The 57,671-nt window shown below is 41.6% G+C and carries 49 protein-coding genes and 2 tRNA genes (1 of these 51 running past the window's edge); 27 read left to right on the forward strand and 24 right to left on the reverse strand.

The annotated features are described in order from the left end of the window. Positions 1 to 163: 163 nt before the first annotated feature. Positions 164 to 613 (forward strand): copper resistance protein NlpE, encoded by a 450-nt coding sequence (locus BLQ87_RS31720; RefSeq protein WP_074612930.1) that lies wholly within the window; start codon positions 164 to 166, stop codon positions 611 to 613. Positions 614 to 701: 88 nt separating this feature from the next. Here BLQ87_RS31720 and BLQ87_RS31725 read toward each other — a convergent pair whose 3' ends face one another. From BLQ87_RS31725 to BLQ87_RS31750, 5 genes are all read right to left on the reverse strand, one after another. Next, the gene (locus tag BLQ87_RS31725) at positions 702 to 1,403 is read right to left on the reverse strand and encodes an AIM24 family protein (protein WP_074612931.1); all 702 of its coding nucleotides are present in this window, start codon (positions 1,401 to 1,403) and stop codon (positions 702 to 704) included. 155 nt (positions 1,404 to 1,558) lie between these two features. Next, positions 1,559 to 2,275: a hypothetical protein gene (locus tag BLQ87_RS31730; protein WP_074612932.1), complete on the reverse strand. Its 717-nt coding sequence runs from the start codon at positions 2,273 to 2,275 to the stop codon at positions 1,559 to 1,561. 131 nt (positions 2,276 to 2,406) lie between these two features. Then, entirely contained in the window at positions 2,407 to 2,655 is a 249-nt protein-coding gene (locus tag BLQ87_RS31735) for a hypothetical protein (RefSeq protein ID WP_074612933.1), read from the reverse strand. 452 nt (positions 2,656 to 3,107) lie between these two features. Beyond that, the gene (locus BLQ87_RS31745; protein ID WP_074612935.1) at positions 3,108 to 4,397 is read right to left on the reverse strand and encodes an SGNH/GDSL hydrolase family protein; all 1,290 of its coding nucleotides are present in this window, start codon (positions 4,395 to 4,397) and stop codon (positions 3,108 to 3,110) included. A gap of 24 nt (positions 4,398 to 4,421) precedes the next feature. Continuing rightward, the gene (locus BLQ87_RS31750; protein WP_074612936.1) at positions 4,422 to 5,636 is read right to left on the reverse strand and encodes an OmpP1/FadL family transporter; all 1,215 of its coding nucleotides are present in this window, start codon (positions 5,634 to 5,636) and stop codon (positions 4,422 to 4,424) included. Positions 5,637 to 5,962: 326 nt separating this feature from the next. Between BLQ87_RS31750 and BLQ87_RS31755 the strand changes: the two genes are divergently transcribed. The 3 genes from BLQ87_RS31755 (at position 5,963) to BLQ87_RS31765 (ending at position 10,750) form a co-directional block, all read left to right on the forward strand. After that, the gene (locus BLQ87_RS31755; protein WP_074612937.1) at positions 5,963 to 6,595 is read left to right on the forward strand and encodes an NAD(P)H-dependent oxidoreductase; all 633 of its coding nucleotides are present in this window, start codon (positions 5,963 to 5,965) and stop codon (positions 6,593 to 6,595) included. A gap of 166 nt (positions 6,596 to 6,761) precedes the next feature. Then, positions 6,762 to 7,937: a lipoprotein N-acyltransferase Lnb domain-containing protein gene (locus tag BLQ87_RS31760; protein WP_074612938.1), complete on the forward strand. Its 1,176-nt coding sequence runs from the start codon at positions 6,762 to 6,764 to the stop codon at positions 7,935 to 7,937. Positions 7,938 to 8,032: 95 nt separating this feature from the next. Further along, on the forward strand, positions 8,033 to 10,750 hold the full coding sequence (locus tag BLQ87_RS31765; protein ID WP_074612939.1) for a carboxypeptidase-like regulatory domain-containing protein: 2,718 nt from the start codon (positions 8,033 to 8,035) through the stop codon (positions 10,748 to 10,750). Here the strand turns inward: BLQ87_RS31765 and BLQ87_RS31770 are convergent, their stop codons facing one another. Continuing rightward, positions 10,751 to 12,298 (reverse strand): PspC domain-containing protein, encoded by a 1,548-nt coding sequence (locus tag BLQ87_RS31770; RefSeq protein ID WP_074612940.1) that lies wholly within the window; start codon positions 12,296 to 12,298, stop codon positions 10,751 to 10,753. Continuing rightward, positions 12,295 to 12,633, reverse strand: coding sequence for a PadR family transcriptional regulator (locus BLQ87_RS31775; RefSeq protein WP_074612941.1), 339 nt, complete (start codon positions 12,631 to 12,633; stop codon positions 12,295 to 12,297). The genes BLQ87_RS31770 and BLQ87_RS31775 overlap by 4 nt, the downstream gene beginning before the upstream one ends. A 375-nt stretch (positions 12,634 to 13,008) precedes the next feature. Between BLQ87_RS31775 and BLQ87_RS33945 the strand changes: the two genes are divergently transcribed. Beyond that, on the forward strand, positions 13,009 to 13,167 hold the full coding sequence (locus BLQ87_RS33945) for a hypothetical protein (protein WP_172665008.1): 159 nt from the start codon (positions 13,009 to 13,011) through the stop codon (positions 13,165 to 13,167). Positions 13,168 to 13,260: 93 nt separating this feature from the next. Here BLQ87_RS33945 and BLQ87_RS31780 read toward each other — a convergent pair whose 3' ends face one another. Both BLQ87_RS31780 and BLQ87_RS31785 read right to left on the reverse strand, forming a co-directional pair. Continuing rightward, a complete protein-coding gene (locus BLQ87_RS31780) occupies positions 13,261 to 14,403 on the reverse strand; it encodes a putative sensor domain DACNV-containing protein (RefSeq protein ID WP_074612942.1) in 1,143 nt (380 codons plus the stop codon). A gap of 24 nt (positions 14,404 to 14,427) precedes the next feature. Further along, the gene (locus tag BLQ87_RS31785) at positions 14,428 to 16,674 is read right to left on the reverse strand and encodes a TonB-dependent receptor (protein ID WP_074613007.1); all 2,247 of its coding nucleotides are present in this window, start codon (positions 16,672 to 16,674) and stop codon (positions 14,428 to 14,430) included. A 148-nt stretch (positions 16,675 to 16,822) separates the two neighbouring features. Between BLQ87_RS31785 and BLQ87_RS31790 the strand changes: the two genes are divergently transcribed. From BLQ87_RS31790 to BLQ87_RS31800, 3 genes are all read left to right on the forward strand, one after another. Continuing rightward, positions 16,823 to 17,485 carry a metal-dependent transcriptional regulator gene (locus tag BLQ87_RS31790; protein ID WP_074612943.1) on the forward strand — a complete coding sequence of 221 codons (663 nt, stop codon included), beginning with the start codon at positions 16,823 to 16,825 and terminating at the stop codon, positions 17,483 to 17,485. A gap of 106 nt (positions 17,486 to 17,591) precedes the next feature. Beyond that, a complete protein-coding gene (locus tag BLQ87_RS31795; protein WP_083362170.1) occupies positions 17,592 to 18,824 on the forward strand; it encodes a DUF2130 domain-containing protein in 1,233 nt (410 codons plus the stop codon). A 7-nt stretch (positions 18,825 to 18,831) separates the two neighbouring features. Continuing rightward, the gene (locus BLQ87_RS31800; RefSeq protein WP_074612945.1) at positions 18,832 to 19,149 is read left to right on the forward strand and encodes a hypothetical protein; all 318 of its coding nucleotides are present in this window, start codon (positions 18,832 to 18,834) and stop codon (positions 19,147 to 19,149) included. A 6-nt stretch (positions 19,150 to 19,155) separates the two neighbouring features. On the opposite strand, the gene rlmF is transcribed toward BLQ87_RS31800, so the two are convergent. After that, positions 19,156 to 20,097, reverse strand: a complete 942-nt coding sequence (rlmF, locus tag BLQ87_RS31805; RefSeq protein ID WP_074612946.1) for a 23S rRNA (adenine(1618)-N(6))-methyltransferase RlmF — start codon at positions 20,095 to 20,097, stop codon at positions 19,156 to 19,158. Between the two features lie 44 nt (positions 20,098 to 20,141). Continuing rightward, positions 20,142 to 21,545, reverse strand: a complete 1,404-nt coding sequence (locus tag BLQ87_RS31810) for an alkaline phosphatase (RefSeq protein WP_074612947.1) — start codon at positions 21,543 to 21,545, stop codon at positions 20,142 to 20,144. A 167-nt stretch (positions 21,546 to 21,712) separates the two neighbouring features. On the opposite strand from BLQ87_RS31810, the gene BLQ87_RS31815 reads away from it, so the two are divergent. The 4 genes from BLQ87_RS31815 (at position 21,713) to BLQ87_RS31830 (ending at position 23,136) form a co-directional block, all read left to right on the forward strand. Next, positions 21,713 to 22,069, forward strand: a complete 357-nt coding sequence (locus tag BLQ87_RS31815) for a diacylglycerol kinase family protein (RefSeq protein ID WP_074612948.1) — start codon at positions 21,713 to 21,715, stop codon at positions 22,067 to 22,069. Continuing rightward, positions 22,059 to 22,784, forward strand: a complete 726-nt coding sequence (gene recO / locus BLQ87_RS31820; RefSeq protein WP_074612949.1) for a DNA repair protein RecO — start codon at positions 22,059 to 22,061, stop codon at positions 22,782 to 22,784. The genes BLQ87_RS31815 and recO overlap by 11 nt, the downstream gene beginning before the upstream one ends. 126 nt (positions 22,785 to 22,910) lie before the next feature. Next, positions 22,911 to 22,985 (forward strand) — tRNA-Val (locus BLQ87_RS31825). A gap of 76 nt (positions 22,986 to 23,061) precedes the next feature. Beyond that, positions 23,062 to 23,136 (forward strand) — tRNA-Val (locus BLQ87_RS31830). 78 nt (positions 23,137 to 23,214) lie between these two features. Here the strand turns inward: BLQ87_RS31830 and BLQ87_RS31835 are convergent. The 3 genes from BLQ87_RS31835 to BLQ87_RS31845 form a co-directional block, all read right to left on the reverse strand. Further along, positions 23,215 to 24,669, reverse strand: coding sequence for a TPM domain-containing protein (locus BLQ87_RS31835; RefSeq protein ID WP_074612950.1), 1,455 nt, complete (start codon positions 24,667 to 24,669; stop codon positions 23,215 to 23,217). Between the two features lie 70 nt (positions 24,670 to 24,739). Continuing rightward, the gene (locus tag BLQ87_RS31840) at positions 24,740 to 25,108 is read right to left on the reverse strand and encodes a hypothetical protein (RefSeq protein ID WP_074612951.1); all 369 of its coding nucleotides are present in this window, start codon (positions 25,106 to 25,108) and stop codon (positions 24,740 to 24,742) included. A 252-nt stretch (positions 25,109 to 25,360) separates the two neighbouring features. Next, the gene (locus tag BLQ87_RS31845; protein WP_074612952.1) at positions 25,361 to 26,320 is read right to left on the reverse strand and encodes a helix-turn-helix domain-containing protein; all 960 of its coding nucleotides are present in this window, start codon (positions 26,318 to 26,320) and stop codon (positions 25,361 to 25,363) included. A gap of 217 nt (positions 26,321 to 26,537) precedes the next feature. On the opposite strand from BLQ87_RS31845, the gene BLQ87_RS31850 reads away from it, so the two are divergent. Continuing rightward, a complete protein-coding gene (locus BLQ87_RS31850) occupies positions 26,538 to 27,098 on the forward strand; it encodes a hypothetical protein (protein ID WP_074612953.1) in 561 nt (186 codons plus the stop codon). Between the two features lie 79 nt (positions 27,099 to 27,177). Here BLQ87_RS31850 and BLQ87_RS31855 read toward each other — a convergent pair whose 3' ends face one another. Further along, entirely contained in the window at positions 27,178 to 27,522 is a 345-nt protein-coding gene (locus BLQ87_RS31855) for a nuclear transport factor 2 family protein (RefSeq protein WP_074612954.1), read from the reverse strand. 160 nt (positions 27,523 to 27,682) lie between these two features. Between BLQ87_RS31855 and BLQ87_RS31860 the strand changes: the two genes are divergently transcribed. Continuing rightward, complete coding sequence (locus tag BLQ87_RS31860; RefSeq protein ID WP_083362171.1) at positions 27,683 to 34,066, forward strand: alpha-2-macroglobulin family protein; 6,384 nt, start codon at positions 27,683 to 27,685, stop codon at positions 34,064 to 34,066. Between the two features lie 102 nt (positions 34,067 to 34,168). On the opposite strand, the gene BLQ87_RS31865 is transcribed toward BLQ87_RS31860, so the two are convergent. Together BLQ87_RS31865 and BLQ87_RS31870 are read right to left on the reverse strand one after the other, a co-directional pair. Further along, positions 34,169 to 35,272, reverse strand: coding sequence for a DNA alkylation repair protein (locus tag BLQ87_RS31865; RefSeq protein WP_074612956.1), 1,104 nt, complete (start codon positions 35,270 to 35,272; stop codon positions 34,169 to 34,171). Positions 35,273 to 35,290: 18 nt separating this feature from the next. Further along, the gene (locus tag BLQ87_RS31870) at positions 35,291 to 36,139 is read right to left on the reverse strand and encodes an AraC family transcriptional regulator (RefSeq protein ID WP_074612957.1); all 849 of its coding nucleotides are present in this window, start codon (positions 36,137 to 36,139) and stop codon (positions 35,291 to 35,293) included. A 135-nt stretch (positions 36,140 to 36,274) separates the two neighbouring features. Here BLQ87_RS31870 and BLQ87_RS31875 point away from each other — a divergent pair, with 135 nt between their 5' ends. Then, complete coding sequence (locus BLQ87_RS31875; protein WP_074612958.1) at positions 36,275 to 37,276, forward strand: zinc-binding dehydrogenase; 1,002 nt, start codon at positions 36,275 to 36,277, stop codon at positions 37,274 to 37,276. A 44-nt stretch (positions 37,277 to 37,320) separates the two neighbouring features. Then, the gene (locus BLQ87_RS31880; protein WP_074612959.1) at positions 37,321 to 37,809 is read left to right on the forward strand and encodes a cupin domain-containing protein; all 489 of its coding nucleotides are present in this window, start codon (positions 37,321 to 37,323) and stop codon (positions 37,807 to 37,809) included. Between the two features lie 50 nt (positions 37,810 to 37,859). On the opposite strand, the gene BLQ87_RS31885 is transcribed toward BLQ87_RS31880, so the two are convergent. Beyond that, positions 37,860 to 38,681 (reverse strand): NHL repeat-containing protein, encoded by an 822-nt coding sequence (locus tag BLQ87_RS31885; protein ID WP_074612960.1) that lies wholly within the window; start codon positions 38,679 to 38,681, stop codon positions 37,860 to 37,862. Positions 38,682 to 39,073: 392 nt separating this feature from the next. On the opposite strand from BLQ87_RS31885, the gene BLQ87_RS31890 reads away from it, so the two are divergent. From BLQ87_RS31890 to BLQ87_RS31900, 3 genes are read left to right on the forward strand one after another with little or no spacing between them, the layout of a single operon-like run. Beyond that, positions 39,074 to 40,219, forward strand: coding sequence for a glycoside hydrolase family 88/105 protein (locus BLQ87_RS31890; protein ID WP_074612961.1), 1,146 nt, complete (start codon positions 39,074 to 39,076; stop codon positions 40,217 to 40,219). 36 nt (positions 40,220 to 40,255) lie between these two features. Beyond that, positions 40,256 to 41,557: a PQQ-dependent sugar dehydrogenase gene (locus BLQ87_RS31895; protein ID WP_245723970.1), complete on the forward strand. Its 1,302-nt coding sequence runs from the start codon at positions 40,256 to 40,258 to the stop codon at positions 41,555 to 41,557. Between the two features lie 7 nt (positions 41,558 to 41,564). After that, the gene (locus BLQ87_RS31900) at positions 41,565 to 41,999 is read left to right on the forward strand and encodes a c-type cytochrome (RefSeq protein ID WP_074613008.1); all 435 of its coding nucleotides are present in this window, start codon (positions 41,565 to 41,567) and stop codon (positions 41,997 to 41,999) included. Between the two features lie 9 nt (positions 42,000 to 42,008). On the opposite strand, the gene BLQ87_RS31905 is transcribed toward BLQ87_RS31900, so the two are convergent. The 3 genes from BLQ87_RS31905 to BLQ87_RS31915 form a co-directional block, all read right to left on the reverse strand. Next, a complete protein-coding gene (locus tag BLQ87_RS31905; protein WP_074612963.1) occupies positions 42,009 to 42,704 on the reverse strand; it encodes a type 1 glutamine amidotransferase in 696 nt (231 codons plus the stop codon). Positions 42,705 to 42,706: 2 nt separating this feature from the next. Continuing rightward, on the reverse strand, positions 42,707 to 43,438 hold the full coding sequence (locus BLQ87_RS31910) for a YggS family pyridoxal phosphate-dependent enzyme (protein WP_074612964.1): 732 nt from the start codon (positions 43,436 to 43,438) through the stop codon (positions 42,707 to 42,709). A gap of 94 nt (positions 43,439 to 43,532) precedes the next feature. Further along, positions 43,533 to 43,766: a thioredoxin family protein gene (locus tag BLQ87_RS31915; protein WP_074612965.1), complete on the reverse strand. Its 234-nt coding sequence runs from the start codon at positions 43,764 to 43,766 to the stop codon at positions 43,533 to 43,535. Positions 43,767 to 44,311: 545 nt separating this feature from the next. On the opposite strand from BLQ87_RS31915, the gene eboC reads away from it, so the two are divergent. Beyond that, entirely contained in the window at positions 44,312 to 45,205 is an 894-nt protein-coding gene (gene eboC / locus BLQ87_RS31920; RefSeq protein WP_245723971.1) for a UbiA-like protein EboC, read from the forward strand. Here the strand turns inward: eboC and BLQ87_RS31925 are convergent. Further along, positions 45,198 to 46,643: a PQQ-dependent sugar dehydrogenase gene (locus BLQ87_RS31925; RefSeq protein ID WP_074612966.1), complete on the reverse strand. Its 1,446-nt coding sequence runs from the start codon at positions 46,641 to 46,643 to the stop codon at positions 45,198 to 45,200. The genes eboC and BLQ87_RS31925 overlap by 8 nt on opposite strands. Positions 46,644 to 46,869: 226 nt before the next feature. Between BLQ87_RS31925 and BLQ87_RS31930 the strand changes: the two genes are divergently transcribed. Continuing rightward, positions 46,870 to 49,254 (forward strand): phosphocholine-specific phospholipase C, encoded by a 2,385-nt coding sequence (locus BLQ87_RS31930; protein WP_074612967.1) that lies wholly within the window; start codon positions 46,870 to 46,872, stop codon positions 49,252 to 49,254. An 80-nt stretch (positions 49,255 to 49,334) separates the two neighbouring features. Here BLQ87_RS31930 and BLQ87_RS31935 read toward each other — a convergent pair whose 3' ends face one another. Beyond that, positions 49,335 to 49,580 carry an isoleucyl-tRNA synthetase gene (locus tag BLQ87_RS31935; RefSeq protein ID WP_074612968.1) on the reverse strand — a complete coding sequence of 82 codons (246 nt, stop codon included), beginning with the start codon at positions 49,578 to 49,580 and terminating at the stop codon, positions 49,335 to 49,337. A gap of 196 nt (positions 49,581 to 49,776) precedes the next feature. On the opposite strand from BLQ87_RS31935, the gene ileS reads away from it, so the two are divergent. From ileS to BLQ87_RS31960, 5 genes are all read left to right on the forward strand, one after another. Next, positions 49,777 to 53,172 carry an isoleucine--tRNA ligase gene (gene ileS / locus BLQ87_RS31940; RefSeq protein WP_074612969.1) on the forward strand — a complete coding sequence of 1,132 codons (3,396 nt, stop codon included), beginning with the start codon at positions 49,777 to 49,779 and terminating at the stop codon, positions 53,170 to 53,172. Between the two features lie 5 nt (positions 53,173 to 53,177). Next, positions 53,178 to 53,561: a TraR/DksA family transcriptional regulator gene (locus tag BLQ87_RS31945; protein WP_074612970.1), complete on the forward strand. Its 384-nt coding sequence runs from the start codon at positions 53,178 to 53,180 to the stop codon at positions 53,559 to 53,561. Continuing rightward, on the forward strand, positions 53,561 to 54,163 hold the full coding sequence (locus tag BLQ87_RS31950) for a lipoprotein signal peptidase (protein WP_074612971.1): 603 nt from the start codon (positions 53,561 to 53,563) through the stop codon (positions 54,161 to 54,163). Before BLQ87_RS31945 ends, BLQ87_RS31950 begins: the two co-directional genes overlap by 1 nt. A gap of 206 nt (positions 54,164 to 54,369) precedes the next feature. Then, positions 54,370 to 55,074, forward strand: coding sequence for an SIMPL domain-containing protein (locus BLQ87_RS31955; protein ID WP_074612972.1), 705 nt, complete (start codon positions 54,370 to 54,372; stop codon positions 55,072 to 55,074). Between the two features lie 208 nt (positions 55,075 to 55,282). Further along, positions 55,283 to 55,597 carry a hypothetical protein gene (locus tag BLQ87_RS31960; protein ID WP_074612973.1) on the forward strand — a complete coding sequence of 105 codons (315 nt, stop codon included), beginning with the start codon at positions 55,283 to 55,285 and terminating at the stop codon, positions 55,595 to 55,597. 78 nt (positions 55,598 to 55,675) lie between these two features. Here BLQ87_RS31960 and serS read toward each other — a convergent pair whose 3' ends face one another. Next, positions 55,676 to 56,947, reverse strand: coding sequence for a serine--tRNA ligase (gene serS / locus BLQ87_RS31965; RefSeq protein WP_074612974.1), 1,272 nt, complete (start codon positions 56,945 to 56,947; stop codon positions 55,676 to 55,678). Positions 56,948 to 57,027: 80 nt separating this feature from the next. On the opposite strand from serS, the gene rsmI reads away from it, so the two are divergent. Continuing rightward, on the forward strand, positions 57,028 to 57,671 hold the 5' portion of the coding sequence (gene rsmI / locus BLQ87_RS31970) for a 16S rRNA (cytidine(1402)-2'-O)-methyltransferase (protein ID WP_172665009.1). It continues 64 nt past the right edge of the window; 644 of the gene's 708 nt are visible here — the first part of the coding sequence; it begins with the start codon at positions 57,028 to 57,030; the stop codon falls past the right edge of the window.

The following is a 57,671-nucleotide window of genomic DNA, read 5'->3' on the forward strand; positions in this document are numbered from 1 at the left end:
AAAAAACAGGTTAAATGGAAAGAGCCCGGTGGAATACCGAGCTCTCGTACAAAAAACTTAATTTTGAATCTGTCCAACTTTTTGGGGTCACACCATTTTTGTAAAACAAAACACTTCGCCAGCCGTTAGAAATAAGGTGGAAATAAACACAAACTCATTACCGATGAAAAAACAAATCTTAACTCTCGCTACAGTATCGATATTATTATGGAGCTGTACTAATGAAACAAAAAAGACGTCTGATGCAGACAGCACTGTAAAGACAGAAAATGCAGCCATCAACGATGGCCATAATGCTCAGAATTCTCTGGACTGGAATGGCACTTATAAAGGAGTCCTTCCCTGTGCAGATTGTGAAGGCATCCAAACAGAACTTACCCTTAACCAGGACATGACTTTTGTATTAAAAACAAATTACATGGGTAAAGACACAAAGTTCCCTGAGGATAAAGGAACATTTAAATGGGATAGCACAGGTTCAAAAGTAGAACTCATCGGGTTAAAGGATCAGCCAAATACTTATTTTGTTGGAGAAAATAAACTGATACAACTGGATATGGAAGGAAAAGAAATCACCGGGGCATTGGCAGGCAAGTATGTCTTAAAGAAATAGGATCAATATGATAAAAGCCCTGTAAAACGTCAATGTCCTGCAGGGCCTTTATGATTTGTGGTTCTGATTAATCCCCTTTTCTAATGGTTTAAGATTTAGCAGCGTATTTTACTTCTTCATAAGGCTGTACCAATACCCATCCTTCGCCCATAAATTCAAGCTGGAAGGATTCCCCACTACCACGGCCGATAAATGAACCAAATGTCAGGTTGGTTTTGATTTTTGGGGTCAGGTTTTCGGACCAGGCCACAGTGGCATTCGGATCCGTAAATACAGGCTGACCAGGAGTCACTTTTAATAAAATAGGTTCTCCATGGGTCGTGATCGCAATGTAACCTGAACCGGATAGTTTTACCTGAAACAAACCTCCTGACATCATACCAGCTACACTTTTAAGCATTTTAATTTCGTTCTGAATGCTTTCTTCCAAGGCTAAAACATCATTACCATTCACAAAGATGGCTTCATTTTTCAGCTTAATGATCTTCACCTTTTTACCCTCATCTGCCAGGTATAATTTACCCGTTCCGGTAGCATACATTAACGAAGTACCCTCTCCCGAAATGGCTTTCTTAAGTAAGCCTCCCAGTCCCTTGCTCATCATACCCTCTCTTTTGAAATCAATATTACCTATATAAGCAACCATAGATCCGGCTTTGGCCATGATCTTTTGATTCTTAAGGTTTACCTCAAGCAATGCGGGTTTTTCAAGTTCAAAGAAATCATTTTCATTTGGATCTTCTGCAGCTTCCAGAATAAATTCATTCAGCGTGTATTCTCTTTTATTCATGTAAATTTTATTTATCTAAAAAAATAAGTTACATGAATATAAAAACTTAAAAGTTCATGTTATTAAAAACTGCGTAAAAACGTAGGTTAAATTCACGTCAGCAGACAACTATTATCCTGAACAGCAAAGCGCCTGTCTTAAATATTTAAATAAAGCTATATCCCCAAAACTTTTACTCCATCACTTTCTATTAAATTTACTTTCCATTGAGCCGCTACTTCCTCTACATAATCAATAAAAGTCTCCACACCTTGAATAGTATGAAATGTGTACTCAGGCTGCTTTTCCATAAAATCGACATTCGTAAATCTGTGGTCATGTGAAAATATCATCACTTTTTTAGTGAAGGTATCGTACATGGTCATTCCTCCGTTTGCTTCTTCAACAAATGTTAAAAACCGAGTGTAATCAATTTGCTCATAGTTCCCTTCTTCACAAAGCATACTATAGTATTCCTCCCATCCTCCTATTCCGCGGAAACATTCTGAACCCAGGAACATAAAATTCTGATTATTACCGAGCCAGACCTCAGGTTGGTTGAAAGACTCTACGACCCCACCGATATTCCTCAGCATCAATTCATGCTCAGCGATGGGTTCACAAGAAAAGCTTTCTGAGTTTTCTATTTTATTTAACCATCCGCAAATTTGATCATCCTTATTATTCCATGCAAACAACAAATGCTCCTCTCCGTCAATTTCAAGGAAGGTGATTCTGGATTTCTCGACTATCGAAGTTAGTTCAGGAAACGTTTCCTTAAATTCCTCGCTTAACCTCAGGTCAATTTTCTCTTTAAACAGAACACTTGAATCCGGTTTAAAAAACCAGCTTTTTGTTTCCTTAAATACTTTAAAATCGTTGTTTCCCTGCATAATGATTCAGATTGTAGCTATTGGGCTAATTAAAATATCCATAATTGAAGAGTACTTCAGCGTATTTACACCAATGAAATGGTAGAAAATACTTTCCCTGATTTCATTCCAGGCAGGATCAGAGGAAGCAATTATTTGGCCTTACGCAATTTTATTTCCGAATTGACCTGAGCCAGACCAATTATACCCGGAATAAGTGAAATTAAACCAGCAGGAATAATGGTAATGAGCGCAAAATTCCGGCTTTTAAAAACGAGATAAAGAAGAATCGAAAATGCAATTAACATCACTATACCTAAACCAATTGTAGCTCCCTTCAGCGTGTTTTTCTTTTTGTGTAGTTCGTCTAAGGTTAATTCAGATAGTTGATTCTTTTTCATAATGATTGGTTTATTCAAGTTCTTTTAATTAGTATTTCTGTTAACGACTTTCGCTCACTCACTGATTAGTTCAAATGCTGCTTCAAGCCTTTTATCTTTTTCATCCTGATATTTTATGGATCACTATCTGAATTCTGGCGATGTCGATTTACCATCAATAATCATTAACGATAAAATTACTAAAAAAAACCGATTACACTATCCTTTAAAACACAACGCGTTCGCTATTCTACAATCTACATACGACAACGGGCCAAGTCCGATATATGAGAGCACTCAGACCAAGTACAAGCGGCAAAAGAGTAACAGCCGAATTAAAAGAGGAAGCAAAGATATTAGGATATTAAAGTTTTTTGGGTCCACACGCCCAATAAACCTACAAGAAAGCGGTAAGATAAATCTGCTTTAATATGCGCTGACTTATCTTACCGCTTTAAAGATCTATAGTTACACTACGGGAACTTCACCCCTCTGTATTTCGTTACATCTACAATTGGAATAGAAGAACCATATTTTGCATTAATAGATTTGATAAACTCATTGGCTACGATTGAATACCCCATTGGAGTCAGGTGAATCCCATCTAATGAGAAGATATTACCTGTAATGAAGGCTGCACTTACCCTTACTCCGTTTACATCTTTACCTGCACCATAGTCTTTCAACAAAGCATAAGCATCTACCAGGGCAAGGCCTTTAGCTGCCGCTACAGATTTGATGGTATTGTTATAAGCAGTAGTATAATCTGCAACAATGGCCGCCTCATCTTTATCCAATACCCATCTACTTTCAATTGGATTTAGCGGATGTAAGCCATAAGGAATTCCTCCGGTAGGCACTCCGATCACCCCTGCAGAAAGCAAAGGAAGCACGAAATAATCCTGAGCTGTTGCGGCTCTGCTTACTCCTGCACCTGTCCTGATGTAAATTGCGGTCACCGTAGGTGCAGTTGCCTGTACGGTTGCCAGTATTGAAGCTAAAGTAACCGTATTAAAATAAGGCGTACCCAATACATCAGGGATAGTTGCGACCACACCTTTTGCCTGATTAGCCGTCATCTTATCAGCAGCCATGTTGTATAAAGCTGTAAAAGTTGCTTTAGGGGTTGGCTGATCCGCAGGGTTTGCACCTCCGGAACTTGCATAGCCCAGGATGTCGTTATTTCCCAGCCACATGCTAAAGAAAGTATAAGGCTTTGCCGTTACGAAGTCCAGATATGGAGTCGTATTTCCAGGAGCATTCCCTGGCAACAACCTTTCATAGAATCCGTTCAGGTTACCATATTGAGGAACAGTAATGTGCAATAACTTAATCCCCGGAACGCCATAGTTGTTAAGATCTCCGGTATACTTCGTGAAAAGCGTTACCGCACCAGACTCCGGCCTTACTGCCAAATGGTCTGCCTGCGCTGCGATTTGTGGTAAGCCTTTCGCATCGAATCCTTTCAGCACCAAATGACCTGAACCATCGGCTTCAGTATCTTTGAAAAAAGGAGTAGAAAAAGATCCGCCGCCTACCGCTTTCATCTGTTCGGCGATCATTCCGGGATAGGAATTTTTCTGTCCTTCCAGGAACAATCCATTATCCGCATAACCGGAAGTCAGGGAATTTCCTACCGCAATGTATCTTGAAAAATCAGCCGACCCTTTGGTAAGCGTAATGTCTTTGAGCTCTGGTTTGCAGGAAGCCATTCCAAGAATAGCAACCGCAAAAATACTTTTATATATAAAATTTGATTTCATTATGTTTTTTTCTGAAAAGGTTAACTACCATTTATAAGAGAAAGAGATACCCGGGATATACGCTGCAGTTTTAAACTCACCGCTCAATCCTGTTTCAATATTAGTTTCATTTCTGGCTTTCACATTTTCATATAGGAAAGACAAATCGATAAGGAACCTTTCAGACGCTTTGAATCCAAGACCCGCGCTTAACAGCAGGCGGTCTGCATCCGGAACTTCCGGTGTTACATAACCTTTTCCTACCGGAGTCATGGCATAAGCAATACCTGCACGAAGTGCTAATCTGTTTGTGGTTTGGTTTTGAATCCCCACGCGGAAGGCTGCAGCATCATGATAATTCCTTGGTGATTTAGTATCAGGAATTCTGGCATTATTGTCATAATCAAAGGCCAGTTCTTTATATTTATTCCAGTGTACCCAGTTCACATCAACCGCAATAGTAGTTTTATCTGAAGGATAGAAACCCAAACCAATCGAAGTCGTTGCCGGTAAAGGAAGTTCTGCATTAAATTTCGTTGGCATAGTCGCCTTCAAAGCATCCGGAACATCAAAGATGGCATCGCCATTTTTAACTTTTGCAGTGATCTGTGAACGGTGAGTAACCCCGATGGAAACACCGGACACCGTTTGAACATAGATACCTGCATTCCAGCCAAAATCTTTTGCATCGCCTTTTAGTTTTGCGGTCGAGGCCTCTCCATTTGGTTTAGTGATTGGAACTGCTCTTCTCAGATCAACTTTCCCTAAGGAATACACCAAACCTCCACCGATACCAATATTGTCTGTAATTTTCAAACTCAGGGTTGGCTGGATATAAATGGCTTGTAAATCAAGAGAGGTTACCGTATATTTCCCTGTCCAGTCTTCTTTCCAGTGCATTGCACCGCCAAATGGAGTGTAAATACCGATACCAAATCGAAGACGGTTGGCAGGTGAACCGAATACAGCATAGCCCATCACAGGCGTTGCTATCTTATCTTTATTATATTCTGTGATGTTAGAGCCATTTTCGCGGAATGCGGTTTTAAGGTATAACGGACTGATACCGGCCTGAACACCATTTTTTTTCAGGAAGGAAACGGCTCCCGGATTAAAAAATACAGCAGCTTCGTCCAAGGCAACGCCTGTTCCGGCACCTCCCATGGCGGTTTGCTTTTGGCCTTGAAGGTTTACCTGAAAGGATTGGGAGTAGCCCAGAATAGGCACAGCCAGTAAAAAGCTTAGTAGGATCTTTTTCATATTTGGATAGGGTTAAATTGATATTCGGTTCATCTCAAAGAAACATTTAATGTCGATCTTACTCTAGATTAACAATTTCGATTTGATTGAGTTTGCAGCAAAACAATTATGCTTGCATAACAATAAACGATTTTACGGAATAAAAAAAACTAATCCAAATGTTATCGCATACTTTTTGTCACAATCAAGTATCATCTAAAAGTAAAAAGCAAAAAACAATGGACAAGATATCAGTAACATACCTACATTTGCTAACAGTGTTATTTATTTAGTCGCTATATAACTAACACGCAAAAAAGAAAAATTTTAGATAAAAAAATAAGAATATGAGCTTAATTGAAGCATTAAAATGGCGTTATGCCACTAAAAAGATGAATGGTGAGAAAGTTTCACAGGATAAGGTTGACCAGATCCTTGCTGCAGCACACCTTGCCCCTACTTCTTCAGGTTTACAGCCGTTCAAGATTATTGTGGTTACCAATCCTGAGTTAAAGGAAAAAATCAAAGCAGTTGCTTATGGACAATCTCAGATTACAGATTCTTCACATTTGTTAATTTTTGCTGCATGGGAAAATTATACTGAAGAAAACATCAGAAACGTGTTTGCTCACGGGAACAGAGAGCGCGGTATGCCTGAGGATTCACACTCAGACTATGTCAACAACCTTGTCGCCACCTATACCGCAAAAACTCCGGAGGAAAACTTCAACCATGCTGCAAAACAAGCTTATATTGGCTTTGGAGTTGCCCTGGCAGAAGCAGCTTTATTAAAAGTTGATGCGACACCAATGGAAGGTTTCAATCCGGCAGCATTGGATGAGTTGCTGGGCTTAAAAGAAAAAGGTCTTCGTACCACAACCTTATTACCTCTTGGATACAGAGACGAAAGCGGTGATTGGTTGGTGAACCTGAAAAAGGTACGTACACCGTTAGAAGATTTCATCATCGAATTTAAATAGGCAACAGAAAGCCTCTTTTTTAACCCGGTATAATTCCACCATACCGGGTTAATTATTTTTATCAGCTTACTAACTTTTCTATTCTCTAAAGATAATCCTTATTTTATATTCTATTAACAGGGTATTCGCATCTTTGCAATGAATTTTTCGCTCCAGATTGCCCCTAATGAGAATATTAAAAAGGTTTCTAATCCTCAGCATTTTTTTCTTACTGTGTCAGAAAACAAGTATATCAAGCCCGATCCCCAGTTTCCACAACATCTCGGTGAGCCTGCTGACCTGCGAAAAAACCGACCGCTATATTTATGCCCTGTTTGGCCATAGCGCCATCCGCATCAGGGATGAAGCCCGTCAGCTGGATTTAGTTTACAATTATGGAACCTTTGACACCACTGACCCGGGATTCTATTTCAACTTTCTCCATGGCAGGATGAAGTACTTTCTGTCCCGGACAGATTACCAGACCTTTATCCGCTCCTACCTGATGGATGAACAATCGGTTACGGAACAAAAGCTACAATTGAGCGAAGCCCAGAAAAGCAAGCTCATTTCCATTCTGCAGACACAAATAAAACCTGAAAACAGGTCTTATAATTATGATTTCGTCGGGAAAAACTGCTCCACTAAAATCATCGATCTCTTATCAGAATCTATAGGCCCTGATTTTGACCGGTCCCTATCTCAAGTCAGTCAGGGAAAAGGACCTTCCATCCGGGAGCAGCTCGGGGCCTACCTGAAACACAATGAGTTTGAAATGATTGGCATGAACATCTTTCTTGGCAAGCAATCAGATACCCTTACCAACAGGAGCCTCAGTTTATTTTTACCTGATACCTTGCGAAAAAGAATAGACGAAATGCAATCTCAGGAGCGCAAGTTCTCCGGCCCCATCACTTATTTATTTAAGGCCAATCCGAATACCCGTGGTTCCACTTCCCTGCTGAGTACCTTGTTTTATGGCTTAAACTTATTACTGTTATTCCCCATCCTCGGCAGACTGCTCATCGACATCCGAAAATATCCTGTATTAAAACTGTTTGCCTCCTTCCTCAGCGGATCCTTCCTCCTTCTCCTGAGTGCCACCGGCCTGCTCCTGATTTACCTGTCTGTCTATTCAGAACTGGATCTGATGCGACATAATTTCAATATCTTATGGTGCCATCCGTTTTATCCGGCCCTGTTTTTCAGGAAAACGTCGAAGATGGCGGCAATCATCTTCCTTGCCGGGATACTGACATTTATCTTCTTATCTATCAACACTATGCCTTTCCCTGCGTTCTTCCCCCTTTTGCTGCTGCTGATCTTATGGCTAAGCTTCCATATTTTACCGGGGAAGGGATAAACCGAATGTCAAAAAGTGTTAAACATGACGGTTAATATGGCTATTCAATTCATAAATGAATATATTAGCCCTATTAACCGTATTGAACCATTTTGATGAGATTTATAAACTTCTTTATTGCCCTTATACTGCTATCCGCCACTGCGCATCTTTCTGCCAGCGCTCAGCAAGACAGTGTCGTTCTAGACAACATCATTAGCAAAGCCAAGAAACTTTCGGATGAACATCCTGTAGAAAAGGTCTATGTACATTTTGATAAACCTTATTATAGCGTTGCTGATACCATCTGGTTTAAGGCTTACGTGACGATGGAACAAAATATCCCCTCACAACTCAGTAAGATTGTTTATGTGGATGTGGTGAATGCCAAAGATTCCCTGGTACAAACCATCAAACTACCAACAGTGAACGCTGTGGCTACCGGAAACATTCCGCTTACCCCCGGGACCTATAAGCAAGGAAATTATTACATCAGGGCGTATACGGTATGGATGCTCAACTCGAGCGATAAGTTCTTTTTCAGCAAAACGATTCCTATCGGAGAGGCAATTGACAAACAACTGATCACTCATTTCAGCTATAAGAGTACACAGAGTGACAAAAGCCAGAGCATTGAGGCCATCGTCCAGTTTAAAAACCCCGATAAAGTAGCACAGGCAAATAAAACGGTCAACTGGAAAGTGATTTCCAATTACGATGTAGTTAGTAAAGGAAAAGGAACAACTGACCAGAACGGGATTCTGAAAATAAAGATTGAACCCAGAAAAAATGAGCTCATCACCAATGGGGAGCTGATTACAGAACTCAATCTGACAGATAAAGACATCGTCACCAACAGCTTTAATTTAAAACCGGTAGCGACCACACATGACATTCAGTTTTTTCCCGAAGGTGGAGAAATGATCAGCGGACTCGCCATGCGGGTAAGCTTCAAAGCTGTCACGGCTAAAGGCTTGGGCATAGATCTTAAAGGAACAGTCACTGACAATCAAGGCAACACGCTGAGCAATTTCAGCTCCAGTCACCTGGGAATGGGTTCTTTTTACCTGAATGTAGAAACCGACAAAAGCTATAAAGCGAATATTACCTTTAAAGACGGGACCAGTAAAAGCTTTGATTTACCTAAAGCAATACCTTCGGGAATCATGAGTCAGATCACCAATACAGATCCAACAGCCTTTAATCTTAAAATCCTTGCCAACGACACCTACTTTCAGCAAAACAAAGGAAAGACCTTCTTTATTGTAGCTACACAGGGCGGCATCATCTATTATGCAGCAAAAACACGTCTGGCAACGCAGGTCAATTCAGCAAAGATTCCTAAAGATAAATTCCCGGTCGGGATTGTTCAGGTCACTTTATTCTCTGAATCGGGAGAGCCAATTAATGAAAGACTGGCCTTCAACTACCCGATAAATGAAAGCCTATCCCTTAAATCAGACCTTCCATCTTATAAACCAAGACAAAAAGTAAAGCTAACCGTTAGCCCTAAAAATGCGACTCAGCCACTGGAAGGAAATTATTCGATCTCCGTTACTGACGAAACTAAAGTTCCGGTTGACGAAGACACAGAGACAACAATATTAAGCTCTCTTTTACTCACTTCAGATTTACAGGGTTATATTGAAAAACCAAATTACTATTTCACCAAACCGGATGAGAAAAAGCTGGCAGATCTGGATCTGCTGATGTTGACTCAGGGATACCGTCGCTTTGCGTTTAAAGACATCCTGGCCAATAAATTCCCTCCTGTAACTTATTTACCGGAGCAAGACATGCGCATCACCGGAACATTAAGGGACCGTACCGGAATGCCGGTAAGAAAAGGTGCCTTACGTTTAACCGTGCCAGGAACAAACATTTCTTCGGAAGCAGTGACCAGTCCATCTGGTCTTTTCGCTTTCCCCAACTTATCAATTCCGGATTCATCGGAAGTATTGATCAATGCCAAATACAGCACGAATGGTTCCAACCTGATGATCATGCTGGATGGATCGCCTTTACCGGAGGTCAGCAAAAATCCTTACCCGGCAGAAGAAGTAAGTAATATCGACAGTACCCTGTCTGCCTATCTGAGCAACAGCAAGCGCCAGTATAACTACCTGCGCACCCTGAAAGAAGTAAAAATCGAAGGGGCTAAAATTAAAAAACCTAGTCATGCGGACCATTCTGCACTGGCAGGCCTGAGTTCAATCACGGGAACGGTGATCGATGGAGAACGCCTGAAAGATTGTAATTCTGTTGCACTCTGCCTGCAAACCATGGCTATGGGGCTTACCTTTTTTGAAAACAATTTCTATGTGACCAGAGATTATCAACAGGGAAGCAGGGTTCCGGTAGCCATTTTCATAAATGGTATGGCATTGGATTATATGGCTTTACTAAATGTACTTCCTTCGGATGTAGAATCCGTAGAGGTCTTTACCAAAGACGAACTTGGAACGATAAACAGGATGTACAATACCAATGGTGTATTGGTGGTAAATACAAAGAAAATAAAGAAAAGTACCATGAGTATTGCGGATCTGAAGAAAATGCTGCCTCAGCAGAACATGCTAAAATTCAATCCAAAAGGCTTCAGCAAACAGAGAGAGTTTTATATGCCAAAATACATTAACCCGGCAAACACCTATAATTTCAATGATTTAAGGACTACCATTTACTGGAATCCAAAAGTGATCACTTCCGGAACAGCACCATTAAGCTTAGAGTATTTTAATGCAGATGGTAAAGGTACTTACAGAGCAGTCATTGAAGGGGTAGACAAATTCGGGAATGTGACCCGGTCTGTCTACCGCTACACTGTAAAATAGTTATTCGTTGTCTGAATCTTTACGTTCATTCAGACATTTTAAGCCTGTATGTGTCATGATCCACTCTGTGAATTCAGCAGTTCCATCGTAATTACAGTCCCAGTAATTGTACCCGTTTAAAAACCAAGCCAGATCACGGCTGATTTTTAAATGGGTACCTACAGGCACCTTCAGCATCAAATCTACCTCCTGATTCCTCCAGCTGGCTTTTTTAGTCAGCTGTAAGCGGGAACTGAAATTCAGCAGAGAATCCTTTTGCACAAATTCATAACGGATATTCTGCGCTTGCTTTAAAGCAGCTTCAAAAGTTTTTCCCTGTGCCCTGTAATTCCTGACCAGTTCACTTTTTCCATTCTCGCTTTCTTCAATTCTAAGGCTTACATTTCTTGGCTCATCAAAAGGACCACTATGATTTAAGATTCTGCGCCCATTTTTATTGTAGGACTCAATCTTATAATTAATACTGTCTTCTTTGCTAAAGAAACGCGTTTTGTCTACCGTCAGCAAAATTGTTTTATGAGCCACCAATGGTGTAACCTGTGCCAGTTCTGCACTTTCTTTAAACTCCGTCGTAATTTTTGCGATGTAAAATATACTGACCACTACGCCGCCAAGCCAGATGATCAACAGACCAAAGGAAAGCGTTTTATTAATCGCCCTGCCATTAAAAGCAACCCGGACAGAGAAAAGTACCAGGGCCAGCAACGGAACTGCAAAGACAATGAATACAGCAATCACTATCGAGCTGAGGTAATCCTCATTGACCATACTCACCGGAAAATAACTGTACACATTGGAATCCCAGATTCCAAATAAACCGGCAACAGCTACAATCAGAAACAAGAGGAACAAAGAACCGAAAATGATAATTACTACTGCAATCATTTTAAACAATGTTTTCCCTGCACCTTGAATAAAGCTACCCAGAAATTCAAAAAACTCAGCAATAAAACCCCGCGACTGTTTCATCAATGGATTCAGGTGGCTGTTGGCAAATCCCCTCAGATTAGGTTCCTCTCCCCTCATCGTCATCTTTTCCGACTTACTTTCTGCCTTCGGAATAACGATCCACATGATGAGATAAGCCAGTACTCCGGACCCTCCGATAAACATGGAGATCAAAGCTGCCAAACGGATCCAGCGGGCTTCAATATTCAGGTAATGACCGAGACCAACACATACTCCTGCAACCATCGCCTGATCGGTATCCCTGTATAATTTCTTTACACCATCATACGGTGGGATATGGGCAAGCGGATCTTCAGCTCCTTCGGATTCCTCAGAAGTTTCAAAATCTTTTACAGAACCCATCTGTGCAGTTACTGATTTTACATCTTCTATATTGATGGCTTGTTTTTGCTGGATGGTCAGGATCTCGCCAAACATTTCGGCAATCCTGTTTTCAATATCGGTAACGATCTCAAAATCATCTGCATTTTTTGAAAAATGGTGCTTTACTTCGTTCAGGTAAATGGTCAGCATTTCGTAAGCATCCTCTTCGATATGAACGATGGAGTTACCGATATTTATGTTAAGTGTCTTCTTCATGAGTTGGTTAAATTAGTTTTGGAAGTGTCTATTGCATAAGCCAGTTCCTGCCAGGTGTGGTCCAGTTGACTGAGAATGGCTTTCCCCTCGGCCGTTAACAGGTAGTATTTCCGGGGAGGCCCTGATGTGGACTCGACCCAGTTATAACTCAGCAAGCCATTATTTTTTAAGCGGGTAAGCAAGGGGTACAAAGTCCCCTCTACGACCAACAATTTGGCTGACTTTAATTCTGCGATAATATCGGAAGCATAGATCTCACCTCTGGATATGATCAGGAGCACACAGTATTCCAGTATGCCCTTTCGCATTTGTGTTTGCGTATTTTCTGCTATCATAATACAAAGTTATATGTTTTATATAGTAATATGCAATACATAGTACTATAATAAATCACAAAAACTACATAACAAGCTTATTATCAGTTGTATAATTTTACTTTCTGATTTTATACGAATCAACAATTGAGACAAATTCAGGGATTTTGGTTCAAAGTCCGGGGATAAACGGAGTTTAAAATTCCGATTAGCAAACGTGGCTAAAAAAAGGACAATATGGAGAACTAATGGACAACAACTCGCTATAAATGAGGGACAAAAGTCACAAACAAGTTTCAAAATCAAGGAAGAAATGAAAATTATTAACATTTTCACATTCCATTAAAATTTTGGCTCGCAGTTTGCATTAAATGAATTACTAAAAAACAGCCAGCTATGTTAAGTAAACCTTATTTCATTCTTCAGGTTTTTGCAAGGCAAAAAGAGGAAAAAAAAGAAAGGCCACTCACTAAAAGTGATTGGATTCAGGTAGACCGTATAGTGATCATTCTGCTATTTGTGGCGGTAATTATTGGGGCAATCGTCTTTTCCTGATTCCGAAAAATATAGCCATTTAGATTAATTAATTTTTTAAGCGTTCTCCAGGGTACGCTTTTTTTATGCGCATAGTTTCCGCTTTAACAACGCTTACAATAAGAGCGTGTCGATGCGGTGGGCCTGTACCCTCCCCTGACTTTCAGACCAGGTATAAATGGTAAAATGCCCATCCTGAGAAGCCACGAGGGCAGTCGCATCCCTTTGGTCGTGTACAAACTGAGCGGCAGAAAGGTGTCTTGTTCCACCAACTTTGGTCGGATGCACCACGATCGCATCTCCGCCTTTAATCGGTTCAGAGAAAGAGAGTTCATCAATATTCTCTTTTCCTTTTGCCCTACCGATTTTGGCGCCGAAAGACAACAATTCATAATCGCTGCTGATGACCGTTGCACCATCTACAGCCGTCAGACCAGCAAGATGTTCTACCTCACGTTTCAATGCCGTTTGCCAAAAAATCTGACTGGCTTCTTTCCGGTCCTGCTGAAGCAGCTTGGACAGACCGGTAAAGGCTGGCTGAATATAGTATTGAATAGGTTTAATGATCGACTGGAGCCAGTTGTTCGTTTCTGTAGGCACGACCAGTAATGTTCCTCCCCTTCCATGACTCCTCATGGAAACAGCCAACTGGATCATTACGTTAACAGAATCATTCCAGTAAGAAGGCGCAGTAAGGTCCAGCAAAGAAAGCAACATCGGCGGGCAATCGGCCATATTGGTATTGTTTTCATCTACCATTTTCACCTGGTCGCCTTTCAGGACTGCAATATTCGTAAACTTACCGAAACCGTAAATCCTGCGGTGTTTGATCACCAGCAAAGCAGGTTCAGAAACATCCAGAACAAAGCAAAAATTGGGAATGCTGACCGTAGTCCCCCAGATGAACAACTCATCGTCTTCCAGCCAGACACCTAAATGGATACCCGCTCTTTCTACGCCTGGTGCAATCTTGGTCAGAATTCCCGGACTCAGTGGCAGGCGGTGTTTAAAAAGCAAAGGATTGCCCGCTTGCTGAGGAGGTAAATAAGCCAGTGATATTTTCGGGGAATGTCCCTCCTCTTTGCGCAGGCTTGCCCAAAATGTAGCATCAATGATCGCTTCAACTACATTCGCTGTTGGCAAGGGTGCAAGATCATCTTCGCCGCTTTCTCTTGCCGCAGAAAGATGTGCTGCAAAAATAGCTTCAACTTTTGGGGCAATAACCCGTGCTGCCTGATAGGTCGACTGGTAGATCATGCCATAAAGTTAAGCTATTCATGTTTATTTTATAGTATACCTAATGCCAAAAAATCCCCGGATATTCTGATTAGGTCCGTAGACATAGGCAGGATCAAAAGACAGCCCATAGGGAGTGCTCACATCAGGTTTATCGAAGGGGTTGTTCGCCCCAGCGATGATAAATGGATTTCCCCTGTTTGGGGTCCAGTTAAGTAAATTTTTGATACCTCCATAAAGCTCAAACCTGTTGAAACCGCTGTAAGTAAATTGGATATTCTGAATACTCCATACCGGGGAAAATGCTCTTCTGGGATCTGAGGGGCCCGCTAAGGGCAGGCGCATTGGGCTGTAAATATTTCCTGTATAGTCGATTCCGAGGTTCAGTTTTCTGATTTTATACGATACAGCCCAGTTTCCGGAGAATTTTTCCGTCAGCATCTGTTGCTTTTTAATACCTTTTTCAAAAGTAGCCACGTCCTGATAGGTTGCTCCCAATACGAATTTCAGTCCGTTATTCAAGGCGATATCCACATTAGCAGTCAAACCTTTACTCACCGCATAACCGTCCAGGTTGTTATAAATGATTTTGTTGGGATCAGTATCATAATCGCCATTAATTTTATTATTGAAATAGGTATAGAATGCTGAGGTCTCAATTCCAAAGAAGGTACCATCAGCAGCGTACATTTTCTTCAGGTAATTCAGGTTTACATTATAGGACTTCTCAGGTTTCAGCTGGCTGACAATCGTTACATCTCTGGCACCTGTTAACGCCGCATGGTCTTCCGTGAAGATATTTACCACTCTGAATCCTGTACCCGCATTTAAACGCAGGATATTATTATCGTTCAGGTTCCATTTATAGGCAAATCTTGGGGTAAAGATATTTCCATGTAAAGAATTGTAATCATAACGGAAGCCTGCCAGGAATTTATGCTTTGGGGCAATCGTGATTTCATCCTGCACAAAAACTCCAGGCAGCCAAATGTTTTTTGCCGGGTTATTCAGTTCTGTAGCCGGAGTATTGTCGTCATAATACGTATAGCGCAATGCAGCACCGACCAACAAATCATGGTTCTTTAGTTTTTTGTCCCAGGTCATTTGTCCGAAGCCAACTTTCTGCGTTGCGATATAAGATTTGATGCCATAACGGCTATCCTGATCATGGTTATTATAAGAAAAGGCAAAGAAGATTTTCTCTTTTACAGGGAGCTGATAATTACCAATCAATTCCCATCTTTTGGTATAAATACTTTCTCCATAAACCTGATTTCCACCGCGGTAGGATTTATTCCAATTGGTTTCTCCTCCCCACCTGTCTTCATATAAATAGCGCCCGGCTATGGTAAACAAACGGTTTTCCTTGCGTCGAAAATTCCATTTCTGAAAAACAGAGATTCTGTCCTGCAAAGTGACATCGGTAAAGTTATCGTGATTATGGTCTACTACATTTCCGAATTTAAAGTAATTGACCCCCGTTAACGCGGTTGCAGATCCTATTTTAGTTTTCAGTCCGAGGTCTGCGTTGAACTCCTGATAAGTGGTTCCAAAGATATCAGCGGAAAATAAGGGTGCATTCTGAGGCTTTTTAGTAATGATATTGATCAGCCCCCCTACTGCCTCACTTCCATACAAAGAAGAAGCAGGTCCTTTCACCACTTCAATTTGTTCTACAAGGGAATTTGGGATACCGGATAGACCGTAAACCGTAGATAAGCTGCTCACGATAGGCATCCCATCAATCAGAATCATCGTGTAAGGTCCTTCCAGACCATTGATGTGGATATCGCCGGTATTGCAAATATTACAATTCAGCTGAGGCCTTACGCCGTTTACATTTTGTAGCGCTTCAAAGATGCTTGGCGTCGGATTTTTTCTAAAAAAAGCCGGGGTATATACTTCTACCGGCACGGGACTTTCCAACCGGTTCACTTCTTTTAAAGTTCCGGTGACCACCACCTCGTTCAGGTCATTCTGGAAATTACTCAGGTCGAAATCCAGTTTTAACTGTTCTCCTTTTTTCAGGGTGATGGTTTTGATCATTTTTCGGAAACCCACTGCTGTGGCCTGTACTTTATAGCTTCCCGCAGGAATTGAGGTCAGTTTATACACCCCGGCACTATCGGTCATCGTAATCGATGTTGTCCCTTGCAGCGTGATGTTCACCTGCGGAACCGGGCTTCCTTCGGAAATTACTTTTCCTTCAATAATTCCCGTCTGTGCCCAAACAGACATTCCAAAAAATATAAATAAAATAGTGGCTGCGGCTCGAATAGAGGTTGCTTTCATTCGTGTTGATTGATGGTTAAAATGTGTCGTATTGTTAAGATATCCGGGACGGCCTATCCCTCCTGCTTTCATAATTATATTACAAAACTATAAAAGTTAGACTAGTCTAACAAATATAATCTGACATTTATTGTTTTATATTTGCAGTATGCTATCTTACACGGAAGAAAACTATTTAAAGGCTTTGCTGAAACTGAGCTTTCAGAATGAAGATAAACCCGAGGCCGGAACCAATGAAATGGCGGCTTATTTAGGGGTTAAACCTGCCACAGCAACAGACATGCTGAAAAAGCTGAAAGAAAAAGAACTCGTTACTTACAAGAAGTACGGAAAGATCTTACTCACCGAAACCGGAAAGCAAAACGGAATTGCCATTTTAAGGAAACACCGTTTATGGGAAACCTTCCTATACGAGAAACTTGATTTTAGTTGGGATGAGGTCCATGAAGTGGCAGAACAGCTGGAACATATCCAATCGGCAAAACTGGTGGATAAACTGGAGGAGTTTTTAAATTTCCCGGAGTTTGATCCGCATGGTGATCCGATCCCCAAAGCAAACGGAGAAATCCCAACGATTGATAAAGTGTTGCTTTCGGAGCTGAAAGAGAACGAATTGTGTAAAGTCGTAGCAGTAAAAGATACCTCTACCCTTTTTCTTCAATACCTGGAAAAACTTCGCATCACGATAGGCACACCGATTAAAGTACTGGAGCGCATCGACTTTGACGGCTCATTAAGCATTCAGATTGCCGGGGAAGAAGCTAGAAATGTATCCATGAAGTTTGCAGAAAGTTTGTTTGTAAAGAGATAGTCGTAAATTTGTATTCATTCAATTCATCCGGTCCCATTACATTCAAGATATGTCAACAGAAATAAAATGCCCTAATTGTGCGCACACTTTTCCAATAGAAGAGGTAATGGCTGAGGAATACAAAAAAGACCTCAGGGAGAAAATGCTCTCTTTTACCAAGCAAAAGGATGAAGAATACAATAAAAAACTGAATGAGCTAGGCCAGCAGCAGAAACAACAGGAACAGGTATTTGAGAAGCAGCATAAACTCCAGGCCCAGGCATTCGAGCAAAAGCTGGCAGAAGAAAAGAAAGTCTTGCAGACCGCCCTGGAAGAGAGTTTAAGAAAAAGCATTGCCAGTGATTTTGAAAACAAACTTCAAATGATGGACACTGCCAATAAAGAAAGTGAAGAGAAACTGAAGCTTGCCCGCGCCAAAGAGCTTGATTTCCTGATGAAGGAAAAAGCAATGAAGGAAAAGGAAGAAGAAATGGAAATCCAGCTTCAACGCAAACTTCAGGAGCAACGTGCGGAGATGGTTGAGCAAATCAGAAAGCAGGAAACAGAAAAGAATAACCTTAAAGATACTGAACACCAGCTCAGGGTAAAAGAACTGGAAAAACAACTCGACGACCAGAAAAAACTGGCCGAAGAAATGAAGCGCAAAGCCGAGCAGGGCTCTATGCAATTACAAGGCGAGGTTCAAGAGCTGATCCTGGAAGAGCTTTTACGCAGTGTCTTTCCTTTTGACCTCATTACCGAAGTGGGTAAGGGAGTAAGAGGAGCAGATTGTGTGCACCATGTCAGAAATCAATTCGGACAGGAATGCGGCAAGATTATCTATGAAAGCAAGCGTACCAAGGACTTCTCTATGGAATGGATTGAGAAACTGAAAAAGGACATGCGCAGCATGGGAGTCGACGTAGCAGTTATCGTGACCCAGTGCTACCCTAAAGGCATGGATTGTTTTGGAGAAAAAGATGGGGTCTGGATTTGTTCTTTTGATGAGGTAAAAGCAGTTTCCTATATCCTGAGGGATGGCATTGTCAAATTGTTCGGCGCCATAAAATCCCAGGAAAACCGTGGCGACAAAATGCACATGCTCTACGATTACCTGACCAGCAATGAGTTTTCAGAACAATGGAAAGCCATCAGAGAGGGTTTCATGAGCATGAAACTGTCCATCCAAAAAGAACGTGACGCAATGGAAAAACTTTGGAAAGCCAGGGAGAAACAACTGGAAAAAGTGATGTTAAACGCGGCACATATTCGCGGCTCTATTGAGGGTATCGCCGGAACTGACACCATTCAGCTCAGCCTGACTGATGATGAAGATGATGATGCGCTATTGTTAGAATAATATACTGATGATCTACGCGAAGAAGAAAGTTCAAAATACAGCGAATCTGGCTGCTCAGACGGCTAAAATCATTGCCAACGTAAAGGAACTGGAAGAGAAAAATCTGATCCGGCTGGAAGAAAAGGAGATACATTTATATCCTGATATCTGGAAAGATAAGGCGACCGCTTTAAACTGGATCAAATGCCTTCACCTTTATTACATGCTCAAAAGACGTTTTAAAGAAAGTGATTCCTTGCTGTTCAGGCATATAGAAACAGGCGAACTGATTGGCACTTTCAAAAATAAAAAAGCTACAGTTCTGATTTTCAATCCACTTCCTTAAACAGGTTTACCACCTGCCTTTTTTCCAGTTATTTTGCTCCTCAGGAGTTAAGAAAGTCCAGGCTACAAAACGGCTGATCTTCTGGCCTTGTGCCATCTCTATCGTCCTGATCTCGACCGGACGTTGTCTTTCCAGAGCACCATAAATAAAAGGTACGTTCATGCTCTTTGAAACCAGCGTAGTAAACCAGAAACATTGTTTCCCCAATGCAGCACTCTCTTCGATCATCTTTCGGATAAAGCCAACTTCACCGCCTTCACACCAAAGTTCCGCTTGCTGTCCGCCAAAATTAAGCACTGCGGTATTTCCTTTCTGCTTACCCAGGTTCCTCACCTTACGTTGGCTTCCAGCTGCAGCCTCTGCGGCTGATGCATGAAAAGGAGGATTACATAAGGTAAAATCGAAAATCTCTCCCGGTTTTACTACGCCTTTAAAAATATGATTTTTGCTGCTTTGCAGTCTTGGAAATACTGCAGCAGATAATGCCGGATTGATCGAAGTAATATTCTTTGCAGATTTAATAGCCTGACTGTCTACATCAGAACCCGCAAAGGTCCATCCATATTCCTGGTGTCCAATGATCGGATAAATGCAATTCGCCCCCAGACCAATATCCAAACCTTTTACATTTTTCCCTGTGGGCACAACGCCACCATTTACGGAGGCCAGTAAATCGGCCAGGTAATGAATATAATCAGCCCTTCCAGGAATTGGCGGGCACAGATAACCTTCCGGGATGTCCCAATGGTCTATCTGATAGAAATGTTTCAGTAATGCTTTATTCAAGAGCTTCACCGCCACAGGATCTGAAAAATCTATCGATTCATCACCATAGGCATTAAGGGCTACAAAAGGACGTAATTCCGGCAGACTTTTAATCAGCTCCGGAAAATCATATCTGGACCGATGCTTGTTTCTTGGATGTAAGACTTGTTTTTCTATAGACATTACCTTCGACTAAATAATTCGCCAAAGGTAATGTTATTTTAATTTCAGGCCTTCACTAAATAATGTTCCGCTACTTCCGCAGCATGTAACATCATGTTATGAACCTCTGTATTTTTGATGAGTGGTCTTAACTGCTCGCTACCAGGTCCGAACATCGCAATCTCCACAAAATCCGCAGCATGGTCCATTCCTGCCCAACCTACAGAAGTATGTTTAAATTGCATCTTTGCCATTTCATAAAAAGGCAGTTTTTCGTCGTTATACAATTGTCCTTCCTGAATATCGGAGAAATGAGTCAGCAGGTTTTTAGCTTCCGCATCACTGATCAGCATCCCCTGACCGCTTTTAATCAGCTCCATCACCTGTGCAGGGCTTGAAGTCCGGTTCAATTGATTCAACACCCACTGATTGCTATGTTTAAACAACTGGAGGCTATCGAAGTTCTTATCAGCCTTACTTCCGGAGAATAAGCCCGGGTTAGCATTGGCATGATCGGTGGTAATGATTACCAATGTTTCTCCGTCTTTTTCGGCAAAGTCTATCGCAATCGCTACCGCTTCATCAAAAGCCAGCTGGTCGAAAATCAGTCCGCCGATGTCATTTCCATGCGCGGCCCAGTCTACTCTCCCACCTTCTACCTGTAATACGAAACCATCCTTATGGTCTTTCATTAGGGAAATCGCTTTGCTGGTCATTTCTGCCAGTGAAGGAACATCTTTCAGCAGCTGAGGTGTATTTTTACGGTCAATTTCATAAGGCAGGCCATCCGGAGCAAAAATTCCTAAAATAGGTCCATTACCTTTATAGCCCATCATCTCGGCTTTATTTTCGACTACTTTAAATCCTTGCGTTAAATATTTAGGGAGCAAGCTTCCATCTTTTCTTTTTGTTCCGAAATAATCAGCACCACCACCCATCATCACATCAAACTTCAGGTTAAGATACATGGATGCAATCTCTTCCATTCCATTGCGGCTATTGATGTTCACACAGAATCCCGCAGGTGTAGCATGAGTGATTGGAACAGTTGTTACGCAGCCTACTTTTTTGCCTGTTTCTTTAAATTTCTGAAGAATAGGTTGTGGTTTTTCGCCCTTCGGCCCTACATTCAGGGAGCCATTGTTAACGCGCATGCCTCCTCCCCAGGAGGAACTTGCCGCAGCAGAATCGGTAACCATTGAGCTGGCAGATGCGGTATCCATTAAACCCCGGGTCACCTTATTATCACGGTACAATTGCATCCAGGCACTGGTTTTTCCAAAAGCACGCTGTGCATAAAGATCTGCCATATTTAACGTCCCCTGGCTCATTCCATCGCTGACTAACATAATGATGTTCTTTGCCTTTTTCTTTAACGCGGCAGGTTTCGCCAATACATCGCCCGCAGATAAAAATGGCAAACCCAATCCGGCCAGTAATCCTCCCTTTAATAATGATCTTCTATTCATTCTGTGTGTTTTGAGCAAAAGTATCATCCTAAGGATACTTCAGGCTTAACCCTCGATTAAGGTATTGTTAACAATAGCATCAAAACTCTGCATAATTTTAAAATTGGATATGTTGGAAAGCATGACGTACTTTGCATCAGGACCAACCCTCATTTGGACGGCATGATATGGCTAAGTTTATAAAAAGTTTCGGTTATGCATTTTCAGGAATTGCTTATGCCTTTAAAAGCCAGTTTAACTTCAGGTTTCATATAGTGGCGCTATTTATTGTGGGCCTTGCAGGTTGGTATTTTCAATTATCTGCAAACGAATGGCTCTGGATCGTTCTTGCTGCTGGTATCGTATTGCTTTCTGAATTGTTTAATACCGCCATAGAAGTCCTGGTAGACCTGGTTTCTCCGGATATTCATCCAAAAGCAAAGGTCATTAAAGATACTGCTGCTGCTGCTGTATTGGTAGCTGCCATTGCTGCTGTCCTCATCGGACTGATCATTTTCATCCCCAAAATAGCTCATGCTGCATAAAACCCGTGGAATTATACTTAAAACTACGCTCTACAGTGAGAGTAGTGTCGTTGTACAAATGTTTACCGAGAAATTCGGAATCCAGTCGTACATGATCAATGGGGTTAGAAAACCAAAGGCCAAAATCAGGATGAACATGCTGCAGCCACTTCACCTGGTAGAAATGATCGTTTATCACAAGGCGAACAGCAGTATCCAGCGGATTTCAGAATTAAGGCCAACGCCCATCTTCCGCAGCATTCCTTATGACATCATCAAAAGCACCATCACCATTTTTCTGAATGAAGTTTTATATAAGAGCATCCGTCAGCAAATGGCAGATGAACATTTATTTGATTTTATCTTCAGTGCCGTATGCTGGTTTGATGAATCAGAAGAAACCAACGTAAATTTCCACCTTGCTTTTTTGTTAAAACTCTCCCGTTACTTAGGTTTTGCACCGAGTACAGAGACAAAAAGTGACCATAGTTACTTCGATTTGCAGGAAGGAGAATTTAAATCTCTTCCTCCTATACACCCCTATTTTATAGATAAAGTCGATGCCGCCTTATTTATTTCGCTTTATATTTCCCCTTTTGAAAAAATAAATGAAATTAAATTAGAAAATAAAACGAGGCGTTCCATTCTTGATAAAATACTGGTTTACTACACCTTACACACCGCTTCTTTCGGAGAAATACGCTCACATCAGGTGCTTGAAGATGTGCTCTCTTAAAAAAGCTGAAAAAACTTTTGCAAAAATGATTTTAGGGTGTATATTTGCAATCCCAAAACGAAGGGAACTTTGACAAACGAATACGGCTTACTCAGCCGGTTTTAATACAAAAAGAGTAGAATCAAGGGGAGATTAGCTCAGCTGGTTCAGAGCACCTGCCTTACAAGCAGGGGGTCACTGGTTCGAACCCAGTATCTCCCACTAAAAGCCTCAGAGAAATCTAAGGCTTTTTAAATAGCAACCTTACTCGGTTGGATATAAAATGAGTAGAACCAAAGGGAGATTAGCTCAGCTGGTTCAGAGCACCTGCCTTACAAGCAGGGGGTCACTGGTTCGAACCCAGTATCTCCCACTAAAAAAGCCTGTTCATCGATGATGAACAGGCTTTTTTCATTTACAGCTCCCTGATGTTTTTTGATGGAGGCCTGGCCTACCAGTTACTTCCGGAGCCAGCACCTCCCGATGATCCTCCTCCCCAGCTGCCTGATGAACCGGCACTACCAGACGAACCTGAGCTGCCACTTTGGGAACTGCCGTTACCCGACCCTATAGCAATACTAAAACTACGCTTCCTGATCGTCACATTTCTACCGAACTTAGCCCCACAAAACTGACATTCATATTCATTAAAACGAAGTCCTTCCTCTTTTGAAGTCGCCTTCTTTTCCGTTGTAGAACTTAATACCTTTCCGGTCATATTTCCGCAGGAGTCACATTTCACAATTTCTGAACCCTGATTTAGGTATTTAACCTTTAACAAATCATCGCAGTTTTCTGCACTCCAGACATCATAAGAAACTGCCCCAAGGCGATTTTCGATCTTTTCTGCATCCGATAGTCCGTTCATTTGTTCCTCCCGGACAAGCTTCATATTCGCCTTACACTTTTCGGAATAGTAAGGTACATACCTCAGCCGATACAGTTTAATTTTTACCCTTATAAGCTGAATGATCAACAGTGGCAAAGGGAATAAAAAGGCATAATAGATGAAATCTTTCATTCTTAACTTTAACCCGTCATAGAGCTCCGGCCTCGACTTATCCTTAGCCTTCAAGGCATAAATGATTTCGCCGCTAAAATAAACACTCATGCAAATACAACAGCAGCAATAAAGAATCGCTATAACCACCCAATAGTTGAGATACAGATTGGTAAACACTGCCAGTAACGTGATGATGAGTGCCGGACCGAACAATAAGAAAATTCCCCACCAACAGGAGGTATTATGAAGCACCCGTTCTCCAGCGGGCGAACAGACATAAATGGTGTAAATGGTGATATAAGCAATGAGCACCAGAAAATCCTGAAACAAGACTTTGAGCGGATAGACTGGTTTCCCGTTTGATAAGGATGCATTGTTTTGAAGCAATTCGTCTTTTGAAGCCAACAACCGGGCAGCTACTTTTTCGACTCCTGATAAAACCGCCCCATCATAATCTCCATTTTTTAGCTTAGGAATCATTTCCTGCTGCTGAATCCGGGAACTGATCATATCTGGCAACACGCCTTCTAAACCATAACCGACCTCAAATTCGACTCTTCTCTGATCTTTAATCAATAAAATCAACAATCCGTTATTTGTATTCCGATCACCAATTTTCCAGGTTCTGAATAGTTTATTCGCAAAATCCTTTGGTACGGCATCTCCAATTGAATTGACAAGAACAACCGCCACCTCAGCTTTCTTTTGCTGATCCAATTTTGTTAATAGCACATCTAGCCTGGCAACCGTAGTCCCGCTGATCACCTGATCAGCATTACTCACATAGCCTTTTCCATAATCCTTCGGATTAAGAATACTATCGACAGGTAGCCTAGCCCTTAGCGGTGAACAAAATAGTACGGTTACAACAAGAAAAAAATGAAAAACTGAGGCTCTGAACATTAAAAAGGACTAAATAGGACGGAATAAAAACACCTCCTGACATGCCCAATAACCAAGCCAAACTACGCTGTTAATTCACAGCAATATTTGTTGATTTTGGCCTTGAAATACCATCATCCTCTAACTGGGCTAAGCTTCCCGAGAGGCTGTAATAGGTAAAGTAAGTAAACTTCTCCTCATCATTAGTGCAGGCTACAAGCACTTCATCTCCCGAATTATTGTTTCTTTTGATATAATAGTTGGTGTAGCTAATCAGATTGTCTTTGAGACTTTTTTTGATTGCACGGTGGAGGTCACCAGCATCATCCCGCCAGTAGGGCTCATAAGTTTTACTAATAATCTGTGCATTGCCAACAGGTCTGCTTAAATAATTAACAATCCTGATGGTTCCAAAAATAACAAGGATAGTGATGCTTATGATTTGCCATGTTTTATTCATCTTTTTGTTGATTTGAGCGTTTGTGATCTATAGTACCAGAAATACTGCACATAGATTTATCCGATGATGAGCGTGTTCTAAATTAAACAAATATAACAACCCGATCTAAATTATATAAATCATTTTCAGAATTCTATAAGGTCTTTTTAAAGCTTACCTATTAATTATCACCTGTATTGTACATATCCAATATCTTTTTTAGATAATGGTTAGCAACGATCTTTATTAATAATTAAGCGAATGGAATTGACCTTAATTCCGTTCTCCGGAGATTTCTTTGATTAATGCATCACATTCCTGAAAAGCCTGATAAATATATTTATTCCGGTGCTTTTCGCCTTGCCCGCTAAAAGAAACAGATTTACGCATCAGGCTTTGCATCCAGGCCTTGGTTTGCAGGCAATAATTAGGGTCTTCTGTCTTCAAAAAGTTAAAAGTATTAAAGCGGTTGAAGCAGATTTTAGTCCCGTTCATTTCTGCCAGGTAAGCAATGGTGCCTAAAACGTCACAATTGTACCAGTTGAAAGCATGCGCTGCATCTATGGTCTTTTTACTGCTCATGGCGTACATATTCATGTCGGTAAGGCAATAACGCAATTGTATCACCAGCTCTTCCGCCAAGGCATGATCGCTGATGTAGCCCGCTTCATAAGCATACCTGATTTGCTCCAGACTCCCATGAATGCTGTTCTTTGCCCAAATTTCAGTACTCGGAATTTCCAGATAAATACGGCTTAGTTCCTGGGCTATCGCAGTAATGTTTTCAGTGACAAATGATCTTTCAAACTTCTGAGGGGTACTACTCAGGCTTTCAAACCAAAAGAACAATTTAAATGCGGTAAGCTCCGGATACTTAAAAAGGTGGAACAAGGGAATATCGTCCGTCACGATCGTCAGGTGTTTTTCTTTACAGGCATGGATCAGCTTCAGGTTATTCAAAAGATCAAGGAGGTAATCTTCCATATTTGGCTCCCCGCTTTCAATTTTAGGGTAGCTAAAAGTTACGGTGGGTGTTTCGTCAGGTTGATATACAATCGGTATTTTAAAGGTATCTGCCAGCTTTACCATTTGCTGAATCGTGAGCGCACTCTTGTTCCTTATCTTTTTATACGCTTCATTCAGACTGATATTCAAGCAGTCGGCGATGCTTTGTGCAGGATTCTGATAGGCTGGCAAAGTCAGCTTCAGGCGGTCAATAAAATTCTGTTGCATATTTGATCATCAAAGATTATTATTTCAAATTATCGATCTGGTTATTATTAGCCTTTTCATTCAACTTCCTGCTTTAAGATTATTGACAGATGAAATAAGCACCAATCTAAGATAGCAATTAATCTTAAAGATTATTAATCAACCAAATACGATCTTTTAAGAATAATACAGCGATTCTTTTGATTCTACATTTGAGTTCACATAAACACGAAATCAAATGAAAAGTAACATCATATTAATCAGCATGGCATTCGGTTTAATCTATGGAGGTAAAACCTTTGCTCAGGATTCGGATTCCCTGGAGTTTAAAGAATTCAACAACCTCTACTTCGGCTTTGAGCTCGGCAAAAATGACCGTGGTATAGAAATGGTTCAAAGCGCAGTCTGGCTGCAACTGGGAAACAACTATTATAAGATCAAAGGAACTTCTTCATCTGCTCCAAAACCCGATTCTAAAAGGTACAAGGAAAATTCCGGTCCTCAGCTGACGGATCTCAGTCTGATTTTAGGAAAAAATTACACCTTTTTAAAGCACCATCAACTACATGTTGGAAGCGGACTGTCTATGGTTACTTACAAAGCCAAAAATAAAGATGCCGGTTTCTCCGATGAGGAAAAGGAAGCCAATATGCGGTACTCCATAGGCCTGCCTGTCGAGCTCAGGTACAGTTTAAATTTTAACAGGAATATTGCGCTAAGTTTCTCTGCACATGCCAGTGCAAATCCGGTCAGAAATTTTAGCGGCCTATCAGCGGGGATCATGTTTGGCCTATTCTAATGAAAACAGCATCAGAGAAGAGCTCAGGTTCTTCTCTGATGTTTTAACAACATCGCGTCGTCCGGTCATTTTCTTCCGGCTATTTCTTTTCCTGGATGAAATAAACCTTACTAATCAACCCATCGGCAAGTTCATAAATGACCACTACCTCCGTCGCCGCAAGTCCTTCATGGGTAGTCACCCTTTCCTGATCGATCACTTTATTACCAAATACCATGCGGTTAAAAATTTCCGCGTGGAGGTTTGGTGAATGATCAAAAACATTTTTATACAGTTTTTCTACCGCTGAAATCCCTTTAATCATTGGTTCGCATTCCGCAAAATCAAAGAGCTGAACGTCAGCTGCAAAGAAAGTCATCATTTTAGTCAGGTTCCGCTCATTATAGGCATTCACCTGACCCTGAATTATTTCATCAATCCTCATTTATTTTTTATTATCTTAATTCCATCAATATTAGCAACTAAATTAAACTATTATTTATTGAGGAATGCCCGATAGATTAAATAAAATACATCAGTTGATAATTATGAACTTCCTTATGGAATTACACCAATAACTCCATCTTCTTTTAAAATACATACTTATGAAAGTTACGCTACGCATCTCTTTTTTAATCCTCTGCTTTGTTTCTATCGCTCAAAGTAGCTTTTCACAACAACCTACTGCAAACAATTATATGAAAGAATTCGATAAAATAGATTCTTTGGCCAGCATTGCTCAGGCGAATAAAGCCTTACCCATTCTTGAAAAATTGAATCAGCAGGCCAGGACACAAGGCAACGCGCCTATGCTGGTAAAGTCAGTGATTTATCGCATGCTATTCCAAAGTTATCTGAAGGAAGATGCTTTTGAAGAAATTCTGAATGACCTGCGGAAAGACATCAGGCAGGCAAAGCAACCTGAAAAAAGTATTTTGCAATCCTTGCTCGCAGAAACGTATTGGAAGTATTATCAGGAGAACCGGTATCGCATTGCGAACCGGACTATGGTCGAAACGAAACTCAGTGACGAGATCGGTACCTGGTCTATCAGGCAAATCACCAATGAAACGGCAAAAACATACCTCAGCTCCCTTTCCGAAGCCAGCCTTTTACAAAAGATTAAAGTTGGCGTATTTAATGACATCCTCATTGGCGACAGCAGTAACCGCGCATTAAGACCAAGTCTTTACGATCTTCTGGCCCACCGTGCACTGGACGTGTTTATGAATCCTCAGATCGACATCAGCAATACGGACATGGAGGGCATCAATTTCGATGATCCCATCTGGTTTTCTGACTACAAGACATTTTCAGCGATAAAAATCCCACAGGCAGACAGCAGTTATTTCTCCGCAGAAGCGCTAAAGCTATTCCAGCAGCTCCTTAAATTACAGAACCAGCAAAACAATACGGCAGCCCTGACAGATATAGAACTTAAGAGACTAAAGTTCATCTACGGAAGAACTGCTGATGAACATAAAGACAGTTTGTATTTCAATGCATTGGAAGCCCTGGCAAAAACAGTGGAAAGCAATCCATTACATGCGGATATATTGTTCCAACAGGCGGAGATCTACAAAAACGGAGGCCTGCAAGACAGCAGCAAGCAAAATCTGGTCAAGGCTATAGCATTGTTGGAAAAAGCGATTAAAACCTATCCGGAGAGTCAGGGCGCAAAAAATGCAGCCAATTCAATCCGGGTCATCAACACGGAAACGATAACAGTCCAGATAAAACAGGCCAATCTTCCAGAGCGGCCGATTCAGTTTTTAATCAGCTACAAAAACATAGACACCGCACATTTAAAACTATATAAGATTCCTGCGGCCGAAGACGAGTCCTATGTAGATTTCCGGAACGGAGATGCGTATCAGCTTTTTCTGAAAAAAGAAAAGCCCTTCAGGAGCTGGTCTGTCCCACTCCCTTCCTTAAAGGATTACCAGGAGCATCACTTATCGGATCGGATGGAGGCCCTTCCAATGGGGAATTACCTGCTGATCGCTCAAAACACTTTCGATCAAAAACAGGAAGAATACACCAATAGTCTCAATCAATTCAGGGTTACCGCACTTGCTGTGAACAACAGATCATTCTCGGAAGACTCCACGCAATACATCGTTTCCAATAGTCTTAGTGGGAAATTTTTAAAAAACGCAACTGTTTTGGAAATAAATGAACGCCACGATCCCAAAACACTGTTGCCGTACAAGAGTACGCTGTTAAAAACAGATGAAAATGGCAGCGTAATTTCTAAGCAGAATCCGAATGTCAGAAAAGTACAGATCAGTTATAAAGGGGACACACTTTTGATCAATGCTTCAAACCGCTATTACTACTACAGAGATGAGGACGAGAAAGAACAAGTCATCCTATTTACTGATCGCCCTATTTATCGTCCCGGACAAACGGTGTTCTATAAGGGACTCCTCATCAAAAAAAAGCTTACAAAAAATAGTATTGTAGCAGGAGTAAAACTCGATGTCAGCTTCAACGATGTAAATGGCAAAGAGCTCGAAGAAGTATCAGTAACCACCAACGAGTATGGTACATTTCAGGGTTCTTTTAGTATCCCTATGGGAAAGATGAACGGCAGCATGGAGTTAAGTACCATTTATGGAGGTATCCAGGTGCAGGTAGAAGAATACAAGCGTCCGAGCTTTGAAGTTGTCTTTGACAAGTCCAATCAGAAGTACAAACTGAACGACAGCATTCTGGTTAAAGGGAATGCAACGGCCTATTCCGGCTACGCGGTAGGTGCTGGAAAGGTTAAGTATACTATTTTCAGAAATAGCAGGTTTCCTTATTACCATTACGGTTCCAGAGGAGAATCGACAAAGCAAATCGCCATTGGACAGACGGAGACCAAAGCAGATGGAAGTTTTAGCTTCCGCTTCTTTGCAAGTACAGGGCAGACAAGGGCAGATCTATACAATTATTTAATTAAGGTAGAAGTCACCGATATTAACGGAGAGACCAGAACCGGAACCAAAGATATTAATGCAGGATATAAAGACCTGCTGTTAGATATCGCCTTACCGCAACAGCTTTTCTTAAGTTCAAAAGCAGATAGCATCCCGTTCAGCATCACCAACCTGAACGGAGAACCCATAAAAGCAACATTAAAATCTGAATGGTTTTTATTGGAATCTCCGGGAAGAGTGCCCAACAAAAATCCCTTTACCATCAAACCGGAAAAATATACACTTTCCAAAGCTGAATTTATTAAGGCTTTTCCAAATGAAGCCTATGCAGGAGACGACATTCCTTTAAACTGGCCAGCACAAAAAATTGATTTTGCACAAGACATCAGTGCTGAGCAGGGAGATGGAAACCTGACACTAAATGCAAAACAATTGAGCCCTGGTTTTTATAAAGTGAAATTCAATGCTATCAATGAAGATCAGGAACGTATTGATGTGGAGAAAGTGGTCCGGATCTACCATCCTGAAGCGAGTGCTATACTTGCTGAACAAGAATGGCTGGTAGCAGAAAAAACCCAGATTTCTCCAACTGAAAGCGCCATCTTCAGATTGGCAGGAACAACATCCTCCGGAACGGCTTATTACGAAGTTTACTACAAAAACAAAATTGTGGATAAAATGTGGATAACCGTTTCAACCAAACAAAACATCATTAAAATCAGCCCTAAAGCGGAATACCAGGGCGGCTTTGCCGTTCAGTTTACACTTATTCAAAATGGTATTGTTTACAACTCCCAGCAAACGGTAAATATTATTGATCCGGAAAAAGCATTAGACATTAAATTCTTAACCTTCCGAAACAAATTACAGCCCGGTGAAAAAGAAAGCTGGAAACTACGCATCAGCAGTAAAACAGGAGAAAAACAGATGGCAGAGCTCGCCGCTACACTCTATGATGCTTCGCTCGATGAACTTAAAAAGATGGACTGGAATAAATCCCTGGAACATACTTACGACTATAGCCGTTATTCCTGGTCATCGGAACAAAACAACATCAGGGCCGGACATAAACTGTGGTTCCTACATGATGGCGACTATTATTTTTCTGAGATATTCCGAAAATATGAAGACCTGAATCTCTTTGGATATAGTTATTATGGCGGCGGCTACAACCCCGGTTATCGTAATTATCTGAATAAAATAAATGCCAGAAGCATCTCTGAAAAAGGGCTTAAAAGGTTGGCAGAATTAGAAAAAGGAACATTGCTATACGGTGTCGTCACCGATGAAGAAGGCTTTAGTTTGCCTGGAGTAAGTGTAAAGTGCGGAAAAATAAATGCGGTTACTGATGCATATGGCATCTACAAGATCAATGCCCTTCCCGGCCAGCAAATAGAATTCAGAGCACTCGGATTTAAAACATTTACGGTAAAAGCAGGTAAACAAAAAAGGATGGATGTGAGCTTAAGGCCGGATGGCTCAGGTCTGAATGAGGTAGTCGTTACGGGATATGCAGCCCAAAAGAAAAGCTTGAAAACTGCCTCTTCCATCGTGTTGCGTGGAGTATCCACGTTGATGGGAAAGGCCGCCGGTCTGGTTAGCGAAGCTGCTCCGGCTGCAGCTGTGGTTGCTGACGAAAAGGTTTATGATTTTGTAGCGATCAATGCATACGATCCAAAAAACAATACCTTAATTATCAATGGAAAAGCCGTAAGAGGTCTCGATAAAATTGTACCGAGAACGAATTTCAATGAAACCGCTTTCTTTTATCCTCAGTTGCACACCGACAAAAACGGAGAGATTCAAATTGACTTTACCATTCCTCAATCTTTAACCCGCTATAAAATGCTGGGCTTTGCACACACCAAAGACCTAAAAACAGCCAATATCAGTCGCGAGCTCATTACTCAGAAACAACTGGCCATCTCTGCAAATACCCCACGTTTCTTCCGCGAAGGGGATACCATCCTGTTTACCGCAAAGCTGAATAACCTCAGTGGAAAAGCATTAAAAGGAGATGCCCTGCTGGAATTGAGGGATGCAGTTACTAACAAAGTTATCCACATTATGTCTGCAGGTGTCAAAGAAGGACAAAACTTTGAAGTTGCAAACAAAGGCAATGAGGTATTAAGATGGTCCTTGCAAATCCCTTCAGGTATTGCTGCCATCACCTATAAAATCATCGCGCAATCCGGCAAGTACAGTGATGGAGAAGAAATGACCATTCCTGTACTTCCAAATGGCATGCTCCTTACAGAGACCATGCCACTGAACGTCCGTGGAAATACCAGCAAGACTTTTAACATGGAGAAACTGCTGAAATCAGGCTCCTCCAAAACCTTAAAAAATCAAAGCTTAGCGTTGGAATTTACGGCCAATCCGGTGTGGTATGCCGTACAAGCGCTTCCTTATTTAATGGAATATCCTTACGAATGTGCAGAACAAACCTTCAGTCGTTTTTACGCGAATAGCTTTGCAACAGGAATTATCAACAGCAGTCCCAAAATAAAGCAGGTCTTTACCCGCTGGCAACAGGAAAAAGATGGGTCAGCATTGTTGTCCAATCTGGAGAAAAATCCGGAACTGAAATCTATTCTGCTGGAAGAAACGCCCTGGGTAAAAGATGCAGGTGAAGAAACTGCACGAAAAAAACGACTGGCGTTGTTGTTTGACCTGAACAGGATGACCTATGAATTGAAAGGCAATTTTGAGAAACTGGAAAACATGCAGCATTCCAATGGCGCCTTCGCCTGGTTTAACGGCATGGCCGATGACCGTTACATCACCCAACACATTGTTTTGGGTATGGGACAGCTAAAGCGGTTGAAGATGGTAGACGAGAAAGCCTATCCCGGCTTCCCAAAGATGCTGAATAAAGCCATCATTTACCTGGACGGGAAACTAAAAGATGATTTCCAGAGAGAAGTAGCGGGAAAAGGCACGGCCTACCTCCCATTGCACTACCTGTACGCAAGGAGTTATACCAATCAAAAGAACAATGATCCGCTCTTTAAAAAGGCAGTAGCCCATTACCTTAACAAGGTAAAAACGGGCTGGAGGAGCATGGATGCTTATCAACGCGGTCAGGCGGCCCTGGTCTTGGCCAGAAATGGAAATAAACCAGAAGCAATGAACATTGTCCGCTTTTTAAAAGAAAGCGCACGTAAGAACGAAGAAATGGGCATGTACTGGGACAACAACCGCAACGGTTGGTGGTGGTATCAAAGCCCGATCGAAACGCAATCATTGCTGATCGAAGTGTTTGATGAAGTAGCCAATGATGCAGAATCGGTAGAGGAAATGAAAATATGGTTGTTAAAGAACAAGCAGACCAACGACTGGAAAACCACGAAGGCTACTGCTGCTGCCTGTTATTCCTTACTCCTTCGCGGAACGGGTATGCTGGAAGAATCCGCAACACCTGAAATCTCCATCGGAAATCAAACCCTGGCAGAGTTAGGCCTGGACGATACGAAGAAAGAAGCAGGAACCGGTTACCAGAAACTGACCATTGCCGGAGAAAATGTAAAACCAGAGATGGGCAAAATTGAAGTTAAAAACAATAGCAAAACCATCGCCTGGGGAGGGGTATACTGGCAATATTTTGAACAACTTGATAAAATCACTCCCGCAGAAACCGGCGTTAAAATTAAAAAAGAACTGTTTTTACAGAAACAATCAGCCAAAGGCGATGTACTCACCCTATTGAGCCCAACAAACGTATTGACTCCCGGCGACCTGCTCAAGGTCAGAATAGAAATTCGTGCCGACAGAGACATGGAATACATCCATTTGAAGGACATGCGCTCTTCCGGGTTTGAACCGGTAAATGTGATTTCCACTTACAAGTATCAGGACGGACTGGGTTATTACGAGAGCACTAAAGATGCCTCCACCAATTTCTTTATCAGTTACCTCAGGAAAGGCGTATATGTGTTTGAATATGCATTACGGGTAAGTCATGCGGGGAATTTCTCCAATGGAATTACGAGCTTACAGTCGATGTATGCACCGGAATTCAGTACCCATTCTGCAGGAATAAGGGTTACAGTGAAGCCTCAGTAAACAAAGTACCTGCTGTCTGAATTTGTTTCAGACAGCAGGTCTACTGATCAACGGCGAATACGCCCCTCAACAGCCGATATTTTGTTACCCCTTAAATTCTAATTACAGGCTAAGTTCAAAATCCAGCACTTCTTTCTCTTCTCCATTCACGATCACCGACAGTTGTTGCAGGCCCGGATAAAATTTCCTGGTCGTAATCAATTTAAAACTTTGCTTCCGTGAAACCTTTACTTTTTCACCTGCCTGATAGATTTTCTCACTAATCTTGAACACCTTCTTTGATAAAGTGCCATTTTGTCGCCGGTAATACAATCCATACTCTAACCGGATGATCTGTTCTTTCTGCTCCTGATTATGGAGGTAGTAAGAGAAATGCAAATCGCCACCAATCAAAGTCACCGGCGTTGAGATCTCAAATTCAGTGATCTGAATGTCTTTACTTTCCAGGCCGTAATGTTTCAATATTTCCGGATGTCCCTGCTTCAGCAATGTCCTGCAACCATGTTTGATGATGGCGTCCGTTTCTTTATGCAATCCTTTCCATCGTTTTGCCATCTCAATAACAATATCAGGGTTATCCTTTGCAATGTCATTGATGTGGTTAGCTACACTCCTCCTCACCCATTCTGAAGGATCGTTTTTCAGATTTTCCAACAGCGGCAAAACCGGGGCAGGATTCTTTTTAAGCTCCGGCAAAGCCATCGCCCATGGCAGTCTCGGTCTGGTTCCCTCACTGGATAAGCGTCTCACCTTATGGCTTTCATGAAGAGACCATGCCGTCATCTGCGCCAGCATCCGATCTCCATATTTCAGGATGAAGGGTCTTACCGAAAATTCGCAGCTCACAAACTGAGTAATGAACTCGATCGCTCTCACCGAGTTTTCATAATCGTTCATTCCATAAGTTTCTATATAATCCGGCAGAAACATAAACGCCAGTCCGTCTTCTCCGGTTTTATTTTTCCGAAGCCCGGTAATGATTTCAAAAAGCAGGTCTACGGTTTCCCCATAATCTTCAGGAAGAAAAGGATGTAATATCTGAGCCGTATGCTTCATCCTTGCTTTTAGTTCTTTATGCTCAAAATCTTTATCAAAGATCTGGGTGACAAACTTCTTTTTATCAAAAGAAGAAACGGTTTCCAGGAGGACATCAGACAACCTGTCGTAAAATGCCGGCGAATATATATCTTTAAGTAAGCTACTCATAATTGATTTTTAATAGGATTAAGCTGCAGTTATTTTGTTCCTGATTTCGCGCATTCCGCGGTGGTAATACTTTTTCATCATTTTATTCAAATGACTACTGTCCGTAAATCCCAGTTCATTTGCAATTTCTTTAAATGAACTGGAGGTCAGTGCTGCACGGGCTTCTGCAATTTTCAGTTTCGATCTGAGGATATAGTCGCGAAAGCTCTCATTTGCATTTCTTTTGAAATATTCACTAAAATAAGTTTCAGCAATGTGAAAACGGGAGGAAATTCCTTCTACACTTACCTTTTCCTGATCCAGCAGGTTAAAGTGAATGAAATGGAGCATGTTTACAAATCGTTTATCAGAAAAAGACTGGCCATGGAGCAATTGTTTTTCAATATTCCTGGAAATGATCACCAATATGGAGACCAATAGATTTTGCACTAAAAACACCGAGCAGTTGTTATCACTATAATGTTCTGAAACAATGAGGTTAAGCAAGGATTTTACATGTTCTTTATCTGTTGGATTGCCAATCAGTCCGGCCTCTCCCTGGTCATAATTTCCTATAATAAAATTGAGCCGGTTAAACCAGTCGCTATAATTTACGGAGCTGGACTGGTGATAGGTAGAGAAATAAGTGCTGGTAAAGCGAACAAAAAGAAAACGTGTCTGCTTTTTAATCCGGTAACCATTGCAACTTGCAGATGGCAATAGAAAAACCTCCCCTTTCGCATAAGGATGAACGCTCTGATTTACATACTGCTCTCCTTCCCCATCCAATATATACACCAGTTCAAAGAAATTGCTCGCTCTATCGCGCTTCTCCCAGCTATTATGTGTTTCAATGCTCACAGAGAAATTTTCGTGGTTAATTTCCATGCTGCAAGATAAGACATAACGCGGCTTAAAATTAAACATCCAATCAATTTACTGCTTTTTCCTCTTGCCATACCTATCGGCAGAATAGAATATCCGCAATTTTGCAATCCACTATTCAGCAATAACTTATACCGCATGAAAGCAGCAGTTTTAGATCAGCATAATTTCACACAACAGGTAGGAGAACTACAAATTCCCGAAATTTTACCATATCATGTTTTAATCAAAATTAAGGCAGCGAGTATCAATCACCATGAACTCTGGTCCATTAAAGAGCAAAGTAAACAAAGTCCTGTTTCGATCATTATGGGCTCTGATGGCGCAGGAGAAATAGTAGCGCTTGGTCTTCATAGTAATCCCGAACTGATGGGGCAGCAGGTAATCATTAACCCATCGATAGACTGGGGTAATGATTACCGGACTTTCAGCAAAGACTACCATATCCTCGGCTTTCCTCAACAGGGCACTTTTGCAGAATATCTGTCCATCCATGAACGCTATGTAGCTAAAAAACCCGAACACCTCAGCTTTGAGGAAGCCGCAGGAATTCCCCTTGCCGGTCTGACTGCCTATAGGGCATTATTTACAAAAGGACAGATCAGAAAAGACAACAAGGTGCTCATTACAGGAATCGGTGGCGGTGCAGCCCTGCTGGCATTGGCTTTTGCCGTCCATGCCGGAGCAGAAGTATATGTAAGTTCCGGAAATGACGATAAATTAGCTGCCGCCCTAAGACTGGGGGCAAAAGGAGGCGTAAATTATAAAACCGAGGGCTGGGCCGAAAAGCTACTCAAAGCTTCAGGAGGTTTTGACCTCATCATAGACAGTGCCTCCGGTCCCGGATTCTCAGATCTGGTTTACCTGGCCAATCCCGGCGCAAGAATCGTCCTCTACGGAAGAACAGCAGGCATGCTTCCTCCTCTCGATCCGCAGCAAATCTTTCTGAAACAGCTTTCCATTCTGGGAACCAGTATGGGCAATGAAGAAGAGTTTGATGCAATGGTAAAATTTGTCGGCCTCCATCAGATTAAGCCGGTAATCGATTCTTCTTATCCATTGGCAGAGATCCAGCAGGCGTTTGAAAAGATGAAATCAGGAGATCAGTTCGGAAAGATCATCATCAATATCCCTTCATAAATCAACTCAATTGAAATCATTCAAGATAAGCACCCTATATAAATATGACCAAGATGGCCGCCATTCCAAGAAGGATAGTAACGGGGCATAAAGATGGCCTTTCTGTAATTGTCGAAGATAAAAAAGTGACCAATGTTTCTGAACACATCCCCGGATTGATCATTTCAGACATCTGGGCAACGAATACCATGCCTGTACACCTGAATCAGGACATCAGTGTAGAAAACACGCTTGTTCCCAATCCACCTGCAAACGGCACCTATTTCAGATACGTAAGCATTCCTCCGGATAAAGATCTGGGCATTCCGGAGATGACTAAAGAAAATGGTCCGCATCCTTTAATGCATCAAACAGAAACATTAGACTATATCATCATCCTGTCCGGGGAGATCTATTTAATTCTCGATGAGGAAGAAACCCTGTTGAAAACCGGGGATATCGTCATTCAAAAGGCAACAAATCATGCCTGGAGCAACCGGTCGGAACACCCCTGCATCCAGCTGGCCATTTTAATCGATGCCGATCAAGGTTAAAATTTAGCCCATAACACCGCTGAAATAAGCCTTTAGCACACGCTAAAGGTTTATTTTAACTGGTAGGCCATTACCGTCTTTTTAAAAAAAGTAGGGATGTAAACGATCTTTTTCACCGGATCATATCCGATATCTGCAGTATTCTTCTTTTCCAGATGGGTATCGAGCAAAAGTTCGCATCTTCCATCGGCATAAACATAATACACATATCCCGCCCAGCTGGAACAGATAAAATCGCCATTTCCGATCGGCTCCAACCCATCTCCCCAATCCGGCAATTCTGCAATCTTGCTGATCTTCTTCCCGGCATCGGCTTTCAAAAAGCTTTTTCCACCAAGGATGTACAGGTCTTCGCCAATTGCCTTTAAGCCATTTACTCCATTGATGCTATCCAGGTATATCGAGGGAACATCATTCTCAATCTTATAAATTCTTTTGGTTCTGGAATCTGAGACATAAACAATTCCCTCCCCGTTCACGGTGATGTCGTTCAGGAATTTGGTGTTTTCTATCGGAATCTTACGAAGCACTTTTGCTTTGGCAATGTCGATCACGACCACATCGGTCAGGTCTGCGGCATACATCAGGTTTCCAAATATGGCCAGCCCTTTCGGAGAATTTAGTCCTGAAATCCAGTTAAGGTCGATTACTTTTCCGTCCGGTTTGATTTTTCCAATACCTCCAATTCCATCCTTATCATTCGCATTATTTCCCATAATGGATACATACAAGACTTTTGCTTTTAAATCAGGCAAAACCGATTCAGGCAGGTTTACAACACTGTCGGTTTCCCAGAGTTTTGATAGGCTATGCTGTGCTTTCAATTGTAAAGACAGGGTAATGATTAAAATCAGAGAGAAATACTTTTTCATTGGAATATATTTGGTTGTTATTGGTTTTCAAAGGTTATCAAAAGTGCACAAGCCCGGTTTAAAACTTACGAAGCGATCATGATCTCAATCCTTCATCTTATTCTCTAATCTGTAAGGTCATAAAAGTTTCAGCAGTGTAAAATTGTTATTCACAAGTTAGGAAAATCTTTCATCACTTATTATTTTATCACCGGTAATACTGCAATTGAATAATTATTGAATTAAAATTACTGTTCCAATTTAGCTAATTAGTAAACCATATTAACAAGAATTGTCGATAATTCCACTAAATGAGCAAAACAGATGCGCTCCTACCTTTTCTTCGTTTTCCAAAAATCAAATAAAAGCTAACTTTAAATACCTAAACAGGTAAACATCACAGCCAAATCCCCATGAATAAAAATACTTTCTTAGGTATAACCGGTCTTATATCTTGCTTTTTCTTTTCGGGAATAGCTCTGCTGCAGGCCCAGTCAAAATCTGCAGATTTAAAAAACTGGCCAAAGGGTAGTTCTCCCAAAGAAATCGGCACCAGGGTAGCTGACCATTTTGTTGTTACCCCACATACCAATTTTGGCAAACCCACTCCACCAAAGGTGATCACTTATCCCGAATCCTGTACCTGGTATGGTGCATTGACTTTTGCCAAAGCCAGCGGAAATAAAAAACTAACCAGGGATCTTGCGGAACGCTTTGAACCCTTATTTGGAGTAGAGTCAAAGATGATCCCCGTACCCGACCATGTGGATTACTGTGTTTTTGGTGCCGTCCCTCTCGAGTTGTATCTCCAGACAAACGATAAAAAATACCTTGATCTTGGAATCTCTATTGCAGAGAAGCAATGGGGGCCGCCGGAAGGGCCACGTGTGAAGGAGGAATCCCACGAGTTTTACAAACAAGGTTATACCTGGCAAACGAGGTTATGGATCGACGACATGTATATGATCACCGCATTGCAGGCCCAGGCATTCCGTGCGACAGGAAATCAAAAATATATTGATCGGGCAGCAAAAGAAATGGTATTCTATCTGGATCAGCTCCAGAAGCCCAATGGCTTATTTTACCATGCTCCGGATGTTCCTTTTTATTGGGGCAGAGGAGATGGATGGATGGCCGCCGGGATGACAGAGCTTTTGAGCTCCATGCCGAAAAATAATCCAAACAGGGAACGGATCATGAAGGGCTATACCGATATGATGGCCTCTTTACTAAAATACCAGGGAAAGAACGGCATGTGGAACCAGCTGATTGACGATCCTGAAGCATGGGCAGAAACCTCGGCAACCGGAATGTTTACTTTCGCCATGATTACCGGTGTTAAAAAAGGATGGCTGGATAAAGAGATTTATGGAAAAGCCGCCAGGAATGGCTGGTTGGGGCTCGTTTCATATATCAACGAAAATTCGGAAGTTACTGAGGTTTGCGAAGGGACAAATAAAAAGAACGACCGTCAGTATTACCTGGACCGGAAGCGCAATACCGGCGACCTGCATGGACAAGCACCAATCCTATGGTGTGCAACGGCATTATTGCGTTAAACCAGCCACAAGAAACTGATGAAATTGATAAGGAATATGATGATAAAGAAACTAATGATCATTCCGCTGCTTACTGCCGGAATTTTCTGCTCCCTATATGCTTTTAAAAACAACCCTTCCGCAGGCAGACAGATTCATCCACCAACAACTGACCCAGATAACGCAGGCTTAAAACTTCCTTCCGGATTTGGGGCTTTAGTGGTGGCCGACAGTATTGGCAAAGCAAGACATCTGGTCGTAACCAAAGAAGGGAACCTGTATGTAAAGCTGGCAAAACCAGTTAAAGAGAAAGGAATCATTTACCTCAAAGATAAAAACGGCGATGGCCGGATGGACGAGCAAAGCGGTTTTGGAAATTATGGCGGAACCGGCCTTTACCTAAAAGATGGGGTATTGTATGCTTCTTCAAACGACGAGGTTTTCAGTTACCAACTTGACGAAAAAAATGAGGTGTCCAATCAGAATAACCCATCAAAGCTGATCACTAAATTAAAAAAAGGAAGGCAGCATGATACCAAATCTATTGTCTTAGACAATTCCGGGAATATCTATGTCAACATTGGTGCATATTCCAATTCCTGTCAGGAGAAAGACCGTACCCCCGGATCTCCAGGAATGAAAGGTTGTCCGATATTAGATTCTGCCGGGGGGATATGGCAGTTTAAAGCCAATAAGCTGAATCAAAGCTATGGTGATGGCATTCGTTACGCCACAGGAATAAGAAATGTGGTGGGCTTAGACTGGAATCAGCAAAACAATACCTTATTTGTGATGCAGCATGGCCGTGATCAGCTCAATGGTCTTTGGCCGGATCTATATGATGAAAAAAAATCGGCCTTGCTTCCTGCAGAATGCCTGTATATGCTCAAAAAAGGAGACAATGCCGGCTGGCCTTATATATATTACGACCAGTATCAAAAGAAAAACATACAGGCACCTGAATATGGAGGGGATGGCAAAAAGGAAGGCAGTAAGGAATATATTAATCCTGCATTGGCATTTCCCGGTCACCTTGCTCCCAACGGATTGTTGTTTTATACCGGAAATCAGTTTCCGGAGAAATATAGAAATGGTGCTTTTATCGCCTTTCATGGCTCCTGGAACCGGACTCCGGAAAAACAGGAAGGCTTTTATGTCGTGTTTGCCCCATTTAAAGATGGACAACCGACCGGAGAATGGGAAATATTTGCAGATGGCTTTGCCGGAACAGACAATGTGATGTCGCCCAGAGATGCCAAACATCGCCCTTGCGGACTTGCACAGGGACCGGATGGCTCTCTTTACGTAACTGATGATGTTAAAGGCACCGTATACCGGATTTTATACAACGGAAAATAAAATGTTTATGAAGAAGCTCCTCCTTACCGCGCTATTGGTACTCCCCTTAGCGTTTTTTGCACAAGCTCAAAAAACAAATAAAGCGATATCCAGTCCCGCAGCGGCAAGAGATCAAATATTAGAAGGAAAGAAAGTTTATTCTAAATTCTGCGCTTCCTGTCATCAGTTAGATGGCGGGGGCGTTCCCAATTTAAATCCTCCTTTAAGTAAAACAACCTATGTACTTGGAGATAAAAGCAGACTGATCAAAATTATCCTGAACGGCTCTAATGAAAGTCTGGAAATTGATGGGGAAACCTATTCCAACCCTATGCCACAGCTGGACATCCTCAAAGATCAGGAAATTGCAGATGTGCTGACCTATATCCGGAATAGCTTTGGTAATAAAGCTACTGCGGTTACTTCCCCGGAAGTAAAAGCACAGCGATCAAAGAAAAAATAAAGGAACTGGTTAGAGGATAAATTTGTTCAGTATAGCTTCCAGAAGTTGATGGCCCTGATGAAAATGAGCCAGTTCTTTAAGTATGGTAGTTTCATCCTGGATAAATGATCCGGGGATCAGTTCAGTCCGCCCCTCTTCCACCATGCTGTTTATGGAATCCGTGTTTACCTCCAGATGGAACTGCAAAGCAAGTACATGCTCCTGGTATAAAAATGCCTGGTTGCGATTGGCTGCTGAGGACAATAAATCATAAGCCCCATAAGGAATTTCAAATTGATCACCATGCCAGTGGAATACCATAGGCTGATCTTTGAACAAGGATTCAAACCAGGGAATTCTTGCTGCCGCAGGAGTCGGATAAACGGGATACCAACCGATTTCTTTATGCCTTGCTGTGTTTACGAACGCCCCCAGACAAAGGGCAATCAACTGTGCTCCGAGACAAATTCCCATCACCTTTTTCCCTGCAGTGATCGCATCTTCAATGAAAATTTTCTCTGCATGAAGCCATGGATACAGATGATCGTCATATACGCCCATTGGCCCACCCATAACCACCAGCACATCGACATCATCAAGCTTTGGAAGGATCGGATTTTCTTCATAAAAACGAGTTGCGGTAACCTGAAATCCTTTGGTCTCTAACCAGGTTCCGATATACCCTAAACCTTCAAAAGACACATGTTGAAAATAATGTACGTTCATATTTAGTTTTTTGTTTCATTCCAATAATAACTATCCGGATATATTCTTGGTCCAAAGATCGCCGTCCCAATCCTGATGATCGTTGCGCCCTCTTCGATTGCAGTTTCCAGATCCCCACTCATTCCCATGGACAATTCTTTCATTTCTACGCCCGGAATTCCCTCCTGCCTGATCTGATCACTCAGCTTTTTTAACAACTGAAAGGAAGGTCTTACTTTTTCTGCATCCGCATCGAACAGTCCGATGGTCATGAGCCCCTTAATCTTTAAAGTATCATACTTTGCTGTTTCCCTCACAAATGCGAATGCTGCTTCCGGAGCCAACCCGAATTTACTGTTTTCATAAGAAGTATTAACCTGTATCAATATATCTAGACATCTCCCCTCAGCTTGTAACCGTTTGTCCAGCTGCTGTACAAGCTCCATTCTATCAACGGATTGGATACAGCTTACGTATTTCAACACCTCCTTGATTTTGTTGCTTTGCAGGTGCCCAATAAAATGAGCCTGATGAGGAATACCAGTCAGATCAAGGTATTTTTCTTTCAGTTCCTGTACTTTATTTTCGGCGATAAGGGTTTCACCCAACAACAAAGCCTGTCTTATCTTTTCTGCGGAAACCGTTTTTGTAGCCAGTAACAGTTTTACCGTCCCGGGTATTCTACCAGCTTTCAGCGCTTCATGAGCGATTCGCTGGTGGATAATACTCAGGTTATTTTTGATAATTTCATTCATAGATCAGCCCCCCGTTATCTTAATTTTTAATACGAAAAAGCTCAGGTGACCGAAGCCTTATTCAGCACCTGAAAACTTTTACCCGGAGCGGAGATTATCCTTTTACATCCTCCATAGACGCACCAAAATTAAGGTGCAACACATTGCCGTTTGCGGTAAGCAAAGCCGGCACAGATTTTACCCCTGCTTTTTCAGCTTCTTCAATCCGGTTTCTGGCTTCTCCAAGGTGAACTACTTCCACTTTGTCTTCGCCAATAAGGGCTATAATTTCCTGCTCTGCACTTAAACATACGGGGCATCCTGCGTGATAAAAAATTGATTTTGCCATTTTATTAAAGTTTAAATTATAAATTCGTTAATATTAATAATCAGGACAAAGTTTGTGAATCCTGACCTGATATAAATCATCCAGTTTTTAACAAAACTGATGGTCCAGATTTCAACATCGCAGGAAATATTCGGGAAAATCATAAAAACGCGAATCAAAATAGAGCTGATTTGTATTATAACCCAGTTTTTTCTTCTATAAAGCTTCGTATGGGACAGTAAGAATATCCTCCGTACCGGGGATGATATTCCGTCGTACTGAGTCCACCTCTAGTCCATCGTGAGTCCACGTTGAGTCCACGTTTTACCGAAAAAAGCCGGACTCACTGTGCATTTGCCCTTGAGTTTCCCTGGACTCAACGAAAACTCTCCCTACCGGTGGTCCAGCTTAACACGAAAAATACACAAGAAAAGGCCGGTTAAAGTAACCAAATCATATTTTTATATGTTTATTTGTATTTAAATACCAACCTAAACCTATTTTTAATTGTTATACTGCGGGATAATCGTTTTTTATCAACAAAATCTGCTTTAAACTTAAATTCCTTGACGAACCAACTGGCTTATATCAAGATCATGCGTCCGGCAAACCTGGTGACCTCTGTTGCTGATGTTCTTGCCGGAGTAGCCATTTCAGGTTATTTTTTAACAACAGAATTTGAGATCCAACATGTATTTCCCATCCTGTTGCTTTGTATTTCTACGATAGGTTTATATAGTGGAGGAGTCATCTTCAACGACGTATTTGATGCCGAAAGAGATTTAAAAGAACGACCAGACCGCCCGATTCCCAGTGGAAGTATCACGAAAAAAGATGCAGCGGTGTTTGGCGGAATTTGCTTTACTGTCGGAATTATGGCAGCAGCAATGGTTAACCTGACGGCTTTGGCGCTGGCAGGTCTGATTATGATTGCAGCACTTACCTACGATAAATGGTCTAAACATATGACCGTAACTGGTCCGATCAATATGGGCCTATGCCGGGGCATGAACCTGCTTTTAGGCGTAAGCATATTTTCCCGTTATCCGGAGATCTGGTGGCTGGTGATTGCAACCATTCCTATCGTATATATTGCCTCCCTCACGATCATTAACCGAAGAAAAGGAAATGAAAAAAGTAAGGGCACACTTTACCTTGCCGCCTTTCTTTATGCTTTTGTCATTGCCTGCATCCTCTTCATCGCGCATAGCAAAGGATTTTTCCTGCTGACCATTGTATTTGTGATTCCTTTCTACCTGATGATTTTTAACCCCTTGTTTAAAACACTTGACGATCCCATTGGAAAGAACATCGGGAAATCGGTAAAAGCAGGAGTAATTGCGCTGATCCTATTGAATGCGGCCTGGGCCAGTGCCTTTGGCATCTGGTACATCGCACTGATCATTGTGGCCTTACTCCCGCTGTCCTTATGGTTAAATAAAACCTTTACTGTTAATTAACAGGGACCAGTTTATAAACGATACCCGGAGATTCTACCGCAATATAGATGAAGCCATCCGGTGCCATCCTCACATCCCTGAGTCTTCCAATGTTCTTGAAAAGAATTTCTTCTTTAACCACTTTATTATTTTTTAATACACTTCTGTTCAGGTATTCGAAACGTAAAGAACCCGTAAGCAGGTTTCCTTCCCATCCCTTATAACGACTTCCGGTAACAAAGGCCATCCCACTTGGACCTATAGAAGGAATCCAATAATGCAAAGGAGCGGTGATCCCCTCTTTTTCAGAAATATTACTGATGATCTTTCCATTATAGTTGATGCCATAAGTCGCTATTGGCCAGCCATAATTTTTACCGGGCTGGATGATATTGATTTCATCACCACCTCTCGGACCATGCTCATTCTCCCAAATGGCACCCGTTTGAGGATGAATGGTCATCCCCTGAGGATTGCGGTTCCCATAAGTAAAAATAGAAGCCTCTGCACCTTCAGTTTTTACAAAAGGATTATCGGAAGGAATGCTTCCGTCGCTTTTTATCCGATGGATCTTTCCAAGGTCATTTCCCTTGATCTCCTGAGGATTTTGTTTTTCATTTCCTCTTTCTCCAACAGAAATATACAAATAGCCGTCTTTTCCGAACTGCATTCTCGAGCCATAATGGAGCTGGGTTCTGGACCAGGGCTTGGCGACAAAAATATCCTGCTGATCTTTTAATTCATTTCCTTCCAACCTTGCTTTCAGGATTGCAGTCGTGGCCAATACCTTTCCTTCTTCAGTTTTAAATTTAGAGTACGACAAGTAAATGAATTTATTGCTGGCAAAAGCAGGATCAGGAACTACGTCCATCAAACCTCCCTGCCCTTTGGCCAATACCTCCGGAGCACCACTGATGGGCTGCAAAGATTGATCTTTTTTCACTTTGTAGAACTTGCCATTGCGATCTGTAACCAGCAATTCATCACCGGGCAGAAAGGCCATACCCCATGGGATATCCAGTCCTTTTGCGACCGTATCCAGACGAATGGTCAGTTCTTCTGTTTTAAAAATATTGCTGACAGGTTTCTTTCCTGCGCCATAACGGTCTACATTTTTTATTCCTTTCAGGATATAATCTGAAAGTTCTCTGATCTCTTTATCGGTAAATGTCGAATCAAAGGCAGGCATTCCTTCATTCGCGTATCCGTTCTTTATCGCTTTAAAAAGGTCCTCTTTTGTATTTCCATGTTTCCATTGGCGGTCGACAAAAGCGTCCATCTTTTCCCCGTGGCAACCACCGCAATAATTCCGGTAGTTCAATTCCGCTTTTTCCTGCAAACGATAACCTGGATTAGAAGCGGGTAGCATTGGCGGATGTACAGTTGCTTTATCTTCAGAACTCAAAATTGAAGTCAATACTCCACCAATAACCAGCGCGCCGCCAAGATACTTTATCATAAGAAATTTAGTTTAGGTGTTTAAAGCTGTAAAATAGCATAAAAATGTGAATAAATAATGTCCGGATCTACCCACCATGGTTAAGCAATCTGATCAAAAATGTTAAGCGAAGATGATCAATCCACGTAGGGTAACATCTTAAGCGTTATTGCTTTCATTTTCCTTTCAAAAAATTATTTTTAATCTTCAATCTTGTTACATTTGGATATACACACAAACAAATACAATGGATTCAAGAAGATCATTTTTAAAAAAGGCAGCCTTGCTATCCGGGGCCGCCGGACTCCCTAATGTTATTCCAATGTCGATCCAAAAGGCGATGGCCATCAGTGCCGACCCGGGATCTACATTTTATGACGCCGAACATGTCGTTTTTCTAATGCAGGAAAACAGGTCATTTGACCATATGTTTGGAAAATTAAAGGGTGTCCGTGGCTTTAATGACCCCAGAACCTTTACCCTTCCTGACCAGAACAAGGTATGGCTTCAGAAAGATGCGGAAGGAAAAACATATGCGCCCTTTCATGTCGACATCAATAAAACTAAAATCACCTGGCAGGGCGGCCTTCCTCATTCCTGGACGGATCAGCTGGCAGCACGCAACAATGGAAATTACGACAAATGGGTGCCGGTAAAATCACATATGTGTCTGGGTTATTACGACCGTACCGATGTGCCTTTTTATTATGCCATGGCTGATGCTTTTACCATATGTGACCATAACTTTTGCTCTTCCTTAACCGGAACTACGCCAAACCGCTTGTTTTTCTGGAGTGGAACGATCCGCCCTGAACAAAACGGAACATCTGTAGCCGCAGTCAACAACTCCCAGGCAGAATCCCGTGAAAACGCTTACGTGGACTGGGAAACTTTCCCTGAATTGCTGGAGGACAATGAGGTCAGCTGGAAAATTTATCAGAATGAGATCTGGACCGCCGATTTAAAGGGAGATAGCGTAGACGACTGGTTGGGAAATTATGGCGATAATGCGATCGAATATGTAAAACGATATAACGTTAAACTCTCTGCCTACTTTAGAAAAAACGGAGATCAATCCAGTAAACCAGCTTTAAGCGCTGCAGAAGTAACAGAAAAATACAATAAACTATCAGACCGGGAGAAAAACCTCATCGATAAAGCTTTTGCAACCAATATCAACGCGCCTGAAAATTACCTGGAGCTCGCTCCATTTTCATTTACTGATGACCAGGGAAAGCAGCAAACACTGAACATCCCTAAAAATGATATTTTCCACCAGTTCCGCGCTGATGTAGACAATGGAAAGCTACCTACTGTATCCTGGCTGGTTGCGCCACAAAGGTTCTCGGACCATACGAGTTCTCCTTTATATGGCACCTGGTATGTTTCTGAAGCGATAGACATCCTGACCAAAAACCCGGAAGTATGGAAGAAAACAATTTTCATCCTGACCTATGATGAGAATGATGGTTATTTTGACCACATTCCTCCTTATGTTGTCCCTAAACCCGGGGATGCTGCTACAGGAAAAGTTTCGGACAAGATTGATATCGCTGCCGACTACGAATCAAAAAAAGACAGTCCGATTGGATTGGGATACCGTGTACCGATGTTGGTGGCTTCTCCATGGAGTAAAGGTGGATATGTAAATTCCCAGGTATTTGACCATACCTCCTGCCTGATGTTCCTGGAAAACTTCCTTGGGAAAAAGACGGGTAAAAAGATCAAAAGCAGTACGATCAGCAGCTGGAGAAGGAGCATCTGCGGAGACCTGACTTCAGTATTCAGGCCTGCAAAAGCAGATCAGTCAAACCCGGTTAGTCCCTTAAAAAGAGAGGCTGTGATTAAGGGAATCCAGAATGCAAAAAACAAGCCGGCCCAGGTAAAACCCGATCCTTTAACACAAGAGCAGATTAAACAGATCAATGCGCTCCCGGCTTTTGCTCCTAACTCTCCTTCAGCCATGCCGCAGCAGGAAAAAGGAACACGCCCTGCTTGTGCACTTCCTTATCAGCCCTTTGCTGAAGCCGCATTGAATGCTGCAACACAGACCATTCAGGTTGACTTTGAATCTGGAAAGGGAAATTTCGGACAGAAACTCGTTCCTGTAGGCACCCCATTTCTGATGTACAGTCCAGCGCTTTATCAGGGAAAAACAGGAAAAACATGGTCGTATGCACTCAGCTCCGGCGACAAAATCGGCGATACACTGAAACTGTCAGATTTTGAAAAAGATACTTATCATTTGTGTATCAGTGGTCCGAACGGTTTTTTCCGCCAGTTTAAAGGAAACAAAAATGATCCTGCATTGAAAATCCGTTGCGAATATGAAGCTTCGGGAATGCTGACAAAGAAGTTAACCGGAAACGTTCAGTTGATCCTTGAAAATGAAGGAACAAAAGAACTAAAGCTTACTGTTAAGGACAATACTTACGAAAAGAATAAAACAAAGGAAATCACCTTATCTGCCAAAGGAAAGGCGAAGATCATTGTTGATTTGCAGAAAAGTGCTTCCTGGTATGACTTTAGTCTTCACATCAAGGGGCATGAAGCATTCAGTAAACAATATGCAGGCCATGTAGAAACCGGCGAAGAAGGAATCACAGACCCATATATGGGCGGAGTATTATAAAATAACGGAAGATCTGTTCCCTGCACGGGAGGAAAACATTGCGGTGTCTTTCTTCCCGTGTTCTTTTTTGAAACGATCTGTTATTCTATCGTTTCTTCCTCCTGTTGCTCCGGATCGAGCTCCACATTTCCTTCTTTATCTTTTTTAGCAAAGAATACCGGATAGAGAAAGAGCAATGCTCCGGTTACAAATAAGAATCCTGCGAGTTCCAACATATAAATGCTCGATTCCAGGTGCTTTATATCCATCACTTTATAGGCAATAAGGGCAATGATCCCCAATACAATGGCCATCACAGCTTTCTGAAGTTTCAATACTTTTATCATAACAGGAGGCCACTAAATTGTTAACCATTAAGTAACAAAAACCACTCCAAATCTATTTTTTTTCCTATTTTACGATCCTGTTTTATAATAACATCTGGATTGCAAAGGTCATCATCAAGATGATGATGATAAGACTACAATTTTTAATTCAAAAAACGTAACTTTGCATCCTTAATTTTTTGGAGATACTTGATTGATGTATAGGGAATTTAAACAACTGGAACTAGCTAAAATAGGAAAAGAGATACTTGATTTTTGGAAAGCGGAAAACATCTTTGAGAAGAGCATTTCTACACGTTCAAAATCGAACCCATTTACTTTTTATGAAGGCCCGCCTTCCGCAAATGGAATGCCTGGGATTCACCACGTAATGGCACGTGCCATTAAAGATATTTTTTGCCGGTATAAAACTTTAAAAGGTTTTCAGGTAAAACGCAAAGGCGGATGGGATACCCATGGGTTACCCATTGAGCTGGCAGTAGAGAAAAAGTTAGGCATTACGAAAGAAGATATCGGAAAGAAGATTTCCGTTGAAGAATACAATACCGCCTGTCGTGAGGAAGTAATGAAATACACGGATGTATGGGATGACCTTACGGAGAAAATGGGCTATTGGGTAGATCTGGAGAACCCGTATGTAACTTATGAAAATGAGTACATCGAGTCGCTTTGGTCGATCTTAAAGTCGTTTTACAACAAAGGACTTCTGTACAAAGGTTATACGGTACAACCTTATTCTCCCGCCGCAGGAACAGGATTGAGCTCCCATGAGCTGAATCAGCCGGGCACGTATAAGATGCTGAAAGATACTTCCATCACTGCCCAGTTTTTCCTTAAAAAGGACCAGGAGCATCCTTTGATGAGCCAGCTTTTTGAAAATGAAACGGAAGAAACAGCGATCATCGCCTGGACGACGACACCATGGACCTTACCTTCTAACTGTGCTTTAGCAGTTGGAGATAAGATTACCTATGTGAAAATCAAAACTTTCAATCCTTATACTTTCCTTCCGGTTAGCGTAATATTGGCGAAAGACCTGGTACCGAAACATTTCAAAGCGGACGCAAAAGAACTTTCTTTTGAGGACTATAAAGGTGGCGACAAGTTAATCCCATGGACCATAGCTGCGGAGTTTAAAGGTAAAGACCTGGTAGACCTGCACTATCACCAGCTGATGGCTTATGTGACGAATGATGACCTGGAGAAAAATGCATTCCGCGTGATCCCTGGTGATTTCGTAACCACAGAAGATGGTACCGGTATCGTGCATACGGCTTCGATCTTTGGTGCGGACGATTTTCGTGTAGCCAAAGAGAACGGCGTTCCTTCGGTGTTGATCAAAGACGAAAACGGCAATGAAGCTCCTTTGGTGAATAAACAAGGGAAATTTGTGAACGAAGTGACTGACTTTGCCGGTCGCTATGTAAAAGAAGAATACTATTCAGACGAAGAGCGCGCTGCTGCTGATTTTAAACCTACAGATGTGCTCATCGCCATCAAATTAAAAGAAGACAACAAGGCATTCGACGTTAAGAAATATGAACACAGTTATCCACATTGCTGGAGAACTGATAAGCCGATCCTTTATTATCCTTTAGACAGCTGGTTTATCAGAACCACTGCGGTAAAAGAGAAAATGGTGGCTTTAAACAAAACCATCAACTGGAAACCTGAAGCAACCGGAACAGGACGCTTTGGCAACTGGCTGGAGAACCTGGTGGACTGGAACTTATCCCGTTCCCGCTATTGGGGTACTCCCCTTCCAATCTGGCGTACGGCTGATGGTCAGGAAGAGAAATGTATCGGATCAATTGAAGAACTGAATGCAGAGATTCAAAAATCTGTAACTGCAGGTTTCATGGAAGCTGGTTTTGAGTTGAAAGACATGCACCGTCCTTATGTGGATGATGTGATCTTAACCTCTTCTACAGGCGAAAGAATGGTCCGTGAGTTAGACCTGATTGACGTTTGGTTTGACAGCGGTGCGATGCCTTATGCACAATGGCATTTCCCTTTTGAAAACAAAGAAGAGTTTGAAAATGCTTATCCTGCCGATTTCATTGCAGAAGGCGTAGATCAGACCCGTGGCTGGTTCTTTACTTTACATGCCATCGCGGTGATGTTAAGTGAATCCAGTGAGGAGATCAAAGCCATCAACGAAAGAGTGGGCAATCCGGGAGTTGCGTTTAAAAACGTAGTTTCCAATGGATTGGTACTGGATAAAAACGGCAACAAAATGTCTAAACGTTTAGGCAATGGAGTTGATCCTTTTTCTACGATAGACACTTACAGTGCAGACGCCACCCGTTGGTATATGATCAGTAATGCTTCTCCGTGGGACAACCTTAAATTTAACCTGGATGGTATCGATGAGGTACGCCGTAAGTTTTTCGGAACGCTTTACAATACCTATTCCTTCTTTGCGTTATACGCGAATATCGACAAGTTTGTTATCGATGAACACAACGAAACACCGGTAGCGGAACGCAGTGAACTGGACAGGTGGATCTTGTCTTTATTAGAGACGCTGATTGCCGAAGTAGATGAGAGTTACAAGGCTTATGAGCCAACTAAAGCTTCAAGGGCAATTCAAGCTTTCGTAGACGAGCATTTGAGCAACTGGTATATCCGTTTGTCCCGCCGTCGTTTCTGGAAGGGAGAAATGACCGCTGATAAAAAAGCCGCTTATGAGACGTTGTATACCTGTCTGACGAGTATCGCACAGATCATTTCGCCGGTAGCACCATTCTTTGCCGATTGGTTGTTCCAGAATTTATCTGTTGCAGACCATAATAATACCGTTGAATCTGTACATTTAACGTTATGGAAAGAAGCGGATACTTCATTGATCGACAAGGAACTGAATGAGCGTATGGAACTGGCACAAAACATATCTTCAATGGTGCTTTCTTTACGTAAGAAAAGCAGCATCAATGTTCGTCAGCCATTGGCAAAGATCTTAGTTCCGGTATTGGATCAGAAATTTGCAACGCAGGTGGAACTGGTGAAAGAGCTGATTCTTTCGGAAACCAATATCAAGGATATCGAGTATATCACTGATGCTGCGGGATTCATTAAGAAAAAGATCAAACCAAACTTTAAGGCTTTAGGTCCGAAAGTAGGTAAGGATATGAAGTTGGTAGCTGAAGTCATCAATAACCTGAGCCAGGAAGAACTGGCGGGATTTGAGGCTGCAGGAGAATACCAGATTCCTGGAACAGCATACGTTGTTCAGCTGAGTGATGTGGAGATCATTGCGGAAGACATTCCGGGATGGCAGGTCACCAATTTAGGAAATCTAACTGTAGCACTGGATGTTACCATTACAGATGAGCTAAAACAGGAAGGATTATCGCGCGAGCTGATCAATAGAATCCAAAACCTGAGAAAGGAATTGAATTTCGAGGTTACCGATAGGATTACCGTGTCTTTACAAAACGATAATTTGATCGCAAATGCAGTAGCACAAAATAAAACATACATTTGTTCGGAAATCTTAGCGGATAAAATTAATTTAATAGATAATTTAGAGAATGGAAACAAAATCGTAATCGACGATGTTGAACTACATATTTCGATAGCAAAACAATAATTATTATGGAAAAAGCTGCAAAAACAAGGTATTCTGATAGTGAACTTCAAGAGTTTAAAGAATTAATTCAGGAAAAATTACGTATGGCCAGAGAAGAATTTCTTTCTCTAACCAGCTCATTAAGTAGCCCCAATTCTAACGGAACTGAAGATACCTCAGGAACATATAAGACCTTGGAAGATGGATCTGCTACTTTAGAAAAGGAACAATTGAACCAACTGGCTGCCCGCCAGAAGAAATTCATTGAGAACCTGGAAGCTGCGTTGGTACGTATCGAAAATAAAACTTACGGTATTTGCCGTGAAACAGGTAAACTGATCCAGAAAGAACGTCTTCGTGCAGTTCCGCATGCAACGTTAAGCATGGAAGCTAAAATGAAGCAAAGCTAATGAAGGGATATACAAAACCTTTACTGATTATCTTTTTTGTTTTACTGGCAGACCAGGTGTTAAAAACCTGGATTAAAACCAATATGTACCTTGGTCAGGAGTTTAAGATCATAGGCAACTGGTTCATTATTCACTTCACGGAAAACAATGGAATGGCTTTCGGCCTGGAGTTTGGCGGGGAGTTCGGTAAACTGTCTCTTTCTTTATTCAGAATAGCGGCAGTAGCAGGAATTGGATATGCATTACATTATCTGATTCAGAAAAAATACCACAGGGGATTGATTCTGAATGTGGCCTTAATCTTTTCAGGTGCAGTGGGCAATATCATTGACTCTGTACTTTATGGAAAGATCTATGGATACGAGGGCTGGTTCCATGGACGGGTAGTAGACATGTTCTACTTTCCGATTCTACAGGGCAATTTCCCGGCATGGGTACCCATCTGGGGAGGCGAAGATTTCATCTTCTTCAGACCTGTTTTTAACATCGCTGATGCAGCGATCTCTGTAGGGGTGGTCATCATCCTGATCTACCAGAAAACTTATTTTAAGGAAGAGGTAAAAGAAGAGATCGGTCCAAACAACGAGATCGTCGAAGACTAAAGATCACTGAAAAAAATATCAGTCCGTAAAGCCTTTGCTTTGCGGACTTTTTTATTTACCCTCAAAATTTCATAAATATTTTTCGCAAAAAATCATCCTAATAATGAAGCAGTTAAGATATAATCTGTAAATTGTTAATGCCCTGATATGGAATTGACCTGATATTTACATCTTGTTATCAAATACACAAAAGAAAAATCAACATTATGAAAAAGTTATTTGCCCTTGCCTTTGTTGCCTTATTTAGTTTAAGTGCCATGGCTCAACAAGTAGATCTGAGAAAAAAGATAAGTGTTAGCGGATCTGCAGAAACTGAAGTTACTCCGGATATCATCTATATCAGCATCTCTTTAAAAGAATATTTAAAAGACAACAACAGCAAGAAAAAAGTAGAAATCACTACATTGGAAAATCAGCTGTTTAAAGCGGTTCAGGATGCAGGTATTGCAAAAGAAAACTTAACGATTAATAATTTATCAGGTTACAGCATTGCAGAGAAAAAGAAAAATCCTGACTTCTTAGTGAGCAAACAATACCGCTTAAAAGTAACTGATCTGAACAAATGGAATGAGCTGATCGGTTCAGTAGATCCTAAAGGCGTGGCGTATACCAATATTGATAGTTATGACTACTCTAAGATCGAAACCTTAAAGAAAGAACTTAAAATCAAAGCACTTCAGGCAGCGAAAGCCAAAGCCACTTATTTAGTAGAAGCGTTAGGCAATCAATTGGGAAGCATCATTGACATTCAGGAATTGAACAACGAGTCTTACCCTCAGCCAATGTACCGTGCAAACGTAATGATGATGAAAGCAGAAAGTGCAGACGCAATGGGTGGAGCAGCTCCGGAAATTGATTTCAAGAAAATCAAACTGAATTACACGATGAACACCGTGTTTGAAATTAAATAATACTGGCTGTAAGAATATACAGTTTAAAGGCTGAACCTCCTTAAAAGGGCGACAGCATCATTAAACATTAAAAATATATTCTTCAGCTATATTGCTTAAACATAGCGAAAAAACGATTATTTCGGCTTTAAGGTCGCTTAAAAGAAACCTACCAATAATTTTTGGTAGGTTTTTTGTTATTTATAAGGAAATCACTAAACCTAATCACATGAAAAAATTCATTTACTCACTGGCCTTAATTTTTATGCTGGGCGTTAGCGCCAATACCGTTCTTGCGGCAGACAAATCTGAAAAGAATAAAACAGAGATGACTGTTGAACAACAAGCGCAATTGAAAAGAATCACAGAACGGGTAGAGGAAATCAGGTCAATGGATAAATCAGATTTATCCAGAGCAGAGAAAAAAGAACTACGTAAAGAACTGAGAGAGTTAAAAAAACAATCTAAAGCACTAGGAGGAGGAGTTTATCTTTCTGTCGGCGCAATCATCATCATCATTCTATTGTTGATCTTAATACTATAATATTCTCATCTACCGATGAATAAAAAAACCTTCCCCGTAATGGAGAAGGTTTTTTTTATTTTATCACTAAGCCCGGGCTTAGTCGATATATTCAAATCCAGTATATTTTACCAGGACTTCAGGAATCTTAATTCCTTTATCCGTCTGGTTATTTTCAAGGATAGAAGCTACAATACGTGGTAAAGCCAAAGCACTTCCGTTTAAAGTGTGTGCCAGCTGTGTTTTTCCGGTCGCCCCTTTGAACCTTAATTTCAAGCGGTTACTCTGGTAAGTCTCGAAGTTGGAAACTGAAGACACCTCTAACCAGCGTTGCTGTGCAGCACTCCATACTTCCATATCGTAAGTTTTAGCAGCCACAAATCCCATATCACCACCACATAAGTTCAGGACTCTGTAATGAAGGCCAAGATCCTTTAATAAGGATTGTACATAGCTGCTCATTTGCTCCAATACGTCGTAAGATGTGTCCGGATGTACCACCTGCACCAATTCCACTTTATCAAACTGGTGTAAACGGTTCAGGCCCCTTACGTGCGCGCCATAAGAACCTGCCTCGCGACGGAAACATGGTGTATATGCCGTATTCTTTACCGGAAGTTCTTCTTCTTTCAGGATCACATCACGGTATAAATTCGTTACCGGAACCTCAGCTGTAGGGATCAGGTATAAATTATCTATTCCTGCATGGTACATCTGACCTTCTTTATCCGGCAGCTGACCAGTTCCAAATCCTGAAGCTTCATTAACCAACAAAGGAACCTGCATTTCTCTGTATCCTGCATCTACTGCGCGGTCCAGGAAGAAATTGATCAATGCCCTTTGTAAACGTGCTCCTTTTCCTTTATAAACAGGGAAACCTGCGCCGGCAATTTTTGTACCCAGCTCAAAATCTATGATGTCATATTTAGCAGTCAGTTCCCAGTGTGGCACGGCATTTTCGCCCAATACTGCAGGCTCGCCATGTACCAATACCACTTCATTTTCCTCTGGTGTAGCACCTGTAGGTACAGATTCATGAGGCAGGTTAGGCAATTGCACAATCAGGCTGTGTAATTTAGCTTCTGCATCAGTCAGTACATCAGCCAGATTTTTGATCTGCTCTTTGTTTGCTGTAGTTTCCGATTTCAATACATCCGCTTCCTCTTTTTTACCATTACGCATCAGCTCACCAATTTGTTTAGCACTGGAATTTGCGATAGCGGAAAGGGAGTCCAAGGAGGTTTGAGCTTGTCTACGCTCTTCATCAATTTTAATAATTTCATCCACCAATTCAGGCTGTTTGAAATTACGGACAGACAGTCGTTCTAAAACTTTCTCTCTATTTTCGCGGATATAGTTAACTTGCAACATTATTTTATTTTTTAAACAAAGATAATAACTTAACTCGTCATTGCGAGCCCCTTTGGCATCGCATCGCGAAAAAAATAACTATGGAAGGCAAACTATTTCTTGTTCCCACGCCAATAGGCAACCTTGAGGATATGACCTTCAGGGCGATAAGGATCTTAAAAGAAGCCGATGTGATTCTGGCTGAAGATACCCGTACCAGTGCCCCGATGCTGAAACATTTCGGCATTGATAAAAAAGCATATTCACACCACCAGCACAATGAGCATCAGGCGACTTCAGAAATCATAAAGTTTCTAAAAGAAGGAAAAAATGTAGCCCTGATCTCCGATGCAGGTACTCCTGCGATTTCTGATCCCGGATTTTTCCTGGTAAGGGAGGCGATCAAGAATGACCTGGCCGTAGAATGCCTGCCAGGAGCAACCGCTTTTGTTCCAGCATTAGTGAACTCCGGATTGCCGTCCGATACTTTTATATTTGAGGGCTTTCTACCGGTAAAAAAAGGCAGACAAACCCGCTTTAAAAAACTGGCAGAGGAAGACCGTACCATCATCTTATATGAAAGTCCACACCGCCTATTGAAAACCCTGGAAGAGTTTGCTGAATATTGCGGAGAAGACCGCCAGGCTTCCGTAAGCAGGGAGCTGACAAAAATGTATGAAGAGACCGTAAGGGGTACTTTACTGGAGATAAAAACACATTTTGAAAACAACATATTAAAAGGAGA

The sequence above is a fragment of the Pedobacter steynii genome (assembly GCF_900103665.1).
Lineage (GTDB): Bacteria > Bacteroidota > Bacteroidia > Sphingobacteriales > Sphingobacteriaceae > Pedobacter > Pedobacter steynii.

What these genes read in the sequence shown, in the direction of transcription:
- BLQ87_RS31720 (WP_074612930.1), top strand. Translation starts at nt 164, where the DNA reads ATGAAAAAACAAATCTTAACTCTCGCTACAGTATCGATATTATTATGG.
- BLQ87_RS31725 (WP_074612931.1), bottom strand. Translation starts at nt 1,403, where the DNA reads ATGAATAAAAGAGAATACACGCTGAATGAATTTATTCTGGAAGCTGCA.
- BLQ87_RS31730 (WP_074612932.1), bottom strand. Translation starts at nt 2,275, where the DNA reads ATGCAGGGAAACAACGATTTTAAAGTATTTAAGGAAACAAAAAGCTGG.
- BLQ87_RS31735 (WP_074612933.1), bottom strand. Translation starts at nt 2,655, where the DNA reads ATGAAAAAGAATCAACTATCTGAATTAACCTTAGACGAACTACACAAA.
- BLQ87_RS31745 (WP_074612935.1), bottom strand. Translation starts at nt 4,397, where the DNA reads ATGAAATCAAATTTTATATATAAAAGTATTTTTGCGGTTGCTATTCTT.
- BLQ87_RS31750 (WP_074612936.1), bottom strand. Translation starts at nt 5,636, where the DNA reads ATGAAAAAGATCCTACTAAGCTTTTTACTGGCTGTGCCTATTCTGGGC.
- BLQ87_RS31755 (WP_074612937.1), top strand. Translation starts at nt 5,963, where the DNA reads ATGAGCTTAATTGAAGCATTAAAATGGCGTTATGCCACTAAAAAGATG.
- BLQ87_RS31760 (WP_074612938.1), top strand. Translation starts at nt 6,762, where the DNA reads ATGAGAATATTAAAAAGGTTTCTAATCCTCAGCATTTTTTTCTTACTG.
- BLQ87_RS31765 (WP_074612939.1), top strand. Translation starts at nt 8,033, where the DNA reads ATGAGATTTATAAACTTCTTTATTGCCCTTATACTGCTATCCGCCACT.
- BLQ87_RS31770 (WP_074612940.1), bottom strand. Translation starts at nt 12,298, where the DNA reads ATGAAGAAGACACTTAACATAAATATCGGTAACTCCATCGTTCATATC.
- BLQ87_RS31775 (WP_074612941.1), bottom strand. Translation starts at nt 12,633, where the DNA reads ATGATAGCAGAAAATACGCAAACACAAATGCGAAAGGGCATACTGGAA.
- BLQ87_RS33945 (WP_172665008.1), top strand. Translation starts at nt 13,009, where the DNA reads ATGTTAAGTAAACCTTATTTCATTCTTCAGGTTTTTGCAAGGCAAAAA.
- BLQ87_RS31780 (WP_074612942.1), bottom strand. Translation starts at nt 14,403, where the DNA reads ATGATCTACCAGTCGACCTATCAGGCAGCACGGGTTATTGCCCCAAAA.
- BLQ87_RS31785 (WP_074613007.1), bottom strand. Translation starts at nt 16,674, where the DNA reads ATGAAAGCAACCTCTATTCGAGCCGCAGCCACTATTTTATTTATATTT.
- BLQ87_RS31790 (WP_074612943.1), top strand. Translation starts at nt 16,823, where the DNA reads ATGCTATCTTACACGGAAGAAAACTATTTAAAGGCTTTGCTGAAACTG.
- BLQ87_RS31795 (WP_083362170.1), top strand. Translation starts at nt 17,592, where the DNA reads ATGGCTGAGGAATACAAAAAAGACCTCAGGGAGAAAATGCTCTCTTTT.
- BLQ87_RS31800 (WP_074612945.1), top strand. Translation starts at nt 18,832, where the DNA reads ATGATCTACGCGAAGAAGAAAGTTCAAAATACAGCGAATCTGGCTGCT.
- rlmF (WP_074612946.1), bottom strand. Translation starts at nt 20,097, where the DNA reads ATGTCTATAGAAAAACAAGTCTTACATCCAAGAAACAAGCATCGGTCC.
- BLQ87_RS31810 (WP_074612947.1), bottom strand. Translation starts at nt 21,545, where the DNA reads ATGAATAGAAGATCATTATTAAAGGGAGGATTACTGGCCGGATTGGGT.
- BLQ87_RS31815 (WP_074612948.1), top strand. Translation starts at nt 21,713, where the DNA reads ATGGCTAAGTTTATAAAAAGTTTCGGTTATGCATTTTCAGGAATTGCT.
- recO (WP_074612949.1), top strand. Translation starts at nt 22,059, where the DNA reads ATGCTGCATAAAACCCGTGGAATTATACTTAAAACTACGCTCTACAGT.
- BLQ87_RS31835 (WP_074612950.1), bottom strand. Translation starts at nt 24,669, where the DNA reads ATGTTCAGAGCCTCAGTTTTTCATTTTTTTCTTGTTGTAACCGTACTA.
- BLQ87_RS31840 (WP_074612951.1), bottom strand. Translation starts at nt 25,108, where the DNA reads ATGAATAAAACATGGCAAATCATAAGCATCACTATCCTTGTTATTTTT.
- BLQ87_RS31845 (WP_074612952.1), bottom strand. Translation starts at nt 26,320, where the DNA reads ATGCAACAGAATTTTATTGACCGCCTGAAGCTGACTTTGCCAGCCTAT.
- BLQ87_RS31850 (WP_074612953.1), top strand. Translation starts at nt 26,538, where the DNA reads ATGAAAAGTAACATCATATTAATCAGCATGGCATTCGGTTTAATCTAT.
- BLQ87_RS31855 (WP_074612954.1), bottom strand. Translation starts at nt 27,522, where the DNA reads ATGAGGATTGATGAAATAATTCAGGGTCAGGTGAATGCCTATAATGAG.
- BLQ87_RS31860 (WP_083362171.1), top strand. Translation starts at nt 27,683, where the DNA reads ATGAAAGTTACGCTACGCATCTCTTTTTTAATCCTCTGCTTTGTTTCT.
- BLQ87_RS31865 (WP_074612956.1), bottom strand. Translation starts at nt 35,272, where the DNA reads ATGAGTAGCTTACTTAAAGATATATATTCGCCGGCATTTTACGACAGG.
- BLQ87_RS31870 (WP_074612957.1), bottom strand. Translation starts at nt 36,139, where the DNA reads ATGGAAATTAACCACGAAAATTTCTCTGTGAGCATTGAAACACATAAT.
- BLQ87_RS31875 (WP_074612958.1), top strand. Translation starts at nt 36,275, where the DNA reads ATGAAAGCAGCAGTTTTAGATCAGCATAATTTCACACAACAGGTAGGA.
- BLQ87_RS31880 (WP_074612959.1), top strand. Translation starts at nt 37,321, where the DNA reads ATGACCAAGATGGCCGCCATTCCAAGAAGGATAGTAACGGGGCATAAA.
- BLQ87_RS31885 (WP_074612960.1), bottom strand. Translation starts at nt 38,681, where the DNA reads ATGAAAAAGTATTTCTCTCTGATTTTAATCATTACCCTGTCTTTACAA.
- BLQ87_RS31890 (WP_074612961.1), top strand. Translation starts at nt 39,074, where the DNA reads ATGAATAAAAATACTTTCTTAGGTATAACCGGTCTTATATCTTGCTTT.
- BLQ87_RS31895 (WP_245723970.1), top strand. Translation starts at nt 40,256, where the DNA reads ATGATGATAAAGAAACTAATGATCATTCCGCTGCTTACTGCCGGAATT.
- BLQ87_RS31900 (WP_074613008.1), top strand. Translation starts at nt 41,565, where the DNA reads ATGAAGAAGCTCCTCCTTACCGCGCTATTGGTACTCCCCTTAGCGTTT.
- BLQ87_RS31905 (WP_074612963.1), bottom strand. Translation starts at nt 42,704, where the DNA reads ATGAACGTACATTATTTTCAACATGTGTCTTTTGAAGGTTTAGGGTAT.
- BLQ87_RS31910 (WP_074612964.1), bottom strand. Translation starts at nt 43,438, where the DNA reads ATGAATGAAATTATCAAAAATAACCTGAGTATTATCCACCAGCGAATC.
- BLQ87_RS31915 (WP_074612965.1), bottom strand. Translation starts at nt 43,766, where the DNA reads ATGGCAAAATCAATTTTTTATCACGCAGGATGCCCCGTATGTTTAAGT.
- BLQ87_RS31925 (WP_074612966.1), bottom strand. Translation starts at nt 46,643, where the DNA reads ATGATAAAGTATCTTGGCGGCGCGCTGGTTATTGGTGGAGTATTGACT.
- BLQ87_RS31930 (WP_074612967.1), top strand. Translation starts at nt 46,870, where the DNA reads ATGGATTCAAGAAGATCATTTTTAAAAAAGGCAGCCTTGCTATCCGGG.
- BLQ87_RS31935 (WP_074612968.1), bottom strand. Translation starts at nt 49,580, where the DNA reads ATGATAAAAGTATTGAAACTTCAGAAAGCTGTGATGGCCATTGTATTG.
- ileS (WP_074612969.1), top strand. Translation starts at nt 49,777, where the DNA reads ATGTATAGGGAATTTAAACAACTGGAACTAGCTAAAATAGGAAAAGAG.
- BLQ87_RS31945 (WP_074612970.1), top strand. Translation starts at nt 53,178, where the DNA reads ATGGAAAAAGCTGCAAAAACAAGGTATTCTGATAGTGAACTTCAAGAG.
- BLQ87_RS31950 (WP_074612971.1), top strand. Translation starts at nt 53,561, where the DNA reads ATGAAGGGATATACAAAACCTTTACTGATTATCTTTTTTGTTTTACTG.
- BLQ87_RS31955 (WP_074612972.1), top strand. Translation starts at nt 54,370, where the DNA reads ATGAAAAAGTTATTTGCCCTTGCCTTTGTTGCCTTATTTAGTTTAAGT.
- BLQ87_RS31960 (WP_074612973.1), top strand. Translation starts at nt 55,283, where the DNA reads ATGAAAAAATTCATTTACTCACTGGCCTTAATTTTTATGCTGGGCGTT.
- serS (WP_074612974.1), bottom strand. Translation starts at nt 56,947, where the DNA reads ATGTTGCAAGTTAACTATATCCGCGAAAATAGAGAGAAAGTTTTAGAA.